At 55.7% G+C, this 54,352-nt stretch carries 65 protein-coding genes and 3 tRNA genes (2 of these 68 only partly in view); 28 read left to right on the forward strand and 40 right to left on the reverse strand.

The window, feature by feature from the left end:
• The 25 genes from AD949_RS10500 to AD949_RS14760 form a co-directional block, all read right to left on the reverse strand.
• Positions 1–298 carry the 5' portion of a hypothetical protein gene (locus tag AD949_RS10500; protein ID WP_052944541.1) on the reverse strand. Its footprint begins 5,594 nt before the window's first position, so only the first 298 of its 5,892 coding nucleotides appear in the window; its start codon is at positions 296–298; the stop codon falls past the left edge of the window.
• A 6-nt stretch (positions 299–304) separates the two neighbouring features.
• Entirely contained in the window at positions 305–1,021 is a 717-nt protein-coding gene (locus AD949_RS10505; protein ID WP_048835473.1) for a hypothetical protein, read from the reverse strand.
• The gene (locus AD949_RS10510; RefSeq protein ID WP_244463318.1) at positions 1,021–1,362 is read right to left on the reverse strand and encodes a hypothetical protein; all 342 of its coding nucleotides are present in this window, start codon (positions 1,360–1,362) and stop codon (positions 1,021–1,023) included. The genes AD949_RS10505 and AD949_RS10510 overlap by 1 nt, the downstream gene beginning before the upstream one ends.
• A gap of 20 nt (positions 1,363–1,382) precedes the next feature.
• Positions 1,383–1,796, reverse strand: a complete 414-nt coding sequence (locus tag AD949_RS10515) for a hypothetical protein (protein ID WP_048835472.1) — start codon at positions 1,794–1,796, stop codon at positions 1,383–1,385.
• A 102-nt stretch (positions 1,797–1,898) separates the two neighbouring features.
• On the reverse strand, positions 1,899–3,110 hold the full coding sequence (locus tag AD949_RS10520; protein ID WP_048835471.1) for a phage tail tube protein: 1,212 nt from the start codon (positions 3,108–3,110) through the stop codon (positions 1,899–1,901).
• 67 nt (positions 3,111–3,177) lie between these two features.
• The gene (locus AD949_RS10525; protein ID WP_048835470.1) at positions 3,178–3,657 is read right to left on the reverse strand and encodes a hypothetical protein; all 480 of its coding nucleotides are present in this window, start codon (positions 3,655–3,657) and stop codon (positions 3,178–3,180) included.
• On the reverse strand, positions 3,654–4,064 hold the full coding sequence (locus AD949_RS10530) for a hypothetical protein (RefSeq protein ID WP_048835469.1): 411 nt from the start codon (positions 4,062–4,064) through the stop codon (positions 3,654–3,656). Before AD949_RS10530 ends, AD949_RS10525 begins: the two co-directional genes overlap by 4 nt.
• The gene (locus tag AD949_RS10535; RefSeq protein WP_048835468.1) at positions 4,039–4,386 is read right to left on the reverse strand and encodes a hypothetical protein; all 348 of its coding nucleotides are present in this window, start codon (positions 4,384–4,386) and stop codon (positions 4,039–4,041) included. Before AD949_RS10535 ends, AD949_RS10530 begins: the two co-directional genes overlap by 26 nt.
• Positions 4,383–5,036, reverse strand: a complete 654-nt coding sequence (locus AD949_RS10540) for a phage head-tail connector protein (protein WP_048835467.1) — start codon at positions 5,034–5,036, stop codon at positions 4,383–4,385. The genes AD949_RS10535 and AD949_RS10540 overlap by 4 nt, the downstream gene beginning before the upstream one ends.
• Positions 5,037–5,057: 21 nt before the next feature.
• Positions 5,058–6,290 (reverse strand): phage major capsid protein, encoded by a 1,233-nt coding sequence (locus AD949_RS10545; protein WP_048835466.1) that lies wholly within the window; start codon positions 6,288–6,290, stop codon positions 5,058–5,060.
• Positions 6,291–6,353: 63 nt separating this feature from the next.
• The gene (locus AD949_RS10550; RefSeq protein ID WP_048835600.1) at positions 6,354–7,202 is read right to left on the reverse strand and encodes an HK97 family phage prohead protease; all 849 of its coding nucleotides are present in this window, start codon (positions 7,200–7,202) and stop codon (positions 6,354–6,356) included.
• The gene (locus AD949_RS10555) at positions 7,195–8,520 is read right to left on the reverse strand and encodes a phage portal protein (RefSeq protein ID WP_048835465.1); all 1,326 of its coding nucleotides are present in this window, start codon (positions 8,518–8,520) and stop codon (positions 7,195–7,197) included. The genes AD949_RS10550 and AD949_RS10555 overlap by 8 nt, the downstream gene beginning before the upstream one ends.
• Positions 8,517–10,214 carry a terminase large subunit gene (locus AD949_RS10560; RefSeq protein ID WP_048835464.1) on the reverse strand — a complete coding sequence of 566 codons (1,698 nt, stop codon included), beginning with the start codon at positions 10,212–10,214 and terminating at the stop codon, positions 8,517–8,519. Before AD949_RS10560 ends, AD949_RS10555 begins: the two co-directional genes overlap by 4 nt.
• On the reverse strand, positions 10,214–10,528 hold the full coding sequence (locus tag AD949_RS10565; RefSeq protein WP_048835463.1) for a hypothetical protein: 315 nt from the start codon (positions 10,526–10,528) through the stop codon (positions 10,214–10,216). Before AD949_RS10565 ends, AD949_RS10560 begins: the two co-directional genes overlap by 1 nt.
• Before the next feature lie 166 nt (positions 10,529–10,694).
• A complete protein-coding gene (locus AD949_RS13855; protein ID WP_082064671.1) occupies positions 10,695–11,024 on the reverse strand; it encodes an HNH endonuclease signature motif containing protein in 330 nt (109 codons plus the stop codon).
• Positions 11,025–11,134: 110 nt separating this feature from the next.
• Positions 11,135–11,593 (reverse strand): DUF6362 family protein, encoded by a 459-nt coding sequence (locus AD949_RS10575; RefSeq protein WP_048835461.1) that lies wholly within the window; start codon positions 11,591–11,593, stop codon positions 11,135–11,137.
• Positions 11,594–11,840: 247 nt separating this feature from the next.
• Positions 11,841–13,736 (reverse strand): ATP-binding protein, encoded by a 1,896-nt coding sequence (locus tag AD949_RS10580; protein WP_244463317.1) that lies wholly within the window; start codon positions 13,734–13,736, stop codon positions 11,841–11,843.
• Positions 13,720–14,712 carry a DUF7146 domain-containing protein gene (locus AD949_RS10585; RefSeq protein WP_048835459.1) on the reverse strand — a complete coding sequence of 331 codons (993 nt, stop codon included), beginning with the start codon at positions 14,710–14,712 and terminating at the stop codon, positions 13,720–13,722. Before AD949_RS10585 ends, AD949_RS10580 begins: the two co-directional genes overlap by 17 nt.
• Positions 14,713–14,743: 31 nt before the next feature.
• Positions 14,744–15,325 carry a TRM11 family methyltransferase gene (locus AD949_RS10590; RefSeq protein ID WP_048835458.1) on the reverse strand — a complete coding sequence of 194 codons (582 nt, stop codon included), beginning with the start codon at positions 15,323–15,325 and terminating at the stop codon, positions 14,744–14,746.
• Positions 15,312–15,746 (reverse strand): helix-turn-helix domain-containing protein, encoded by a 435-nt coding sequence (locus AD949_RS10595; protein ID WP_141325456.1) that lies wholly within the window; start codon positions 15,744–15,746, stop codon positions 15,312–15,314. Before AD949_RS10595 ends, AD949_RS10590 begins: the two co-directional genes overlap by 14 nt.
• Positions 15,739–15,954 (reverse strand): hypothetical protein, encoded by a 216-nt coding sequence (locus AD949_RS10600; protein WP_048835456.1) that lies wholly within the window; start codon positions 15,952–15,954, stop codon positions 15,739–15,741. The genes AD949_RS10595 and AD949_RS10600 overlap by 8 nt, the downstream gene beginning before the upstream one ends.
• Positions 15,951–16,124, reverse strand: a complete 174-nt coding sequence (locus AD949_RS14150) for a hypothetical protein (protein ID WP_156475929.1) — start codon at positions 16,122–16,124, stop codon at positions 15,951–15,953. Before AD949_RS14150 ends, AD949_RS10600 begins: the two co-directional genes overlap by 4 nt.
• Complete coding sequence (locus AD949_RS10605; protein WP_048835455.1) at positions 16,124–16,603, reverse strand: thioredoxin domain-containing protein; 480 nt, start codon at positions 16,601–16,603, stop codon at positions 16,124–16,126. Before AD949_RS10605 ends, AD949_RS14150 begins: the two co-directional genes overlap by 1 nt.
• A complete protein-coding gene (locus AD949_RS10610; RefSeq protein WP_048835454.1) occupies positions 16,603–17,286 on the reverse strand; it encodes a hypothetical protein in 684 nt (227 codons plus the stop codon). Before AD949_RS10610 ends, AD949_RS10605 begins: the two co-directional genes overlap by 1 nt.
• The gene (locus AD949_RS14760; protein WP_141325458.1) at positions 17,283–17,498 is read right to left on the reverse strand and encodes a helix-turn-helix domain-containing protein; all 216 of its coding nucleotides are present in this window, start codon (positions 17,496–17,498) and stop codon (positions 17,283–17,285) included. The genes AD949_RS10610 and AD949_RS14760 overlap by 4 nt, the downstream gene beginning before the upstream one ends.
• Here AD949_RS14760 and AD949_RS10615 point away from each other — a divergent pair.
• From AD949_RS10615 to AD949_RS10665, 12 genes are all read left to right on the forward strand, one after another.
• Positions 17,497–18,288, forward strand: a complete 792-nt coding sequence (locus AD949_RS10615; protein ID WP_158319946.1) for a LexA family protein — start codon at positions 17,497–17,499, stop codon at positions 18,286–18,288. The two genes, AD949_RS14760 and AD949_RS10615, sit on opposite strands and share 2 nt — an antisense overlap.
• A 3-nt stretch (positions 18,289–18,291) precedes the next feature.
• Positions 18,292–19,038, forward strand: coding sequence for a glycosyltransferase family 25 protein (locus AD949_RS13860; RefSeq protein ID WP_082064643.1), 747 nt, complete (start codon positions 18,292–18,294; stop codon positions 19,036–19,038).
• 101 nt (positions 19,039–19,139) lie between these two features.
• Positions 19,140–19,667: a hypothetical protein gene (locus AD949_RS10620; RefSeq protein WP_048835452.1), complete on the forward strand. Its 528-nt coding sequence runs from the start codon at positions 19,140–19,142 to the stop codon at positions 19,665–19,667.
• A gap of 18 nt (positions 19,668–19,685) precedes the next feature.
• Positions 19,686–19,919 carry a hypothetical protein gene (locus tag AD949_RS10625; protein WP_048835451.1) on the forward strand — a complete coding sequence of 78 codons (234 nt, stop codon included), beginning with the start codon at positions 19,686–19,688 and terminating at the stop codon, positions 19,917–19,919.
• Complete coding sequence (locus AD949_RS10630; RefSeq protein ID WP_141325460.1) at positions 19,916–20,317, forward strand: hypothetical protein; 402 nt, start codon at positions 19,916–19,918, stop codon at positions 20,315–20,317. Before AD949_RS10625 ends, AD949_RS10630 begins: the two co-directional genes overlap by 4 nt.
• The gene (locus AD949_RS10635) at positions 20,293–20,637 is read left to right on the forward strand and encodes a hypothetical protein (protein WP_048835449.1); all 345 of its coding nucleotides are present in this window, start codon (positions 20,293–20,295) and stop codon (positions 20,635–20,637) included. Before AD949_RS10630 ends, AD949_RS10635 begins: the two co-directional genes overlap by 25 nt.
• Entirely contained in the window at positions 20,634–21,206 is a 573-nt protein-coding gene (locus AD949_RS10640) for a hypothetical protein (protein ID WP_048835448.1), read from the forward strand. Before AD949_RS10635 ends, AD949_RS10640 begins: the two co-directional genes overlap by 4 nt.
• On the forward strand, positions 21,203–21,403 hold the full coding sequence (locus AD949_RS10645) for a hypothetical protein (RefSeq protein WP_048835447.1): 201 nt from the start codon (positions 21,203–21,205) through the stop codon (positions 21,401–21,403). The genes AD949_RS10640 and AD949_RS10645 overlap by 4 nt, the downstream gene beginning before the upstream one ends.
• Positions 21,400–21,852, forward strand: coding sequence for a hypothetical protein (locus tag AD949_RS10650; protein WP_048835446.1), 453 nt, complete (start codon positions 21,400–21,402; stop codon positions 21,850–21,852). The genes AD949_RS10645 and AD949_RS10650 overlap by 4 nt, the downstream gene beginning before the upstream one ends.
• Positions 21,853–21,854: 2 nt before the next feature.
• Positions 21,855–22,277, forward strand: a complete 423-nt coding sequence (locus tag AD949_RS10655) for a hypothetical protein (protein ID WP_048835445.1) — start codon at positions 21,855–21,857, stop codon at positions 22,275–22,277.
• Positions 22,274–22,525, forward strand: coding sequence for a helix-turn-helix transcriptional regulator (locus AD949_RS10660; RefSeq protein WP_209421643.1), 252 nt, complete (start codon positions 22,274–22,276; stop codon positions 22,523–22,525). The genes AD949_RS10655 and AD949_RS10660 overlap by 4 nt, the downstream gene beginning before the upstream one ends.
• Positions 22,525–23,577 carry a tyrosine-type recombinase/integrase gene (locus tag AD949_RS10665; RefSeq protein ID WP_082064642.1) on the forward strand — a complete coding sequence of 351 codons (1,053 nt, stop codon included), beginning with the start codon at positions 22,525–22,527 and terminating at the stop codon, positions 23,575–23,577. The genes AD949_RS10660 and AD949_RS10665 overlap by 1 nt, the downstream gene beginning before the upstream one ends.
• Before the next feature lie 67 nt (positions 23,578–23,644).
• Here AD949_RS10665 and AD949_RS10670 read toward each other — a convergent pair.
• Positions 23,645–23,720: transfer RNA gene (locus AD949_RS10670), tRNA-Ala, on the reverse strand.
• 107 nt (positions 23,721–23,827) lie between these two features.
• Here AD949_RS10670 and AD949_RS10675 point away from each other — a divergent pair.
• Complete coding sequence (locus AD949_RS10675) at positions 23,828–24,133, forward strand: YggT family protein (RefSeq protein ID WP_244463316.1); 306 nt, start codon at positions 23,828–23,830, stop codon at positions 24,131–24,133.
• A 92-nt stretch (positions 24,134–24,225) separates the two neighbouring features.
• Positions 24,226–24,390, forward strand: a complete 165-nt coding sequence (locus AD949_RS14160; RefSeq protein ID WP_156475930.1) for a hypothetical protein — start codon at positions 24,226–24,228, stop codon at positions 24,388–24,390.
• A 355-nt stretch (positions 24,391–24,745) separates the two neighbouring features.
• Here AD949_RS14160 and AD949_RS10685 read toward each other — a convergent pair whose 3' ends face one another.
• Complete coding sequence (locus tag AD949_RS10685) at positions 24,746–25,039, reverse strand: hypothetical protein (RefSeq protein WP_048835441.1); 294 nt, start codon at positions 25,037–25,039, stop codon at positions 24,746–24,748.
• Positions 25,040–25,372: 333 nt separating this feature from the next.
• On the opposite strand from AD949_RS10685, the gene AD949_RS10690 reads away from it, so the two are divergent.
• Both AD949_RS10690 and AD949_RS10695 read left to right on the forward strand, forming a co-directional pair.
• Complete coding sequence (locus AD949_RS10690) at positions 25,373–25,666, forward strand: hypothetical protein (RefSeq protein ID WP_048835440.1); 294 nt, start codon at positions 25,373–25,375, stop codon at positions 25,664–25,666.
• Complete coding sequence (locus AD949_RS10695; protein ID WP_048835439.1) at positions 25,663–25,896, forward strand: hypothetical protein; 234 nt, start codon at positions 25,663–25,665, stop codon at positions 25,894–25,896. Before AD949_RS10690 ends, AD949_RS10695 begins: the two co-directional genes overlap by 4 nt.
• A gap of 67 nt (positions 25,897–25,963) precedes the next feature.
• On the opposite strand, the gene AD949_RS14165 is transcribed toward AD949_RS10695, so the two are convergent.
• The 9 genes from AD949_RS14165 to AD949_RS10735 all read right to left on the reverse strand — a co-directional run bounded on the left by AD949_RS14165 (position 25,964) and on the right by AD949_RS10735 (position 33,970).
• Complete coding sequence (locus AD949_RS14165; RefSeq protein ID WP_141325377.1) at positions 25,964–26,161, reverse strand: hypothetical protein; 198 nt, start codon at positions 26,159–26,161, stop codon at positions 25,964–25,966.
• A 348-nt stretch (positions 26,162–26,509) separates the two neighbouring features.
• A tRNA-Phe gene (locus AD949_RS10705) sits at positions 26,510–26,585 on the reverse strand.
• Positions 26,586–26,640: 55 nt separating this feature from the next.
• Positions 26,641–26,823: a DNA gyrase inhibitor YacG gene (locus AD949_RS13865; protein ID WP_082064641.1), complete on the reverse strand. Its 183-nt coding sequence runs from the start codon at positions 26,821–26,823 to the stop codon at positions 26,641–26,643.
• Entirely contained in the window at positions 26,820–27,905 is a 1,086-nt protein-coding gene (locus AD949_RS10710; RefSeq protein WP_048835437.1) for a ribonuclease E/G, read from the reverse strand. Before AD949_RS10710 ends, AD949_RS13865 begins: the two co-directional genes overlap by 4 nt.
• Positions 27,902–28,546, reverse strand: coding sequence for a Maf family protein (locus AD949_RS10715; RefSeq protein ID WP_048835436.1), 645 nt, complete (start codon positions 28,544–28,546; stop codon positions 27,902–27,904). The genes AD949_RS10710 and AD949_RS10715 overlap by 4 nt, the downstream gene beginning before the upstream one ends.
• Before the next feature lie 4 nt (positions 28,547–28,550).
• Complete coding sequence (gene infA / locus AD949_RS10720; RefSeq protein WP_003622234.1) at positions 28,551–28,769, reverse strand: translation initiation factor IF-1; 219 nt, start codon at positions 28,767–28,769, stop codon at positions 28,551–28,553.
• Positions 28,770–28,839: 70 nt separating this feature from the next.
• Complete coding sequence (gene hisD / locus AD949_RS10725) at positions 28,840–30,153, reverse strand: histidinol dehydrogenase (protein ID WP_048835435.1); 1,314 nt, start codon at positions 30,151–30,153, stop codon at positions 28,840–28,842.
• A complete protein-coding gene (gene hisG, locus AD949_RS10730) occupies positions 30,150–30,899 on the reverse strand; it encodes an ATP phosphoribosyltransferase (protein ID WP_048835434.1) in 750 nt (249 codons plus the stop codon). The genes hisD and hisG overlap by 4 nt, the downstream gene beginning before the upstream one ends.
• Before the next feature lie 131 nt (positions 30,900–31,030).
• Positions 31,031–33,970 carry a ribonuclease E/G gene (locus AD949_RS10735; RefSeq protein WP_048835433.1) on the reverse strand — a complete coding sequence of 980 codons (2,940 nt, stop codon included), beginning with the start codon at positions 33,968–33,970 and terminating at the stop codon, positions 31,031–31,033.
• 483 nt (positions 33,971–34,453) lie between these two features.
• Between AD949_RS10735 and AD949_RS10745 the strand changes: the two genes are divergently transcribed.
• Together AD949_RS10745 and AD949_RS10750 are read left to right on the forward strand one after the other, a co-directional pair.
• Positions 34,454–35,392 (forward strand): N-acetylmuramoyl-L-alanine amidase family protein, encoded by a 939-nt coding sequence (locus AD949_RS10745; RefSeq protein WP_371277359.1) that lies wholly within the window; start codon positions 34,454–34,456, stop codon positions 35,390–35,392.
• A gap of 113 nt (positions 35,393–35,505) precedes the next feature.
• Entirely contained in the window at positions 35,506–37,191 is a 1,686-nt protein-coding gene (locus tag AD949_RS10750) for a S10 family peptidase (protein WP_048835431.1), read from the forward strand.
• A gap of 51 nt (positions 37,192–37,242) precedes the next feature.
• Here AD949_RS10750 and AD949_RS14170 read toward each other — a convergent pair whose 3' ends face one another.
• Genes AD949_RS14170 through AD949_RS10760 form a run of 3 tightly spaced genes read right to left on the reverse strand, consistent with a single transcriptional unit; the run spans position 37,243 to position 39,359 of the window.
• Positions 37,243–37,536: a hypothetical protein gene (locus tag AD949_RS14170; RefSeq protein ID WP_141325379.1), complete on the reverse strand. Its 294-nt coding sequence runs from the start codon at positions 37,534–37,536 to the stop codon at positions 37,243–37,245.
• Entirely contained in the window at positions 37,533–39,008 is a 1,476-nt protein-coding gene (locus AD949_RS10755; RefSeq protein WP_048835430.1) for a PepSY-associated TM helix domain-containing protein, read from the reverse strand. The genes AD949_RS14170 and AD949_RS10755 overlap by 4 nt, the downstream gene beginning before the upstream one ends.
• A 15-nt stretch (positions 39,009–39,023) precedes the next feature.
• On the reverse strand, positions 39,024–39,359 hold the full coding sequence (locus AD949_RS10760) for a hypothetical protein (protein ID WP_048835429.1): 336 nt from the start codon (positions 39,357–39,359) through the stop codon (positions 39,024–39,026).
• A 126-nt stretch (positions 39,360–39,485) separates the two neighbouring features.
• Between AD949_RS10760 and AD949_RS10765 the strand changes: the two genes are divergently transcribed.
• The 5 genes from AD949_RS10765 (at position 39,486) to AD949_RS14650 (ending at position 43,441) form a co-directional block, all read left to right on the forward strand.
• Positions 39,486–41,789, forward strand: a complete 2,304-nt coding sequence (locus AD949_RS10765) for a TonB-dependent receptor (RefSeq protein ID WP_048835428.1) — start codon at positions 39,486–39,488, stop codon at positions 41,787–41,789.
• 123 nt (positions 41,790–41,912) lie between these two features.
• Complete coding sequence (locus AD949_RS10770) at positions 41,913–42,305, forward strand: hypothetical protein (RefSeq protein ID WP_048835427.1); 393 nt, start codon at positions 41,913–41,915, stop codon at positions 42,303–42,305.
• Positions 42,302–42,709, forward strand: coding sequence for a cell wall hydrolase (locus tag AD949_RS10775; RefSeq protein WP_048835426.1), 408 nt, complete (start codon positions 42,302–42,304; stop codon positions 42,707–42,709). Before AD949_RS10770 ends, AD949_RS10775 begins: the two co-directional genes overlap by 4 nt.
• A gap of 5 nt (positions 42,710–42,714) precedes the next feature.
• Positions 42,715–43,026, forward strand: coding sequence for a hypothetical protein (locus AD949_RS10780; protein WP_048835425.1), 312 nt, complete (start codon positions 42,715–42,717; stop codon positions 43,024–43,026).
• A gap of 292 nt (positions 43,027–43,318) precedes the next feature.
• Complete coding sequence (locus AD949_RS14650) at positions 43,319–43,441, forward strand: hypothetical protein (protein ID WP_257007528.1); 123 nt, start codon at positions 43,319–43,321, stop codon at positions 43,439–43,441.
• A gap of 400 nt (positions 43,442–43,841) precedes the next feature.
• Here the strand turns inward: AD949_RS14650 and AD949_RS10785 are convergent.
• A tRNA-Leu gene (locus AD949_RS10785) sits at positions 43,842–43,928 on the reverse strand.
• A 319-nt stretch (positions 43,929–44,247) separates the two neighbouring features.
• Here AD949_RS10785 and AD949_RS10790 point away from each other — a divergent pair.
• From AD949_RS10790 to AD949_RS10810, 5 genes are all read left to right on the forward strand, one after another.
• Positions 44,248–45,201 (forward strand): complex I NDUFA9 subunit family protein, encoded by a 954-nt coding sequence (locus AD949_RS10790; protein ID WP_048835424.1) that lies wholly within the window; start codon positions 44,248–44,250, stop codon positions 45,199–45,201.
• Between the two features lie 197 nt (positions 45,202–45,398).
• On the forward strand, positions 45,399–46,847 hold the full coding sequence (locus AD949_RS10795; RefSeq protein WP_048835423.1) for an NAD(P)-dependent oxidoreductase: 1,449 nt from the start codon (positions 45,399–45,401) through the stop codon (positions 46,845–46,847).
• Positions 46,847–51,403 carry a glutamate synthase large subunit gene (gene gltB, locus AD949_RS10800; RefSeq protein ID WP_048835422.1) on the forward strand — a complete coding sequence of 1,519 codons (4,557 nt, stop codon included), beginning with the start codon at positions 46,847–46,849 and terminating at the stop codon, positions 51,401–51,403. Before AD949_RS10795 ends, gltB begins: the two co-directional genes overlap by 1 nt.
• A 331-nt stretch (positions 51,404–51,734) precedes the next feature.
• The gene (locus AD949_RS10805; protein WP_082064640.1) at positions 51,735–53,600 is read left to right on the forward strand and encodes a M3 family oligoendopeptidase; all 1,866 of its coding nucleotides are present in this window, start codon (positions 51,735–51,737) and stop codon (positions 53,598–53,600) included.
• Between the two features lies 1 nt (position 53,601).
• On the forward strand, positions 53,602–54,352 hold the 5' portion of the coding sequence (locus AD949_RS10810) for an ABC1 kinase family protein (protein WP_048835421.1). Its footprint extends 608 nt past the window's final position; only the first 751 of its 1,359 coding nucleotides appear in the window; the start codon lies at positions 53,602–53,604; the stop codon falls past the right edge of the window.

Here is a 54,352-nt window from a genome sequence, read left to right on the forward strand (position 1 = left end):
CCCGCAGGCTATCCTGCATATCACTCAGGCGCGTCAGCTCTTTTGTGAGTTCGCCCACACGCGCGGCTGCACGGGTGCCCAGATCGTCAAAGGACGTGACAGCCCCGGCTGCCCCTTCCGCCATCGTCTTTGTAGCGGCACCGCTGGCAGCACCCATGCTGGACATGACATCAGCCAGAGAGACACCTTTTGCCTCCACAGCTTCCAGATTGCGCACTGCACTGGCAGCGCCATCGGCAGTTTCATCACGGGTGGTGACGATAACGTCCAGCTGCTCGACCTGATTTTGTCCTGCCATGGGATTTTACCATTTCTCTGTCAGTATGAGGGTAGGGTAGAGCATCTGCTCACCAGCCTGCCGGTCCTTCCGGCGGCTGACATAGGCAGCATGTTTGCGGCCCCAACCCTCTTTTTTGTTCCAAGAAAGCCCAGAGGCGATGCCTGCACTCCGGAGAATGTAAGGCACGGGCTCGCCACGGGCGTCCCGGCCACCCTGCAATGGCTTGAAGGCCCGCAGAGCTTTGATCTGTTTAAAGCGGCGCATCAGGGACTGCCGGACGGCTTCCACAATGCGCGGCGGCACACGGATCTGCTGGCCACCCACTTCGATTTTGCGGGCATAGGGCATGGTGTTGACGATCCAGACTTCTGACCCACTCGGGATCTGGGCCATAGGTTTCGTCCAAGCTTTTCCATCGACCAGCACCGCCCAGCTATCCCGAAAGGCCCCGCTGCTAACTGGGGAACGGCTGCGGCACTCAGCCAGAGCCCATGCTGTCGCCTGAGCAATCGTGCTGAAAATGTAGGTGACGGTGCCCCCGTGGAGCCGCACAGCCTCTTCCGGCTTACTCAGACTGCCATCCACCCGGCGCACATACTCGGGGGCTGCTGCTCCGGATGCTATCAGGGCATCCCGCTCCTGCCGGATACGATTGCCTATGAGGCCCCGGAACTGCGCCCCATCCATTGTCCGGCTGACCGTCAGCTGGATACGGGCATTCAGCTTTTCAGCAATCGCCATCAGGACACCTTCTTTTTGAACTGATCGACCCAGTGCCGCACGTAAACGCCATCCATCGCCAGCAAAACACGATCAAGCAGGGCCATCTCTGCCCATGTTAGACCATGATGCTCCGCCCATCTCTGGACAGCGCTCCATGGAATTATACCGGGGCGGCCATCAATGATCGTGCCACCCATGGGTATGCTGAAACCTTGGGTAACATGCGGTCGCTCGGCTGAGAGGCGGTGCCATGCCCGCCAGATCCATTGCCATTCCGGCAGTGGGTCCACCGGGACGGCATCCGTCCCTTCAAAGTCCGGACCTTCGAGATCCGCACGATCATAGGAGCCCCATTCCAACCACCAGCCGAGCGCCGCTTTCAGTTTCCCTCAGCGTCCTCAGCCTGCTGTCCGGCCTCAGTCGTGACCAGACCGGCGGCTTCCCAGCATGCACCCATAAGCTCCCGATAATCCGGGTTCGGCAGCAGTTTTTTGAACTCTTCCAGAGATACGGGATGCTGCTGCTCTTTGTCATGAAACAGGCCGCGCACGTCCAGCACAAGGAAGTCACACAGCAGTTCCGCGTTCATTTGGCGGCGGACGGCATTGGGGATGGCAGACACATCACCGCGGTATTTTTCCGCGACTTTGCGCAGGCGGCGGTTCTGCGCATCAATAAACTGGTCGGTGAAGCCACGGCTCTTGATTTCAAGGCCGGGGTATTTGTCAATTTTCTTCCACTCACCATCGTTGATGGCGGCGCTGTCTGTTTTGAGGTCTGCGAGAGTGGCCATGTGGGCCTCCATAAAAAAAGGCCGCTCAGTGGCGGCCTGTGTGGGGAATGTCGATTTTTGCTACCGAAAAGTTGGCGAGAAATCAGGATATTATCGGGATAGTCAGTTGCCGGTGCGGAAAATTCCGAACGTGCCACCGCCGGGGGCGGGGTTTGCCGTGATTGAGACAGTGGCCTGCACGGTCTGGTTTTTTCCGGGAATGGGGGTTTTTGGGTTGCGGATAATGCCGTTCAGCACAACGAACTGATAGCCGATGCCATCATTCCCCTGCACGCCAACTGTGACCGGCCCGGTTTTTCCGGACTGCCAGTCCAGAAACTGTGCGTAATCACGGAACAGATAGACGATTTCCATTGCGGCCTTGAAGCTTCCGAAACGGATACCGCAGGCCCCGAGATGGCCCATACCGGTATCCTGCCCGGAGCCATCCCGCGAGAGCGTAATGGTGGCGGACTGGATGCACCCGGCAGGCGTTTTTCCAAAAATGCTGCAACCAAGGAAACCCTCAACCGTATCAATCAGCGGAGTGGTGGTACGCGGGGTAACAGAGGCGGCGATATCGGTATCAGACACAGACATATCCGAACCGACCAGATCAATTTTCACGGTGGCAGGCTGGCCCTTTGCCAGCGAAATCTGCACCTGATTGACCATTGTGCCAGTGAAAATATTCCATTTCCCGGAGAGGGCTTTGCGGAATGTGAATGTTTTTCCGATTTTGCCGTTTATGATATTGGCTAATGTGATTTTGGCACCATCCCCCAATTTAGTCGCATCCGGGACAGAAAATGTTCCTGGATTAAATTCCAGACCGTTATTATTGTTAATATATTTGTAGACGCCATTAATGTTATTTTGAGAGTCTTGTATATTAACAAATCCCACGTTAGGGAACGTACTGAAATTCAAGCCCGTTATGACATCATTACCAGAATGGTATTGGTTTTTTATTGAATATCCACCAGAAATAGGCGGAGTTGCCGTGGAATTTATCGTCACTGAATTTGTTGGCGAAAAATCTGCCCCCATCACGCCCGCAATCAGATCCTCGTACGTGACAGCGGAGAGGATGCCGCCCTGATCACCCTGCGTGGTGCGGCCTGTCAGGACAGACTGGGCCATTTCCGGGATATCGTTGATTTCGTCCGGCTGCGTTTCGGTCTCGTTCACATCCAGAGTAAAATCTGTGTAGCGGAGCGCCTGATAGGCACCGGTTGGAGCCTGATTGTAGGCTGTCTCCAGCGCGTAATCGACTGCGCTGGTGTTGGTTTCCGCACCGGCAGCATAACCAGTGGTGGCACCTGTGTAGGCCATGTGGCCCTCCATAAAAAAGGCCGCTCAGTGGCGGCCTGTGAAAACAGATGAAGAAGGAAGCGGCGCGTTAGCCTGCCGGGGTGGCAGAACCGCCGGAACTGACGGTGGTGCCGCTACCAGAGGGTGTTGCAGCCGATGTGGTGCCACTGGACGATGCCGGAGCAGGTGTCGCGGCAGGTGCAGGTTTTGCACCTTGCGGGATCAGGCCAAGACGGTATCCAAAAAACCGCTCCAGAGAGAGCGCCATGCCGCTGGCATCGGCTCCAAATGAGCCAAACACCTGCCCACTGCGGGAAAATGTGCCTGTCGGCCCTTCTGGCTCCGCCAGAACGTCATACATCTGGCCGGACTCTCCTTCAGCAGGTGGGACGCTGTCCGGAAGACCTGCAACAGCCTTGTAGGGCCAGACGCCTGTGCGACAGCCTTCCGGAGCAGACTGCGCTGCAACGGCGACAGCAGCGGACGTGCTGGCAGCTACGATCAGGACAGAGCCTAGCTGGTAGGTGCCTGCGCCCGGAGCGGTTTCATACAGAGGGTAGAAATTCATGTGAGGATATCCTGATACTGGTAGTCAATACCGAGAGAAAAGCGGATACGGTTTCCCGACTGGTTGAGGTCTGGCGGGTCAAAACTGTGCTCGTGGTAGTAGAGGCCCTGTGGCAAGTTGGTGGCTGCCCGAAAGGCATTAGACATGGCCTTGCGGCTGGTCAGGGCCGGGAGTGAGCCGGTGCCTTTGGGCACCATCAGGTGCAGCCAAACTGTACCGTCCTCCACGTTGACTGGCTCACCGGCCCCCGCACGGTCAGACGTGCTGGAGGCGGTTTCCAGCACCCAGAACGGCCCAGAAGGCACATCCGGGTTCTGAGCAGCCTGATCCAGCACCCGTGTGCCGTCTGCCTGAGCGGCGGCGGTGGCTCGGGTCCATGCGTCAGACCAGACTGCCGGTGTCGTCATGGCTCTCGCCTCCTGCTGCAATGAGTGTCCAGCCGCACAGGGTCGGCCCGTCATAGACCGGCGTTGCGTCTGTCAGCGTGTAGGCTTTGGGGCCATCCTGCACGGTGTCATCCTTGGCAGGGAGACCGTGGGCCGTGAGAGCGTCCGCCATGGTCTGGGCAATGAACGAAGCGGACCCCATGCCATTGATGATCTGCGCGGCCTGTGCCGGGGGTGCGTAGGCCTGAATGGTCACGCCTGCGCTCTGGCCAGGGCGGCGGATGATCATCGGGCGACCCTTGGTGGCGATCTGGCGGTGGCGCCGGTCTGTGCGGTAGCTCATCGCAGACCGCCAGACCGATATCTGGAGATCCTGTCCGCCGCCTCCTGCGGAAGCCCCCCAGCACCTGAAGCGGCCGCGACCCAGCTGGATGAGCCTGTCCCCTGCTCGCTCTCGGAACGGAGTGACGGGTCACGGTCAGCCGCGTGCCAGGCCGCTTTAGCCGCAATCAGGACCGCGCTGGACATGGCGCGAGGGATAGTACCAGCCTCAACCACTGCGCCGCCCTCTACAACGGGCGCAATGTAACCCGCCTGATAGGTGACGATATATCGACCAGGAGGCCAGAGAGCCGGCCCTGAGGCGGGAGGATAAACAATGCCAGAGTCATGCATGATATCCAGATTGCTGATCTGATCTGGCGTGAAGGGGGCAGCGCCGTGCACCCCAAAAGCCGTGATTTTTGTCACTGGCCAGATCCCCAGCATGAGACTGAGCCGCGCATCGCCCGGGCGGATATCAATCACATCCCGCCAGGAGGCATCCAGCACGGGCCTGCCGATATAATCCAGCACCAGACCAGACGCATCCAGTATCAGACTGTTGAGCCTGCCATCCTGCGCACTGTCAGCAATGCCGAGATCCGCCTTGAGATCAGCCAGCAGTGCAAGCGCCACCAGCTGAGCCGGGGCGCTGACTGAGATTGTCCGCATGGGTCACAATCCTCTGAGAGATCAACTGCCGTTTGAGGCGGATGGCGTTGGCGCGGTAATGCCAGAGAAATCACCGTTGATCAGTGCCTGTTCACGGTAAACGGCCAGAGCCAGACGCTCTTCCGCCAGAATTGTGACCATGTTTTTCACGAAATTGTCCCGGTCCTGGGTAGAGATCGAAACTGTCGCATCCTCACGGTCAAAAATCTGGGCAGCGAGGCTGAAGGCCCCGGTCATGAACTTGCCCTGAGCCATGGCCAGCGTTTCTGCAACCGGCAGACCCCACAAGATAGGCCCTGTCAGCCCAAGCGGGTTGGCGAACACATAGCGGCTCTGGCCGTCTTTGGTCAGTTCGATGCTGGCCCAGTCAGTCGGGTTGAGGATGTGGCCAGTCGCGGGATATTCCGCCAGAGCCGCCTGCAACATGGCGAGGCGCAGGCGGTCAATCATGGTTTCGCCCTTGATCAGCACACCAGTGGGCTGACTATATTTAATGGAGGACGCCATGAGTCCCTTGAGGCTGACGCCCGTGCCATCACCATTCAGCAGCGCGTCATCCTCTTTGTAGGCCAGACCGTAACGCAGACGCCCATCAATATAGCTTTGCAGCATTGGCGCATCTGCAAGGATCTGCTTGGAGGCCATGACGAAATGGGCAACAGTCCGCACAGGGAGCGTTTCAAGCTCGTACTGGATGTCAGACTGCGGCTTAGGATTGGTCGGATTTTCAGAAACAAAATCCGCGCTGTTTGTAAATCCGCTTTCCTTGACGAAATCAATGCTGCCAGATCCGGTATTGCCGGGCATCAGCAGGTCACGAATAACCAGTTTACGATCGGGTAGCTGGATGAGCTGCGGCTGACGATCCGCCACAACCAGACCTGTGGTGCCGGACGTTCCGGTGCTGCTCGCTGAGGTAATGTTTTTCACCTCAATCTGGACCGTCCCTTTCCAGCTGGAGCCACGCGCCATGGCGGCCTTGACTTCATCAGAGGCAATGAAGCGCTGGCCAATGGATTTTGCCTCTTTTTCACCCTGACCGCCAGAGCGAGCACCTTTCTGCTCAACATCCGTGACGCGGGCTGCCAGTTCGTTCATGTTGGTCAGAGCTTTATCAGCATTGGCCTTGGTTTCTGCTGTCACTTCACCAAGGTTTTTCAATTCAGCCTTGGTGGCTTCAGCGAACTGCTTGACTTCATCTGTCGCTTTAACCAGAGCGGTGACGGCGGCTTTGTATTCGGCTTCTGTAGACATGGATTTTTCCCATAAAAAAAGCCGCCCATGTGGCGGCTGTGGCTCGGAAAAGCAGTGAGATGGTCAGGAGAGACGGAAGTCTGCCAGACCGGACGGCAGGAGGCTGTCCGGGGCCAACATGGCAGCCCCCGAGACAGACCGGAGTGTGACGAGAACCTCACTCAATTCCTGCGGCATTTTGAAGGATGGCGAAGACATGGCCGCCTTCATGCCCTCGGGCATGCGGTTGCCTGTCAGCGCCTCATAGGCGTCCTGCAGGTGCGCCAGAAGCTGCTGGCGCTCATCTGCCGTAGGAGCATCATTCCCCTGCAGGGAGGCATGGAAGATTTTAAGAGCCTGCTCCAGCGCCGCCTGAGCCGCTGTGGTGTTCAGCGTGGCCTTTACCTCCCGCCCGCCAGACCGCTTTAGCTCGGCAACACGCGCCAGAGCATTGCTGGGATCATCCACAAGGCTGACCTCAAACAGGTTCGCCTGTTTGATCTGGCGCTTAGGGCCGCCAGGCTCGCTCATTTTCACGGAACCGCCATCCGGCAAGCTGTAGCCGATTGACAGACCACCTAGCGCACCATCCTTAACGCGCTGATAGAGCAACTGGCCCGCATCCGTATTGACGCCGGAGATCTTACCCTTAACGCGCAGGCCCTTTCCATCTTCCTGCACGTCATGCCAGACGCCAGCAGGGATGCCATCACCCCCGAAAATGCCGTGCATGACGTGCATGGGCAGCGTGCGGCCCTGAGATTTACGCTCAGCAATGGATTTTGCGAACGCCCCCGGCAGAATGACATCCCCATGGGAATCCACGTTGCCAAAAACGGAGCCGTAACCCTCAACAAGCCCCTCGGCACCCTCAGCACCAGCCGCAGCCTTAAACTCAAACGGTACGACGCAAACCTCTACGCCCTCAATCATCTTCATCTCCTATCGCGCCGCCCTGTTGCGGATTTTGTGGCAGTTCTGCCGGAGCAGTAACCGGTTTAACGGCTGGCTGGACCGCGATGACGCCAACGTCCGCCAGCTGGATCATCTGCGCCTGGACGGTCAGCGTGTCCGCCCCAGGTATGGGCGGGAGCCCTTCTTTCTCGCGGACCTCATTGCGGGTTTTGATCCCGTTCTGCACCTGTGTTGCTTCTAGCTGCGCTCTGGCCTGACTATCCGCACGGAGCAATGCATCCACATTGTGTTTTGGGAAATATGTCTCCTTTTCTACTGGCAGCAGCAGGCAACGGATGATGGCCTGCTCTATCCGCACCAGCCAGGGCTGAAGCGTGTATGTGAGGAACCACAGGTTCATCTGCTCCAGACCCGAGCCCCATGCTGTGGATTTTTCCATGCGGCCGATCATGACCGGCGCGACACCGAACCAGCGGCATATTGTCTCGACATTGAACCCCCGCGCTTGCAGGAGCTGCATGTCTTCCGGGTTCAGACCGATACTCTCAACAGTCCAGCCCCCCTCTAGCAGCGGCGTTTTTCCCGCATTCAGTGCGCCCCTGTAGTTATTCAGGATTTCCTGAGCACGCGCTGCCTGCGTATCATCCAGCCAGTCTGGACTTTTGATATAAGTCTGGCTGAGCAAGCCGTTTTTCCACATGGAACCGGCAGCCTCTTCTGCCGCCATTGCAGCCCCCAGCTGCTGGCGACCGGCAGAGATGGGGGAAATGCCCATCATGCCATCTAGGCAAAACCCTTTGATGTGGAAGATTTCGGTCTCATCCAGAGTGAGACGCGCCCCCTGATAGCTGTAGGTGTAAACAAGAATTCCGGTATCCAGATCCCGCCTGACGCTCATCCGGTCAGGCCGCAGCGGGTTTAGTGCGATGATGGTACCATTGCTGCGACGAACCACCTGGGCGAATGCATTGCCCCAGAGCATCAGGCTACCCACCATAGATGACCAGAACTCTATAGCTGTCATGTCCGCATTCGGAGACGAGTAGAGAATACGGTAAAGCGGGTGATCACGCGCCAGGACTGATGTGTCATTGCCCTGCCGCTGGTAGAGCTTGAGCGGCATGGACGCGATGGTGTCTGAAATCAGCCGGACACAGGCCCATACTGTATCCAGCTGCATAGCGGTATCAACCGTTACCAGCTTTCCGCTGACAGTCGGCCCACCCGCTAGGAACGTCCCCAGTCGCAGGTCTGTCAGGGACACCCCTGTGACTGTGAGGGCCATGGCATCGACTGCTTTATACAGCCATCCCTTGACCCTGTTCCTGATTTTCATGCTGATAGGATTCCTCTGCGCATAAAGCTACTCATAGTAGTTTTTGCCTGTGGGTTTTTACTCATGAGCACTACTGCATTGAGCAGCGACATAAGCGGGTCGATCTTGAGATAACCAGCTGCCTGTTTGGTGATGATGATGGCGTTACCACGCGCCTCCACCTTGGCGTTGCTGACTGCCCAGGCCATGATGGGCTGCCCGCAATGCAGCAGGCTTCCATCGGCCAGTTTTCTTTCTGCGGTCTTGATAGCGCCAGACAGCGTCCAGCCCTGTGCCACGCCGACCACTCGGGGGCCATCAATGCCGCGCTCTGCCAGAGCATCGACAATTAATCCCACGCCCTGCGGATCAAGGCCAACCATGGCAAGCTTTCCGGACTTGTTTACGCCGCCCAACGTGTCGGACAGGTGCTCAACATCCATTCCAGGCTCAGTTACGATTACCAGATCACCCTGTTTGCCAAAATCTTCCAGCTGCGAGGCTTCGCGCTTACGCAGTTGCAAAACACCTTCCATCACCCAGCTTTTTGACCACTGGAGCCACTCAGACGTGACGCTATCCCGACCAAGGATCGTCAGAGAGAGCAGATCATCCAGACCCCCGCCATCAATTCCGGCCACGATCACGTCTGACCGGGTGATGATTTCATCCACCGTCAGGTCTGGGTCAGCCTGCTGCGCCCAGTAATCCGCGCCAGCCCAGCGGTCATTCCTGAGCGCCAGGCCGATCTCGACATTCAGATGCTGGGAGGCCCAGCGGTTCAGTTCCTCAAGACTATCGGCTTTCGCCTTTGCATAATCCTGCTTTAGACGCTCGACCGTGATGGAACGACCCGCGTTCGGCAGGACCATGTGCCAGCAAGCCGGGTCTTCCCACGCAGCAGGCTCACCCGGCAAAGTTGACGGCTTTTGGATATCTTCCGGAAACTCATAAATGATTGGAAGCGTATGACCCTGCACAAGGCCATCCCGAATAGAGCGGGCCTGCATCAGGTCAGCCTTAAAGACACCACGAGGTGGTTTTTCGCTTTGCGTGGTGATGGTCAGCAGGAATGCCTCCGGCTGGCTGATCATGCCACCACGTATCTGCCCCATCACCCGGCTGGCATCTGATTTCTCGGCAATAACGTGCTCTTCATCCACCAGAATACCAGATGGCTTCACGCCCGTCATGACGTCGGGGGAGAACGTCTTAATCTGGAGCGTTGCCTTTGTCGGCAGGTAGGTGATTGTCTTTTTATGTTCCTGAATGTGGAAGCGTCGCCTTAGCCCCTTATCAAGATCAATCATCCCCGCCGACTGGTCGAAAGCGAGCTGAGCGATCTCCTTTGTCGGAGCGACATCCAAAAATTCTGCACGTGGCCTATCGTTAATCAGCACTGACGTGAGCATCAACCCTGCACCAAGGGTGGTCTTTGCGTTTTTTTTCGGCACAAGAAGGAACAACTCACGGATCATGCGTTGCCGCGTTTCTGGGTCGAAAGATCCATGCAACGCAAAAACGATTTCACGAAACCATTCGCCCGCAGCATCCGCCAGTAGCGGAGTGCCAACTACGTCAGGAATACGCAGACGATCAAAAATTTTGACCGCTAGCTCACCGCGCTCAACATTTAAATCCGGCAAGGATGGCATGAGGGAGCGGCCTGACCTGATACGCTCACGCCAGTCTGGGCAACTCAGATCCCATGTCATCAGTGCATTCCGTTTTTAGTTCCCATGGCTTTCTCCTGAGCTTTTGGGGAGAGGACGGTATCCCATTCATCCGCCATACTGGTCTGTCCGTCGCCATCTTCAACTTTCGGCGCGAGCCTTGAGTGCATGAACGGAGCAGCTTCTTTTGCTGCCGACCATCGCGCGCTGAACGGGGCCTCAGGATCTCTCAAAACAGCCCTGAAAAATTCGAGAGGCGTCAGATGCGTGAGATCCCCAATTTCCGGGCCAGCATAATCGCCTTGCTCTTCCTTTTTTGGGCGTCCAGCACCATCACGCCGGCCACCACGAGCCATAATTTATCTCCTTTGATTATTTGATTGTTTTCAAACAGCAGAAAAAATCTGCGCGTGAGACTGGCGCGGTTGGGGTGCCTTAACCCGCCAGACTTTTGCCTACCCCCCACCGTTGGCCGGGTCAGGCCACGTAATTTGCTAGGAAACTATGAAAAAACCGCAGAAATCAGCCGTTTTTCCCATATCTTTCCGCCATCCTCTGCGCCCTGACGCGGGCTGTTTTCTTGGTGTGGCAGGAACCGCACAGCAATCGGATGTTGGATGGCTCAAGCTTAGCGCCACCATCCTTGATCTCATGGACGTGGTCGCCAAAGAGACGGACACCCTCGCGTCCACACTCCTGGCATCGGCAGCCACGGACTGCCGTAATCTGACGCACCAGAGCACGCCATGCCGGAGACAGATAAAAGGGATCAGCCTTTTTCGGCGGCGGACGGGCTATGCGGGTGTCAATTGTCGCAACGCTGGGAGCGATGCATTTAAGGCGTGGTGCCATTGCAGCTCTCCGGGCAATAAAAAAGGCCGCGCACCCCGTAGGCTGCACGACCCCTAATCATGACGCTCAAAACACTGCATTTTCCGGAAAAAGGGAAGAGAAAAATGCAGTCAGGCGTATTTTTTTTTCGTGATGCTGGCTAAGCCCCTGCGAAACAGGCTTTTTGCTGTCTTGTCAGAGCGCCCAATTCGCTTACCGATCTTTTCCCAGCTAAGCCGGTGCCGATGCGTGATAGGGTGGATCATCATCCAGAGCAGCACAACACGCCGCTGATCCGCCGCACTAATGGCCTGCACCCAACCCATTGCCTCATCCATACGGCTGATTTTTGCGGCACTCGGTACAGGCGGGCGGAGATCTTCCTCCGCTACTAGGGTCAGGAGGTCTTCCAGGTCCATCAGCGTGTCACGCCATGATGAGACCCGGCTGGACGGCCTGAGGCCATGTGAGGGCAAGCATGCCAGCGTGATACCTGCCTCAAACAGACGCTGCTCCACATTCTGAGCCATTTCATCCCCACTCATAGGCTTGTTGGCCATGATTTCTGCTGGCGTTCCGATGGTTCCCATCTGGTTCCCTTCCAGTTCCCTTTATTATATATATTTATCAATAGATTAGTAAGAAAGGGAACTAAGGAACCAAGGGAACCGCAATTTCTCACACAGAGAGAATGGAGCACGAGGTATAGCTACTCCGTGAGAGCGCGGATATAGGTTCCCTTTCTGGATTTTGGTTCCCTTTAGGAAAATACAGCAACTAAAGGGAACTTGTTACGTTCCCATTGAGTTCCCTAGTGCCCTTTATGCTGAAAAAACGTTAGTCTCCGTCGAACGAAAGACCCATTTCACAGCAACGCACCCAGAAGCAGCCCTTGTGCTTCATTTTGCCGATGCTCACCGCGCATTCTCTGCCTCTGCTATCCTTAGGCGGGGGGCGATAGCTTTCCATGCGGGCGAACTCATACATATACTTTTGCCCGGCAAAGACAGTCTCTTTAAACAGCGCGGCCAACATAGCGTTGCGCGGCCATATCCACAAGCCGTCACCATCACTGGCACGCAGGGCTGGCTGGCCGCTTCGCCCCGGCGGCTCATTGGCGCGGACCACACGGATACCGTAACTTGCCAGCACACCGGCAACATTATCGCGAGAGTAATTGATATCCTGATACTCAGGTGAATCCTGCCCTCGTGGGGTATCCGGCTCAAGCATCCGGCTGATGAGCACGTTAAGGGGCTGGCGGTCTGTAGACCGGTTCATCTGGACCTTTTGTGACAGCAGGAAATCAATCATCTGCTGCGTGCCGCTTTGCGTCATGACCTGATCAACACTACGGGTATAACCAATTACACCTTTCACAGCATCATCAGCCTCAGCTTCTGTTGGCACATGGTCAAACACGAGTGTCCACCAACCGGCTAGCAGTGATCCCATCTGGTCCATTTCACGCGGCTGACAGCCTGCCTTGCCTACGGCGGCACGGAGGATAATACGTGCTTCGCGGTAACGTTCCCACCCCGCAATAGCACGGCCCCAGAGTGCCGGGCCGAGATCCCTGCACCACGCAGACAGGTCACGGTGTTCCGCAGTATGGTCAGCTCCCTGTTTGGCGGCATCCATTTCAATAATCGTGAAACGCCCCAGATGCTGCGCCTCCATATCCGGTGGCCGAATTGAGGCCATAATAATGCTGCCAGCCACGGAGATTTTGCGGGCGATACCGTCAGACCCGCCACGCGCGCCTTTGGTGCCTTCACCGCCGGTTGCGGACAGAACGAGATCCAACAGGGCACGGGCAGCACGCTGGTCAACACGATCAGACGCCTCATCCACCAGCATCGGGATGGCGCGGCCATCCACCATCTGCTCAATCCCGGCTTTAGAAGCATCATTGGTTGCAAATTTGAGAGGGATGGCGCTTTTCAGCACCTCCAGCAGAGACGATTTACCACACCCCGCACCCCCGGTCAGGAATCCGGCAGGCCGCCAGGGAATAGCAGCGCCATAATAGGCACAGGCCAGCATGCCCATGACGATAACGTCACTCCCTGGCACACGGAAATTCCAAAGATCACGGATGTTCTGCTGCAAGGCGCGGGCCTCAGCGCAGGAGCAGGGCTTTTCCGGGCGCGGCTCAGGTGCCGCCGCCGCCCATATCTGGTTGCCAATGCGCGTGCCTGGGAGCTCCAGCCGTGCGCCAACCAGAACACGATCCCCACAATGCACAATCGGCATACCTGACGGATCAGGCCACACACCGGGACGGCGGATCTGGATATGGTCTCCATACAGACCAGACCGGAAGCATTCACGTTGCAAAAATTCGGCAACATTATTGATTTTAAAATCAACAACCACGTCACGAGTAGTTTCCTCACCATCCTGTCCCTTTTCCTTAACCTTGGTTGTTTTGGGGAATTTCTCTTTCATCCAGAGGATGTTGCCACCGAACAGCGCGACCAGATCTGCACGGCGCGTCATCTGAGATGCCTTGAGCACCCGGAGCTGACCGACACGATCCAGAAAATAGAATGAGCCATCCAGATGCCCAATGACAGAAATGGGACATTCCTCATCCGGTTTTGGCGCTTCCGGCGGACCACCGCCGCCATTTTTACTATCGCGGCCGCCATCAATAACCTGAAACTGGCGATCTGCCGCATGGACCGCAGACCGGACGGCTGAAAGGCCGCTTTCACCGGATTGCATCATTAAAATCCTTACCTTTAGGCGGCTTTGCCACGCGCACATCACGTCCGGCCTGCATGTGCAGATCTATTGCTTTCTGCAGGCCCTTTTTTGCTGCGGGGGCATCATCACGGTCTGCAAGAATCAGCACATTTCTGGCTGCATCCGGCAGGCGGACAGCACCGAGATTTGAAAGGGAAACGGCTGCGAGGATACGCAGCTCCGGACAGGCCAGCGCGACGGAAAGGCATGTTTCAATCCCCTCACCAATCGCCACTGTTTCTGATCCGGTTATTTTATTGAGCGGTGTCCCGGCTACACCTTTGCGCAACCGGATGCAGCCACCAGAAAATCGGCCACGGACCTTTTTGGGGCATTCAAGATGCGCCTTGGTCCATTGACCACCATGCTGGCCGAGCCAAGTCTGATGCAGGGCGATAATGCGCCCATCCAGATCCGTGATGGCAGCCAGCATGGCAGGCAATGGAGCTTCTATTTCCGAGCAGTAATGCTCTGGTGCAAACCGGAGCGCGCCGGGCACATGGTTCAGGCTTGTCAGATCAATGCCACGAGCAAGCAGATAGGCCATTACAGGCGTACCCATGATATTGTCCTGAGCACCCAGCCATACTTTGCGGGCGCTGGCGCGGTTAGCCTGCTCTTTTTCCGTCTGCTCCTTTTCTGCCTGTTCAGCCCGTTTCTTGATTTCAGCCCGATGGACGGTGACATCCGTATCTGCGGTCAGGCCCAGATAAGAGCAAGCCCAGCGGTATGCATCAGGCAGGCTACTGCCCGTCATGCAGGCGGCGACCAGATCTAAAGCATCACCGCCGGTATTTTCCGAAAAATCCTTCCAGATACCTGCTTTTGCGCCATGCAGATGGACAGACAAGCGGGTTCCGGGTTCACCGGCCACACTTCCGGCAGTCCATTCAGCACCCGCACGGCGTCCGCCGGGCAATAGTTCCCGCGCAAGCGGCTCCATGCTTTGCGCTAGCATGGCGGATATTTCTTTATATGACAGCCGCTGTTCATTCACAGTTGGCACTCCGCACCAACGGCAGCAGGCCAGTCTGCCAGACTGGCGCGGTATGGCCGGACTGCCAGACAAACCATGCATAGCATTCCTGTCTGCCCGGTTTTTTGCCGGAGCTTTTCCCTGCCGGATGCATGATGACACGCTCACTAGATACCCACTGACGCGCCAGAGGGCGCCGGGCGAGAAACTGGCGCCGGCTGACACTTTCCACCCGCCGAAATGGTAGCAGCAGGCAGACATGCGATGCGCCGCTTTCAAACGACACATCCACCAATTCTTCCCAACAGTTATAGGGCGGATTTGAGACCACGCAGTCTGGCCGCCAGAAACGCAGGGTGTGACGGAAATCTCCAACAACCAAAGCTTGCCGCCAGCGGTCCACAATATCAGCACCGTTGGCGCGGATACCGTGTTCACGCATAACCAAGGGAATATTGCCTTCACCACAGCACGGGTCCATCACCCAGCCGGAAAACTGCTCAACCTGAAGGAGCGCCTGCACGGGCGCGGCTTCTTCCTGATAGAAATCATTTTCCACGCGGTCATAACGGGATGTTTTTTTAAACCGGCTCATGACATGCCACCTGTTTAAAATAAAACCGCCGCACAGGAGGGCCAAAGCCGAGAATAGACAGCACCGGAGCAAAGCCGCGCAGGCCGTTCTGAATATTGCTCAGGTGGGGTTCATGGATGCCAAAAATCTGCGCCGCAATGCGCTGGGATTTATGCTCCCGAATAAAATTATTCAGTTTTTCTTGCACATGCTGCGCTGTGACCAGATTTTTAGGATCTGCCGACAGAGGATAGCGCAGCACCTGCACCAATCCAAGCGCTGCCACAACATCATGGCTGAACCCGCGTAGGTTTTGCGTATCCCGCACAGCCTGCACCGGAATGTTGTGCTGGCGGGCAAAAGCCGCCGCACCGCCAGAAACACGAATTGCCCGGTTCATGATCCCGCAAAAACGGGTGCAGTCCATTAGCCGTTCAGACATTTTTCATCCGATCCCGATTATAGCGCCATGCCAGAGACATACCGCTGGAGACGCGCACCTGATCTTTCAGGTCCGGCCGGATTGCCGCGGACTGGCGAAGGTCACGATCATTCCGGCTGCGTGATGCGACAATATGCCGCCCAGGCAGAGCAGGCTGGCCAAAGCTCCGCACACAGACGGAAAGTGGATTTTTAGAAAAATTATTCATATTTTCTTGCTTTTCTGGCTATCAAGCCGGAGCTGCTTGCGGCGGGTATAGATAGAGCGCTCAGAAACGCCGAGCCTGCGGGCCTGCCGCCTGACACATAGCCCGCACCGCTCAAAATGCCGTAGCTTTGTATCCATAGCGTGTGTCCATTCAATTGCTGCACGTACCATCAGGCCGCACCTGACTGGCCAGTGCCAACGATATGCGGTTTATTATCCGCAATGATTTTGTGCAGAGCATGTTCCAGACGGTCCATTGCCAGCCGGGACGGGTGCAGGTGCTCCAGAATGGCCCGTGCCTCTGCAACATCAACCTGCCCATCTTCCAGACTTTCAATGCCTTCCTGCAAAACCTCGCTGGTAAACTTGGAGAATTTTGCGAGTTCCTGCGGGATATGCCCAGTCCCGGAGAACTTGACCGGAACAAGCCGGAATCCTTCAGCCACAGCCATGGCGGCAAGAATTAGCGGTTCCTGCGCGCTGATATCCAGATCCACCGCGACGTCAGCCGGGACACATTGCAGACTGTTGCGGTTGCCGTAGTCGCTCAACTGAGAGCGGCCAACGCGGCATACACGCTCCGCCGCATCTATCCCGCCAATGACTTTGAGTGCATTTTTAGTGGCAGTTTTGATAGCTGCGACGGACATCAGGCAACACTCCGCCAGCGCTCTAACCCGCGCCAGAGTGCCGACATTGAAACCTCATGCTCAGCATTCAGCGCACCGTTTAAACGCGGCAAGGCATAGACTGCCGTATTTTCAGCTTTTTCTGGCTCAGGATTGGGGTTTTTGACTTTATCGTATTCCGCACAGATACGGCGGGACTTACTGAGATAGCTCTTTTTCAGAGTGCGGAGCTTTATGCCAAACAGAGTGGCAATGTCCTGCACCGGCAAACCCTGCAAAGAAAGAGCCGCAATGGCTGTGATATTCTGCCCAAGAATACTGGCCGGATTTGCCAGCATTTTCATGCCAAGCCGCCGCACTAGAGGCACATCAACAGAACTGGCTAGAGCCGCAAGGCTTTTAGCGCTACCCGTTTCAACCTGATAGGCCGTAACCAGCTCACGAATTTTGGCAATACAGACACCACTGCTCAGCGTGCCGTATTTTACACCCATAGCCATGGAGCAATGCCGGATTGTATGCCCGGCAATAACCAGACGGGCAGCGCCGGACACACGCTGCTGCATAGGCTCTGACAAGCCCCGCAATACCCGGCTGGCAACATGGCTAAAAAGAGCCACATCGACTTCAGCACAGTTACTCCGGACCATATCCGGCTGACAGGCTGAGGCCGCAGGCGTACTGGTGGCGTTATGAGTTTTCATGCTACCTCACTATTTGGATCAGGCGCCTCCCTAGCTTCGCCCAAAGCGCGCACCAGCCTAGTCAGCACGCTGACAGTTGGCGAAGTCTCACCGCTCTTCCATCTCTGGAACGTGCTACGGGCAACACCAGCACGCCTACAGACGTCACCGATTGATTGCCCTTGACGAACAGCCTCACATTCGATGTCTGCCGGGGTTGGGATAAGCATCATGGATGCAAATATGCGCAATAATGCAAACTATGCAAGCGCAAAAATGCGCCGGGACACGCTTTCTACTATATGCAAATATGCGCATATGGAAAAAGACGCACGCGCACTCCGAAAAGAGCAGCAGAAATATATAGATGAGATTAGGGGCCGGACAGGAAAATCCTATTCGGCTATTGCGCGTGCTATCGGATCAGCACCAAGCACAATTGTGCGCTTCATGGATGACAATGCATCGTCACACGCCTTGAGCGCTATGACGATGGAAAAGCTTAAGATCATATTTGACCTACCAAAATTCCAGCCCCCCAATATTGAAAGCCTTGTCCATTCCGAGCCCGTCACGTTAGCAGGTTTTATTCAGGCAGGAGTATGGCAGGATACCGGATTGTTCAGCCCTCAGGCCCCCCTTGAGTATGTCATGGTTGCACCAGATGAGCGTTACCCTGGTCTGCGGCGATGGGCCTTCACTGTGCGTGGCGATTCCATGGATAAAATTTATCCTGACGGCACAATTGTCGTTGCTGTTTCATTTTTTGATTTATGCCGTGCCCCTAAGACAGGGGATAAAGTTATTGCCATTAGAAAAGAGCATGGACTAGAAGAGGCAACACTGAAAGAAATCGAAATACTTGACGATGGGAGCGTTGCCCTATGGCCTCGCAGTACAAATCCAAGATTCTCTCAGGCCATTATAATTAATAATAAATTTGATGATGACCTGCCAGACGATGGGTGTCATTCAGATTACCGTATTGAAGGGCTTATTATCCAGAGCATAAGAAGAGAGTAAAATATGGAATATGTATATATTAATAGAGACTCCGATAAAGAGAGAAAGAATAAATTTCTAACAAAGAATAATATTGATTTTGATATAAAGAGATTTAAAGCAATAGATAAATCAGTAATAAGATTGGATAATCTTATCAGTAAAGGGATTGTTGAAGATGGCGCTTATTATAGCATTTCTGCTATAGGAAACGCACTTTCACATATTTCTATATGGAATAAATCAATTAGAGATGGTAAGATTTATACCATATTTGAAGATGATGCAGTTATTTGCAAAAATTTTAAAGAAGAAAGTGATAAAATATTATCTAATTTATTTAATAAATTTGATATTATAGTTTGGGGATATAATTTTGATTCAACATTAACGATAGACTTTCTTGAAAATATTGCTCCATGTGTTGTTAATTTTGATGAAATTAATTTAAAAAGAAATATAGATAAATTTTTTGATCGAGATATTCAGTCATATCCGTATAAACTACTTCAGTCATTTGGGTTATGTGGCTATACAATAACTCCAGAAGGAGCAAAAAAACTAATAGATTTTTGTCTTCCAATAAAAAAAGAATCATATTTTCAAATTGGCCTAAATAGAAATATTAAAAATGAAGGCTTAGACCATATCATGTCTTACAATTATAGAAATATAAGGGCTTTTGCTTCATTTCCCCCTCTTTGTGTGTCAGAAAATGATAAAATAGCATCAACTATTAATTCTGATACGACATACAGACGCATCATATAGTAAGATCTGATACAATATAAAAATGCGCATTTTTGCGCTTGCTTATTTTGCATTTTTGCGCATATTCTTGCCCCATCGCCACCAACGCGATGGAGGAACACATGCAGGCACAGACACCACAGCAGACCGCCGAGGCAGGCCCCAGTGAGCTGGCCGCCCAGCAGGATGCTGACCTTTACCGCCATATCCTTTTCATCTTGGTTCCCAGCAGCAGCAGTGCATGGGTGCCAACGCTAGATACCTCATGCGACTGGATGGAGCACGCCCGCCGGGATGCGCCAGTAGGGGTTGATCCAGTATCTCTGGCAAAAACCTGCTTTGACGAAAGCTTTATGGCGCTGACGGGTTTAAAGCCCGTTACGGATGGAGAGCCACGGGATATCTGGACAAAGTTTGTCCATCGGCAGATCAGCCGGAAATGCCGGGAGCTGAACCCGGAGAAATTCCGCAACAAGCCGCGTAAAATTGTGCAGATAGCCACGCATTATGACCCAGACATGATGAACTACCGGCTGCACGCCTTATGCAGTGACGGCACAATTTATGCACTAAGCCCTGAGCCGCACCAGCAGTGGCTGATTGAGCTGCCTATTCCGCAGGGCAATGTCCAGCAAGTAACTGCACAGTAAAAGAAAAGAACAGAGCAGATGCAAAACGTAAATCAGTTTGAGCGGCATCGCGCTGCATTGGAGCAGTGCGTCCATAATACTGTGCATGATGCCGAAGCCCGGCAGGCCATGCTGAGCTACATTGCTGCAATGGGCGGCGCCATGCACGCAGAGGAACGCATTGCAGATGCCGCCATGCGGACAACCCACCACGCCCAGCGCAGAGGCCTGCTGAGCCGGTTTGTGCTGGATGTGCGGGAGTGTGCGGCGTGAGCCAGAAAGAAAACGATCTGAAAAAGCTTGAGCAATTCTATCACTCAGCCATCAAGCAGATTCAGGACGCTAAGGACGGCCATGAAATCAGCATTATCCTCTCTATTATCATGGGATATCCTGACAATGGAGACATTGGAACTGATACCAAAACTTATGGCCGCCGTGAGGAAATATTGGTTGGTTCACTGGATTCCGCCATCGAAGCGATAGCGGAATATCCTGATGAGGCCAGAAGCTTTATTGCGCTCCGCGCTCAGGCAATGATTGGCGAAAGCACCCAGCGCCTGAGAGCAGGGAATAAAACACCACCTACGACCGAAGAACTGGACGCCCTGATTGAACAGGCCAAGCTAAACCATAGGGTGGCAACATGCCCAAACATAAAATTACACTAAAGCCGCAGCATAGCGGCGGGTATCTGGCAGTTTTAACAGATGAGCATGGCCAGTTTGTGGAATTTGGCAAATGCCAGAGTGAGCAGCGCGACGGTAAGCGGCATATCACCGGCTCTAGCACACGCGGGCTGATGGGATGGGTGTTTGATCTGTGGTCCGTCGGCGGTGGCCTGTTCCACGCCACAGCCACGGACAACCGTGACTGGCTCATTGTTTTTAACGACTGCGAGACCGTGATGGATGATGGCCAGCAGACTATTGAGGGCTGGAGCAATGACGTCCGGACGCTGGAGCCAGCGGCAGAGCAGGTGGCGGCATGAAAAAACATCAAGCGCTACCGTTTGTAAAGGCAGTCCCTGATACTGGAGGAATATTTACGCTTGATTTTGGTGATGGCGCATTTATCCCCAATGTGAATCTGGCTACTTGCTTTATATCAATATCAACATCTGACTTTTGTTTTAGGAACTTCGCTCATGCAATGATGCCGTATGAAGACCGGGAAGTGTCTAGATATCCAACGAAGGAGACTATTCAAGTATCGCGTATAGGTGAGCATCAATATGCACTGAGATATGATAAAGTTTTTTGGGGGATTAGAGACGTCGTTCGGGGTTCTAGTTTTTTCTTTGAGACAGAAGAAAAATGTAAAAGGTTCCGTGATGAAAAACAGTACGACGGAGAAGTTATTCCATATTTTTGCGTAAACCCCTCTTTTCCGCTTTTTTATGGTGAAGTCTTTGATTTTTGTATTGGCGCCTGTGAAGCGCAAATCCCTAATGCGAATGAGGCGGACAGTCGCTCAGAGCGGAATGGTTATCTGGCTGCGATAAAAGACTGTATTGATGCAATAAAATTAGCCCAAAAATCTGGAGCTCAGAGAGAATGATACTGACACCAGAAATGATTGAGGCTGCTGCTGTTGCCATGGCTAATTTCGACGTTTCTTTGGTTGGATGTCCAATTCTTCAAAGTATAGATGAGTTCAGGTTTGACAAAGATCGTGATGAGTATCTTAGGAGAGCCAAGGTAGTTCTTGAAGCTGCCATCACCGCATGGAACACCCGCGCAGGAGAGACGGCATGAGCGCCCCAAGTATAGAATTGGAAAACCTTCCAAAAGCAGTAGAGCTTGCCAAAAAGCTAAAGTCTATTCGCCTCTCAATTTCTGCTTATGATCCGCGTGATTGTAAAGCAAAATTAAAGATATTTTTCCGTGTCGGCTCCGGGATTGACCCTGTTGAGTATAGTACAGACAAAGTTTTGCCCGTCCTTCGCGCTCATGAACAGGCTTATGAAAATGAGTTGTATAAACTTGGCGTCAAATATGGCCCAAGCGCAGAAAACCCGTGGGAGAAGCGGAAAGAAATTTACAACCGTATATCGTTGGAAATTCAAATGCACCCAGAGTTTAAGGATTATCTAGAAGCAATCCGTACCGACAAGAAAGAATTTACTGACAAGTTCGAAAATAAAACTGCGATTAGTGCGCCAGATTTTCTTGTGTTCCATGATTGCGTGAAGAATGGGCGGTGAAGATGAGCAACTCCACCAACTGGCCCAACCCCGAACGGCCCGGCGTACCGCTGTTCCCTGAGCAAGATGGAAAGCACGTCATTGACGTTGATCCAGAGGGACAAAAAACTGAACTGGTCTATTACTGGATAGCAAAACATCAAGTCTGGATTGAATACGAATACCAAGGCCCTGACGATGCCCTTGAGGGATATGACCTGATCGGATGGGTCTATGTCGGCCCCTGCTTCACCCCCACTCAGATCAGCGAGATGCTGGCGGGAGAGCGGGAGAGATGCTTGGCCGCAATTACTGAGCATGGGAAACGGGCTGAATTATGCTGGAATGGAAGCACGTCCGACGAAGAAAAACAGTATTGGCGAGGCGCGCTTAACACTTTTGAAGCATGCTCTGACGAAATCCGCAACCTAGGAGCCGCGTCATGAGCAAAGCAGATGGCCAGACAGGAAAGCAGCGGCCAACAATGCCTGATTGGCCACGCATTATGCGGCGAGAAAAGGCCGCACAATATCTGGATATTTCCCCAAGCCTTTTGGATAGAGAGGTTGCATCCGGACGCCTGCCTAAGCCCGTGCAGCTTACCCCTACAGTACGTGGATGGGTAAGGGACGACCTAGACGCGATGATTGATGATCTTAAAAACCCAATGGACCCCGCAAGCGACTGGATCTGATGACCAAGCTTAATCTGCTATACGTGCAGAAAATTAGAAAAAATAAAAGGTTATATTATTATTTCAGAAAACCCGGATGTAGCCGGAGACAGCTTCCAGGATATCCCGGCAGTCGGGAGTTTATGGAGGCGTACCAACAGGCGCAGTCTGGAGATAAAGAGCAGGTCGGAGAGTCCAAAGCGATACCCGGCAGCATGCGGCTGCTAGTAGCGACATGGCGTATGTCACATCAGTTCAGGTCTTTACGTGCCCAGTCACAAACAACCTATGCGCACCTGCTGGATAAATTTGTTGAATTACACGGTGATAAGTCTGTCCGCACTGCACAGCCCAAGCATATCCGTGCGATACTGGAAGCAATGAGCAATACACCAGCACAGGCTAATGCGCTGCGGAATGTTTTACGCCAGCTTTTTCAGTATGCTTTTGAGAATGACTGGAGACCAGACAATCCGGTTCGGGACATTAAAAAGCTCAAATACAAAAAGAGCCCGATTCCTACATGGTCGGAAGAGGATATAGAGAAATTCGAGCAATGCTGGCCAATCGGCACACGGGCACGGCTTGCACTGACACTGCTGCTCTATACAGGCCAGCGCCGCAGCGATGTGATTCGCATGGGAGTGGCGAATGTGAAGGATGGAGCGATATCTGTCGCGCAGATCAAAACGGATGTGCGCTTACTGATCCCGCTGCATCCAGATCTGCATGCAGTAATCAGGCTATTGCCAGAAAATACAGCCGCATTTCTGATGACCCAGCAAGGCAGGGCATTTGCTTCTGGGAACGCATTTTATAACTGGTTTAAGGAGTGTGCCGTTAAGGCAGGCATACCCAGCACACTTGGCCCGCATGGACTGCGCAAAGCAGCGGCGCGACGGATGGCGGAGGCTGGCTGCACACCACATCAGATTGCATCAATCACAGGCCATCAGACACTTGCAGAGGTTGAGAGATACACCAAAGCCGTGCAGCAAAGACTGGTAGCAGAGCAGGCCGTCAGCATGCTTGGAAAACCTGAAAAAAGGCTAAAAGCAAAGAAGCCTGTGTAAACTGGCAAAGCAAAGTTTACACAAAATCTTATTTTATTGTTGTAAATCAATGAGATAATAAGGCGGGTGGTGGAGCTAAGGGGAATCGAACCCCTGACCTCCTCATTGCGAACGAGGCGCTCTCCCATCTGAGCTATAGCCCCGCCTTTATAAGGCTGGAAGCTAAAGGGCTTATCAAGACACTGTCAAGCTGTATTGTATCGGTCTGAGGTCTGGCGAAAACCAGATCCGCCCCCTGTGTTGTGGAGACGTGTTCTTGCTGTTTGTTCTTTTCTCAGTGTTGATGCGGCTGTTGGAAATTTATTGCTGGATTCTGATTCTGTCCTGCATTTTCATCAATCTCTGTCTGTTTGGTATTCTGGACAGCCGGAAGCAGATTGTCTGGAAAGTGGGCCTCTTCCTTAATCGGATTACGGAACCGGTGTTGGAACCTGTGCGCCGTATTCTGCCCTCACTGGGTGGGGTGGACTTTAGCCCTATGGTTGTGCTGCTGGGGATTCAGTATGTGCTGCAACCGGTACTGGTCAGTCTTTTCAGAACACTGATGTATCGGTGAGATTCAAAAAGGGATCGTGTCTCATTTTTGAGCACGAACCCGGGTGGTCTTTTCTTTCTCAGGAAAAAATTACGCAGCAGCATTGTTGGCTTTTGCGGCTTAACGATGTCTGCACTCTCCGCATCCATCTGCGCGATCGCGGAGGGGATGTTGGCCGGATTGAAGACGGAATCTGTAATCAGGCCAATATCGTTGCCCAGCGTGTGGTGGCATTAACTGCGGAAATTGCCGGAGCACGGGCGCTAATGGCCGTGTAACCCATATCAACGCTCTGGCAGAGCTCTGGCCGATTGCGCGACCAAGCGCACGGCCGAAATCGCCAAAGAGACGACTACTGCTGGCTGCGGTAAGTTCATACTGATTAACGTCGCGTCTTGCTTGTATTCCAAAGTAAAAGGAGTGACGTTGTCACTTTTATCCAATGACATGCCTGTTCGATTTTCTGTAATGATTATTGATAATTATTTTTGATGTATAAATATAAATTGTAAAAAATATTAATGGAATTATAAAATTTATATATAAATAAAACAGGTAAAAATTTACGATTTTTACCTGTTTCCAGAAACTATCCAGTCATCTGGTGTTAGTCAGATAGGCATGAGGTCTCTTTTAGCCAAAAAGAATACGCAGATTTTTCCCAATATCCGGCAGGGCTTTGGAGAACGCATCCGCCTGCTTCTGGCCAGCAGCCATATCAGCTTTTGCAGTCTCAATAACCGTGTTTGGTGTCACGTTGCCGCTGAACAGCGCTTTGAACTGGTTGGACAGAGCCTGCCCGTCCTGAGTCAGAGTGGCACGCATATGAGAGACAAAGTCTACCAGACCATTGGCTGCGGCTGTCTGAGCATCGTTCATGGTGCCACCGTTTACGGCAGACAGTTCAGTTGTTGTTAAAGAACGCATGATTTCTCTCCAAAAATTAACCGAAGTTAATTCGTATAATTTTTGAGACAATTCTGCAAGGGGATGGACACGCCGCGCGTTATCGACAGAGGCTGCACTGCTTATCCACAAGCTTACCCCCGCAGCAATCCGCAGAATCTGGGGATAAGTACAAAGGCAGGAAATTGTGTGGTTTCAGGACTGTCGTACGCAATAGGGCACAAGCATACAGGGCGACCATAAGACGGAGGCAGATGGCTCTGGCTTTACAATCTGGTCAACGCCATTGGGTAGAACAACGGCCATGCCACGGGCGCTGCCGATACAAACCCCAAAAATTGACTGGACCCCACCATGAATACTGTTGCCACAAATTCCCACGCTATCACCCCGCTGGTTACTGCTGGCGAGGCTCTGTTTTCCACGCTGACCGACCACACTTTCAGCGAGAATGCTGTCAAAGTCAGTTCCGGTGTTACGTCCCTTTTGGATGGCTTGTTCCCGACGCTTGCCTCAAAAGTTAGCTTCGATATGGATGGCGTTCTGATTGGCACGACGGAAGTGCTGACCGGACTGAATACCGCCATCTGCGCGGCGAAGGTCAAGCAGGCCGCGGCACAGACCCCGGCTATCACGGGCGGCGCATGACACCGTATCTCTGGTGGGGGCTGACGATTGTTGTGATCGTCAGCCTCATAGCATTGATCACCTTCGCGTTTCGTGCGGGTGATAACGCGCAGAACGTGCACAGCAGCGAACTCGCGGCAGAAGATGCCGAAGTTGTGGCCGGAGTGCAGGCCAACATGGCCAAGGCGCAGGCTGAAGGGCCGCAGGATAAAGACCAGCTTCTGCAGCGGCTGGATGCGGGGACGGGGTGAGGCGCAAATGAGCCAGAAAGTGCTTTATTTGGCAGTTTTCTGCCTGCTTATGGCGAGTTGTTCACCCTCAACGCTCAAACCAGTCTGCCCCCAGATCGTCCCATGGTCGGCTGAGTTCCAGCATCAGGCGGCGGCGGAAATCAGGGCAAATCCCGGTCTCGTCGCACTGCCTGAGATTGCACGGCAGGACGTGGTGCTGCGGGATCAGGTGAAGGCGTGCCGAAAGGGAAGGTGAGGGGCTTCCACTCTCTGTGGGGTAGGCCATGCAGTTTATGCTGCTGTTCAATCCCCGTCTACGGTGATTGCCTGCGGCCACAAGCTAGTTGTTCAGTCCCTGCGTGGCAGAGGGATTCCGGTAATGATCTACTGCGGCTAAGCGTGATCCCGGCTGGTTTCCGATTTTTCTGCGAGGCTGAACGCTTAGACCCATGCGGGGGCGTGTGGTAGCGGTCACCATCATTGATGGTCCGTTTCAGTGTGTCCATCCACATCGCCGCTCTGTAAGCGTAGATACGGGTTAGGTTAAGTATAAGGAAATGCCAGTAGTCACGAAAAGGTGACCACGTCAAATTACACTAAACTGTCATGAAATCCGCAGAAATCTGCGTTAAAATGGTGCCCAAGACCGGGATCGAACCAGTGACACTGCGATTTTCAGTCGCATGCTCTACCAACTGAGCTACTTGGGCACCGCAGCCTTGCGGCGTGAGAGAGCATGTATCTCAGGAGCGGAGGGAGATCAAGTCACCTTTCGTCATTTCTCTCAGGTTTTTCGAGAGTCTCTTCCTCCGCAGGAGGGCCGGGAATACGATACTGCCCGGAAAACCAGCGTCCGAGGTCAATATCCGCGCAACGCTGGGAGCAGAAGGGGCGTGTTGCGGTCTGGGTTGGCGCGCCACAAACGGGGCAGGTGCCGGTTTTGCTCATGCGTGTGTCGTCCAGAAAAAGTCAGGGAGTGCGGGGTCCATCCGCAGGGTGACGGGCTTGCCCCGTTGCGCGATGCAGTCTGCCAGAGCCTGAGGGTCCTGTTCCAGTGCTGTTGTTAGCCCCAGTCCGCAGCGTAGCACAGTGGCCGTGGTTTCCTGTGTGACCAGATGGCGTAGTACGGCCAGAGCCTGCCCATGCGGGGAGGCGAGTAGTTCCGGCAGAGAGGGATGAATACGAGCGCGGACAAGTTCCACCAGCCCCAAAGCGGTAATGCCAAGGCAACGAGGGCGGAGTGGATCATCCTGCAAGGCTGCTTTAACAGGTTCCAGAAGGGCCTGCCGTTTGCGGGTGGCTAGGCCAGCAGGGTCAACCAAGATCGCACCAGAAAGATTACGCAACCGGATCTGGCGCATCAAAGCCGGAAGGGCGTCCCGGTTGGCGGCAAATTGGGCAGTCTGTTTCGGCCAGCCGGATTTGGCAGGAGGCGCGTCCATATCAATGGCCACCAGAGCCGGTGTGGGCGTGATGCTGGCCTGCATCCCGCCGGGCAGGCTGACAAGCGGATCTTCCAGTGCTGCGCAGGCATGCGCAATGTCTTCCGGGAAAGGCTGGAGTTCCTGCTGCCGACGCGCCCGCAGCGCAACAGGGAGGCTGGCTGCCGCAGCGGGAGAATCGACTATAATTCTGGCGTCCGGCCAGCGGGCGGCCAGACGGTCCAGAGGAGTAGGTCCTCGGCTGATTAGTCCCAGTTTGGTCGGGAGGGGCTCAGGTGTTTTTTCCGGTTTGAGCCGCACACCTTTGCCGCCCTGCGCCGCGCGGACCACGCGCACAGTCAGGGTCTGTCCTTCCGTGAGGGTGTCTGAGCCTTTCTGGTCGGGCAGGAAGCCACTTGCGCCTGCTCCCAGATCCACAAATGCGCCGCCCATTCCGGGCGCATGGGCGCTGATCCGGCCGAGATAGACATCATCCACCCCGTCCGGTGCCGCAGGACGCCACAGCGCGTAATCAAGCAGGGTATCATCCTGTGTGACGGCAATGCGCGTTTCGCCCGGAAAGGTGGCGAGGCGCAGGAAAATGCTCACGCCAGCCAGCGTCCCGGCTGCCCGCGCAAAAGCTGGGCCGTTTCAAACAGAGGCAGGCCGATGACGGCGGAGGCGCTGCCGGAGACAAAGCGGATAAACGCTGCCGCATGGCCCTGTAGAGCGTAGCCGCCCGCCTTGCCTTGCCAGTCGCCTTGATCCAGCAGGCTTTCAATCTGATGCGGAGTCATGCGGGAGAAAGTGACTGCCGTTTCCACAACCCGCTCGGCCCGATGGCCTTCCGGCCAACCGGAGGAAGGGATAACGGACAAAGCCGTCAACACCGTATGGCGACGGCCGGACAACTGTTGCAGACAGGCGCGGGCTGTCTCACGGTCTTCTGCTTTAGGCAAAATGCGGCGTCCGAGAGCAACAACTGTGTCTGCCCCCAGAACCAGAGCCGGGTCGCTCAGGCTGGCGGCCACAGCCGTCGCTTTTTCCAGAGCCATGCGGCTGACGTACGGGCGCGGCAGTTCTGTCCGGGCTGGCGTCTCGTCAATATCAGCGGGAAGAACGCGGTCCGGCACCATCCCGATCTGCCGCAGCAGGTCAAGCCTGCGGGGCGATGCGGAGGCCAGCACAAAGTGAGGGCGGCCCACGCTTTCCGTGCCATCCGGCCCGGATGCAGCCCCGGATATCGCCATTCTCTTACTTGAAGCGGAAGGTAATGCGACCTTTGGAAAGGTCATAGGGTGTCATTTCGACATTGACCCGATCACCAGCCAGAACGCGAATACGGTTCTTGCGCATTTTGCCGCTGGTGTGGGCCAGAATCATATGTTCGTTGTCGAGTTTAACCCGGAACATCGCGTTGGGCAGCAGTTCGGTAACCGTACCGCTGAATTCAATCATGTCTTCTTTAGACATGGCGTCCTTCGTTCATTTTAAAGCCTCGTTGTGGTTGGATGTGCAGATATGGGTGAGTGCGCCGGTTCGGTCAAGCGTTAGGCGTGGTTTGCACCAGCGCGTCAAGCCGGGCGGAGATGCTCAGCGCATGGGCTTCCAGCCCTTCGGCCTGTGCCAGAGCAACACCGGCCGGGCCAATACGCCGCAGGGCGTCCGGGCCCCCGGCCAGAAAGGTTGTCCGCTTCATGAAATCAAACACGGACAGGCCGGAAGCAAACCGCGCGGTACGGGATGTGGGCAGCACATGGTTCGGCCCACCCACGTAATCCCCCACAGCTTCCGGGCAGAACCGGCCAAGGAAAACCGCGCCCGCGTGCCGGACTTTGGCAAAAAGAGCTTCCGGGTCATCCACCATCAGTTCCAGATGTTCGGGGGCCAGACGGTTAGCTAGAGTGATGGCTTCTTCCAGATCTTTCGTGACCAGAACAGCCCCGTTCCGCTCCCAGCTTGCGCTGGCGATTGTGGTGCGGGTGAGTGTTTTCAGTTCGGTGGTGACAGCCTCAGTCACCTTGTCGGCAAAGGCGGCATCCGGTGTAATGAGGGTGGCCTGAGCCAGTTCATCATGTTCCGCCTGCGCGAGCAGATCGAGCGCAATCAGGCGCGGATCGGTGGCCGAATCGGAAATTACCACCACATCGGACGGGCCAGCGATGCTGTCGATGCCGACATGCCCGAACACCTGCCGCTTGGCTTCCGCTACAAAGGCATTGCCGGGGCCAACAATACGGTCCACCGGACGAATGGTCTGTGTACCAAACGCCATGGCCCCCACGGCCTGCGCGCCACCAACCCGGTAGATTTCGGTCACACCGGCGCGATGGGCCGCCGCCAGCACCAACGGGTTGATGATCCCATCCGGCGTGGGTACACACATGGCCAGCCGCTGGACACCGGCGACACGGGCCGGAATGGCGTTCATCAACACGGAAGAAGGATAGGCCGCTTTCCCGCCGGGCACGTAGAGGCCCACAGCATCCAGTGCGATCCAGCGCAGGCCCAGTGTCATGCCGACATCATCCGTATAACGGATGTCAGACGGCATCTGGGCTTTGTGGAAAGATTCAATGCGCGTGGCGGCAACATCCAGAGCGGCCATTAACTCCGGGCTGACCTGTGTGCAGGCAGCAGCGATTTCATCCGCCGTAAAGGCCAGTTGCGCCGGTGTGAGCGGCAGACGATCGAACTTCTCTGTCAGCGCGCAGAGCGTGGCATCACCCTTTTGGCGTACGGCGGCCAGGATCTCCGCAACGGGTTTATGGACTTCCTGCCCCTGTTCTTCACGGGCTGTCAGAAGCGAGGCAAAATCGGCCTCAAAACCGGGGTTACGTGTATCTAACCGTTTCATGAGGACTGCTTTGCCTTGGTTTTTTCTGCGGCAGGAGGAAAAGTCTCTAGCGCGCTGCGAACGCTGTTGATAATCGCGCCAATGTCTTCGGGGCGGGTTTTTAGTGCCGTACGGTTTACAATCAGCCGACTGGTAATATGCGTAATGGTTTCCACTTCCCGCAGCCCGTTGGCGCGCAGGGTGGAGCCGGTATCCACCAGGTCCACAATCAGGCGGGAAAGCCCTAGCATCGGGGCCAGTTCCATCGCGCCATGCAAATGCACGATATTGGCGTTGATACCGCGTGCCGCAAAAAAGCGGCGGGTTATGGCGGGATATTTAGTGGCAACCCGGACTTCTGACCACCGCGCCCATTCTTTTGGGTCATGCAATAGATCGGCTGGCTGGGCGACGGAAACGCGGCAATAGCCAATGCCCAGATCCAGTGGGGCATAAATTTCCGGGTAGTCAAATTCCATCAGCACATCCGCGCCGCAAATGCCGACATGCGCGCCACCAGAGGCCACAAAGGTCGCCACATCAAAAGAGCGGACACGTACAACATCCAGCATGGGATTCTGCGTGGGGAAGCGCAGTTTGCGGCTGTCATCACCCAGACAATCGGCGGATGGGGCCATCCCGGCTTTATCAAGAAGCGGCGTGACGGCTTTCAGGATACGCCCTTTAGGCAGAGCCAGAACCAGAGGGCCCCGGTCCTGCGCTCTGGAAGAACGCGCGGGCTGAAGATCTGGCTGGGGCACGGTCATGAAAACTCCGGTGGGGCGGGGCAGGTCAGTTTTATGGAGGTCTTACCTACCATACGCGGCCAGTCGTCAAAAGAGGCAGGACGGCATTGGGGGCAGGTTCCCAAAAACCTGCCCCCTTCTTAGTCCTACTTTTAGCGACGCCACCAGCCTGTGCGGCGCTTGGCGGCGGGCTTTTCATCATCAATGACGATGGGCTGTACAATGGACGCATCGGCTGCGTCCTCTTTTGCTATCGCCTTGTCAGCACTGGCCGCGCTGACTTCAGCCGGGGCGGTTTTGCTGGCAGAGGCCGTGTCTTTAGCGGCTGCCCGACGGCGGCGCGGAGCAGGTTTTTCCGCAGTGGGTTCTGCGGCTTCATCCTGCGCTGTCGCTGCGGAAGCCTCGTCCGTCGCGCCGGCAGTTTTCCGGCGTGTTGTCGTGCGGCGGCGTGAGCGCGGCTTGGCCTCTTCTTCCACACCCGGTTCGGCAGAAGCCTCTGCATCCCCAGCAGTCGCTCCGGTAGCGGCTTCGTCCTCCACTTTTTTCCGCGTTGCGCGACCGCGCCGCGGTTTTGGAGGTGCAGCCTCCGCCGTCGCGTCTTCAGCAGAAACGGTTTCAGTCTGCGTTTCGGCCGGAGCAGAGGCTGTCTGCTCAGACTGTGTGGCAACCACAGTCTCTTCGTCTGCGGGCGCAGCCTTACGGCGACGGGCAGGGCGTCTACGTGCCGGTTTCACATCCGCAGGGGCTTCTTCCGCTACTGTTTCAGCCGGGGTTTCAGCCTTGGTTGCGGTGTCCGTCTGCACTGGTGCTGCAACAGGGGCGGCTTTGGCAGACTTCGCCTTTTCAGCTTCAGCCGCTTCCATGGTGGAGTTTTCGATCAGATCAAAAATATCCAGCCCACCGCCAAACGGATTAGCGGGTGTTGGACCCTGCCATGTCGGACGGCGTGGCTGCGGGGCCGGGCCTTCCTCAATTGCAACCCGGGTTTCCTGCGTTTCCGCGCCATTCGGACGAATGCGAGAGTGGCGCGTGCGACGGCGACCGGGGATCAGATTGTCTTCCCCTTCAGCCGAACCCTCGGCAACAGGCCGCTCGTCTCTGTCCGAAGGCTGAGCGATTACGGCTGTCTGTTCCTGTGTGCCCGCGTTTTCTTCACGGTTTCCGTTTCCACCACGGCGACGACGACGACGGCGACGACGCGGCTCTTCTTCCCCATTGCCGGATTCAGCGGCAACAGCCGGAACTTCCATCTGGATTGGCGTATCGTGTTCCACAACCGGCAGGATGTCCTGAGCAGTGTCTTCCACGATTTCCGCCACGGCATTTTCTACCGGCGGCAGGGCGGTGGGGTTGCGGCTGACCTTGGGCGGCTGGCGGCGTTCAATGCGAATTTCCGGCACAGGTAACGTGGCGTCAGCCGCAAACAGAATTTCCATCTGATGCCGCTGTTCGATTTCGGCCAGCCAGTCGCGCTTGTTGTTCAGCACATAGAAGGCGATTTCCGCAGCCACATGCACAGTAATGGCAGAAGCGCGGCGGCGAGCGCCTTCCTCTTCCACGGCGCGCAGCACATGCAGGGCGGAGCTTTCAAGACCACGCACCATGCCGGTGCCCTGACAGTGCGGGCAGGGGACAAAGGCGGCTTCTGCAACGGAAGGGCGCAGCCGCTGGCGAGACATTTCCAGCAAGCCAAAATGAGAGATGGACCCCATCTGGATGCGCGCGCGGTCATGGCGCAGCGCGTCTTTCAGGCGGCGCTCAATAGCCACGTTGTGGCGGCGGGATTCCATGTCAATAAAGTCAATGACAATCAATCCAGCCAGATCGCGCAGGCGGAGTTGACGGGCCACTTCATCCGCCGCTTCCTGATTGGTGCGGAAGGCGGTTTCTTCAATATTGCGCTGGCTGGTCGCTTTGCCAGAGTTGACGTCAATGGCCACCAGAGCTTCCGTCTGGTTGATAACCAGATAGCCGCCTGAGCGCAGGGACACGACCGGGGAGAGCATGGCGTCCAGATGCCCTTCCACATGGTAATGTGTGAAAAGCGGCTGATTTTCCTTGTTCCACAGTCGGACTTTTTCGGCGTGCTGCGGCATGAGCATCCGCATGAAGTCTCGCGCGGCTTTCCAACCATGCTCGCCGTCCACCAGAATTTCACTGACTTCGCGCGTGTACACATCGCGGATGGCGCGTTTGACGAGGCTTGCTTCCTCGTAGATCAGCGCCGGGGCGACGGACTGCATCGTCAGGTCCCGAATATCGTCCCACAGATGGAGCAGATATTCACAGTCACGCGTGATTTCCGGCCCCGGGCGCTGGGCACCCGCTGTGCGGACGATCATGGCCATGCCGCGCGGCAGTTCCAGAGCAGAAATAATGTCGCGCAGGCGGCGGCGGTCAGGAACGGACGTAATTTTGCGGGATACACCGCCGCCACGCAGGGCGTTGGGCATCAGCACACAGTAGCGGCCAGCAAGAGAGACATAGGTGGTCAGGGCCGCGCCTTTGTTGCCGCGCTCTTCCTTGACAACCTGCACCAGCAGAACCTGCCGGCGGCGGATAACTTCCTGAATACGATAGTTGCGCAGGAAACGCGCGATCCGTTTCTGGATCAGGGCCTCCTCACCCGTATCGGTTTCACCGCCGACATAATCGGGCGCGTCATTCCGGCGAGCGGGACGGCGGGCGTCTTCATCGCTGGCGGACTCATCCGCATCGGTGCTGGCGTCGTCCTCTTCAGCGGTGGGAGCCTGCGCGTCGGTCTCGTCTTCGTCGTCAGACTCGCCGGCGTCAATCAGGGTCTCTTCTTCAGCCTGTAGGGCGAGAAGCTTCTCCCGGTCGGCAACCGGAATCTGGTAATAGTCAGGGTGGATTTCACTAAAGGCCAGAAACCCGTGGCGATTACCGCCATATTCGACAAAAGCGGCCTGAAGGCTAGGCTCTACGCGAATAACACGGGCAAGATAGATGTTCCCTTTGAGCTGCTTTTTGGAAGCGGCTTCAACATCGTAATCTTCAAGTCTGTTTCCATCCATAACGACAACGCGGGTTTCTTCCGCGTGCGTCGCATCGATCAGCATACGCTTTGACATAAAAAGAAAAACTCCGGCGTGCCGGTGGCCGGCCTATCCGGTGGAGCCGCGTGGGCGGCTGGACACGGGATGGGGACGCTTCCGACAGGCATAGGTCTGTATGTGTGAGAAAATGAGAGGCGGATGTCCGGTCATGTGCTGAGGTGACAGCAGAGGCGCGGAAACAGAAAGCTGTCTCCGGTCTGGTCATGCACTCCAAGAACGTGGCCCTGACGATGGTCATATATCCTTCAACCAATGTTTCCTGCTCCCATCTGCGCTGGGCGGCGGTTTAACGCCAGCCGCGCCCTTAAACTCTAAAGGAGCGGAAACAGGATGCATGACGGGCAATCCTGCCTTGAGCCATGCTTGCCGACCATGACCCAAACGGCAACAAACCGCAAGCCATTCAGCAAGACTGTTTTGCATCTCTCTGGTCTTGACACGGTTTCGACATTATCTGTGGGCAGGATTGCCCCAATAAGATGAAGTGTGAGCCGCGCCATGACGTCAGACCCTGTAAAAACAGACGGCTTTTTTCTGATGGCCGGGCGGTCCGCCCGCACAGCCGGACTACTTGCTCCACACTCAGCAAATACTTCGCTTAATCGGCGCGGCCTTTTGGTTGCGGGTGCTGGGCTCATTACTGGCGGCGTGCTGGGTGGGGCCGCACAGGCCGCAGGCGCGGCGCACCATACCGGCAGCCAGTCTCTACATGCGCCCGCTATTATTGGAAAAGCGCAACCCACCCTGCCGCTGGTAATGCTGGACCCCGGCCATGGCGGGAAAGACCCCGGTGCCATCGGCTATAGTGGTACCTATGAAAAATACGTCGCGGAAGCGGCTGCGGCGGAACTACGCCAGCAGCTTCTGGCAACCGGGCGGTATCGCGTGGCCATGACGCGCACGAGCGACCATTTCGTGCCACTGGATGGGCGGGTTGAACTGGCCCAGCAACATGGCGCCTCCCTCTTTATCTCCATGCATGCGGATGCTCTGCACAATGCTGGAGTCCGCGGTGCCAGCGTGTACACGCATTCGCACGGGGCATCAGACAGCCAGACAGCCGACCTCGCCAAAACAGAAAATAGCGCGGACCGTTATGGTGGCCCCTTGGTGCAGGGGGCTTCTCCTGAAGTGCAGCAGATTCTGGCCAGTCTGGTGACGGAAGAAGCCCGACGTGGCTCTGCACATATGGCCAGCGCGGTTGTCTCATCCTTTCAGTCACGCATTAACCTGCTGCCGCACCCGCACCGTCATGCCGCGTTTGCCGTTTTAAAATCGGCCCAGATTCCTTCGGTTCTGGTGGAGATGGGTTTCATGTCCAACCGGCTGGATGAGGCCGCTCTGCGGCAGGCCGGGCATCGCGCTATGGTGGCTGGTGCCATGTGCACCGCGGTAAACCGCTACTTTGCCTCGGCAGGGGTTGGGCTAGCAGGCTAAGGCGGGGTTAATTCGTACAAAAATATTTGTTGCAAAAAGAAAACGGACTGGCGGAGGGCCGCTCTTCCTGATAGTTAGGCTATATTATAACATAGTCTGACGGGATAGCGTTCATGCGTAAAAAACAGACAGGCCTGAAACTGGCCGGTTTGCTTGCAACAGTGTCTGTGTTTGCGGCAGGCACCAGTCTGGTGTGGCAACCGCTTGCCATTGCCGAAGAAAATCACCCAGCGGCAGAGGCTGCGAAGCAGAAAATCAGTGTAGAAGATTTTTTCGGCAAACCGCAGAGTGTGACAAGCAGTGGCTCTGTGACCGTGCATGGCGCGCATATTGATTACGAGGCGGTTTCTGGCACCCTGATTGTCCACAAAGCCGGCTGGGATGATTCCGAACTTCCGGATGTCGATAAAGACAAAAAACAGCCGGACGCTGCGGCCTCCATGTATTACGTCGCGTATTTCAAAAAAGGTGTGCGTCCGGAAAATCGGCCCATCACCTTTATTTATAATGGCGGCCCCGGTTCTTCCAGCGTGTGGCTGCATATGGGCGCGTTCGGCCCGAAACGCGTGGTGACGGCGGATGATGCGCATACACCCGCCGCGCCCTACAGCATTGTGAATAATAACGACAGCCTTCTGGATGTGTCTGATCTGGTGTTTATCGACGCACCCGGCACAGGCTACGGACGCCTGATTGGCAAGGATAAGGAAAAAGCATTCTGGGGCACAGATGCAGATGCTGGCGCCTTTACGGATTTCATTGCGCAGTTCCTGTCTCGCTTTGGCCGTTACAACTCCCCCAAATATCTGTTTGGTGAAAGCTACGGTACAACGCGGTCCGCGATTGTGGCCAATAAGCTGGCTGATGATAAAGGGATTGATCTGAACGGTGTGATCCTGCTTTCGCAGATATTGAACTACGATAACGATATTGACGGGGTCGCCATGAACCCCTCGGTAGATCAGCCTTATGTCTTGGCATTGCCGAGCTACGCCGCAACGGCGTGGTATCACAAATGTCTGCCTGCTCAGCATCCTGACCTTAAGGCATTCCTGAAAGAGGTAGAGCATTTTGCCCTGACTGATTACACGGCAGCCTTGCAGGAAGGAAACGCCATTTCTGACGCGCAGCGTGACGCCACGGCGCAGAAACTGCATGATTATACCGGCCTTCCGGTAGAGTATATCAAAAAGGCGGATCTGCGGATCAGCGGTGGGGAGTTTGAAAAAGCCCTGCAAGGCGATAAGGATCTCGATACCGGGCGTCTAGATAGCCGCTTTTCTGGCCCGACAATGGATAAACTCTCACAGTTTTCCTCTTATGATCCGCAGTCATCGGCCATGTCTTCCGCCTATATCGCAGCATTTAATGATTACGCCCGTAATACGCTGCATTATGGCAACTCCCCGGCCTTTGGTGATGGGTATCAGGAGTATAAATTCTTCTCTGATGCCATCATGAAATGGGATTTCTCACACAAACAGCCTAATGCGGACTTCCCGATTCATGGTGCGGTGAATGTGCTGCCCGATCTGGCTTCTGCCATGAAGCATAACCCCAGCCTGAAAGTGATGCTTAATCAGGGATATTATGACCTCGGGACACCCTACTTCGAGGGTATTTATGAAATGAAGCATTTGCCCATTTCACATGACCTGAGCAATAATATTCAGATTATGCAGTATGAATCCGGGCATATGGTTTACGCAAACCAGAATGCGCTGACACAGCTGCATGACAACGTCGCGAAATTTATCACGCAGACGCACACTGCTCTGGCACCTGCGGCGGCAAAATAAACTGACATTTTTTGCGTCAAGACAAGAAAATTTCTTCCTTTGACGTACGATTTACCGCGAGGGTTTGCTCACACGAGCAAGCCCTCGTTTCTGTTTGAAGCCAGCGCTCAGCAGGCTTGTTCCTACGCCTGCAACCCCGCCGAGCCCCAGCCAGTAGAGAACGCCCAGCGTAGGGCTCTGGATAAGGCAGAAGGCCAGCGCGCAACAGGGACCTAGTAGCCGAATAACCCGATAAGTCAGTCGAGTGCGTGTCTGGTAGGGAAAAGCAACGTACGTTCTGGGTTGTAAAAATTCATGGCTCCAGAAGGTTGCACTCCAGAACACTAGCACACACAGCATTATCATGCGGTGGGTTCCCGTAATTTTAGCAGAGCCCAGAGCGCAATGAGACCTGTGGTGAAACCCAGAGCATCTGTTGTGATAAAAACACCCCCACCATGGCTCCATGGATGTGTGCCGGAGAGATAGTCCAGCAGTGGCAACGCACATCCTGCGCCAGCCAGAAGCCCGAGTTGCTGCTGCCAGCCAGATGTCGCGTGGCGCGTCAGGGAGAGTGTAAGCGCATGCGCAGCGCACAGTGCCCATGCGGCAAAGAAAAGCGTGATTTCACATGCCATACGGTCATGCAGAGCAACAGGCAGGCATCTGTTGGCCCAGAAAAACCCGAGTATAGCAATAGGAAAACTGATAAGCGTTGTAATGGTCAGGCCTTCCGCTAACCTAAAGAACATCTGTTCTCCCGATGAGCGGCGGCGCTTCATGAGAAAGACCACAAACCCGCTCGCGGCTAACGCTGTCGCGGCTAGTCCAGAAAGGAAATAGAGCCAGCGCAAGGAGAGCGGCGCGTAGCGGGCATAATGTAATCCGCGCACAAGCTGCATGGTCGCGGCAGCCGGAGGGCTGTGTGTTACCGAACGGAGAAGACGACCATCTTTGCGGCTGAAATCTACATGATCTCTGGTTAGGAATGGACCAAAGGCGTCACTTTTAAAAATCCGCACTTCGTCAGGCGTAAAAAGAACGAGATTGCCATCAGGGCTGTGCAGTGTAGCGCGTGCCTGTGCAAGGAGAGGAGCAAGAGGCGGCAATAAGGGGCCAGTTTGCAAAACATGCCCTTTAGGCGGAGCCTTTTCCTTTTTGGGTAGCGCAGTGTTGTGTGAGGGAAAAAACGACTGCGCAGGGATGAGGAGCCGCGCATGGATAGCCGTGCCGGTGTACCCCATGAAAAGAATGAAGGGGAGAAACAGAACGCCAGCAATCAGATGCGCATCGACCCACGCACGAGGGCGCGGGCCGAATGGTCGGAACAGAACGAGGTCCGGCCAGAGGGCTTTGAGGTGAATGATAATACCGGAGCCAAGAGCAACCAGCAGGCAGAGACCAAGAAAAGTTACAATCTGCGCGCCGGGTTGAGTGCCGCCCCGAAGCGAGAAATGGAAATTATAGAAAAACTGCCCCCCTGCGGTGTCACGCGTAGGGAAAGCCGCGCCGGTTGTTGAATTTAGCGCCGCGCCGATAAATTCATGCCCATCATAATGGAGCACCCGCAAAATCGGGTCACGGTGTGAGGGGAGGGACAGGAACGCGGAAACCCCTTGCTCTTCCTCGGTCTGAATGGTTTCAGCGGCGGCTTGGAGGGCTGTAGGGCTCAGGAGTGTGGTTTGTGTCAGCGGGACTTCGGGCTGCATCCACTGGGTGATTTCCGTATCGAAAACCGCCAGTGTTCCAGAAGCAAAAACAAGGACCAGAAGCAATCCGGCCAGAAAGCCCACCCAGCTATGGAGCCACCCCAGACGTACCCGTAATGTTTCACGCATGGGCTGCCTTTCTCATCAAAGCGGAAGTGCTGTGGTAAGAGCCGCGGCGGCACAGGCACCAAGGCAAAGCATCAGTCCCCAGCGGTAGCGGAGTCCGGCAAACCCGGCCAGAACAAGGCAAGGGAGAAGAGCGGCAATGACCATGCCGCCCAGATCTGTCCTGAGTCGCACATCCTCAAATGGCAGATGCCGCGTGAGCAGCATGACCAGATGCGCTGTTAAAAAACAAAGTGCGCACACAAGGGCCAGCAGGCCGCACCGCCGGAGCACAGCCTGCTGTTTCTGGCGCTTTTTGGTGTTGGCATGCAGGGAAGAAGCGCCCGCTAAGCCGGTTTCTATGGTGCGACTCATTCTCATGTTGCTAGGGGCTCTGGGGAACGCTGTAAAGCCCGGTAACAGAACCATCTTATAAAATAATGTTGCGAATGTCTCTTAATTGCGCCTATGCAAGCGCGATCAGTCTTTTACTCTGGATTAATGATGATGATGCGTGGTCGCCAGCCAGTCCTTTATTCACTGCACCGGCTTGGGCGGAGTGCGGTTTTACTGGCAACTGTTGCGGTCTTCAGCCCTGTGGCGTTTGCCGCACAGCAGGAGTCGACCGAGCAGAAGCCTGCGAGCACGCCTGCCAAAGATGTGAAGAAAGCAGAGCCATCTGTCAGGCCCACCGGCCTGTCTTCTGGTACGTCTTCTGGCACGCCCGCTTCTGCCACACCCGCGCAGCAGGATGAAAGTCTTCTGGTAACGGCCCGGCGGCGGAACCAGATGGAAGTCATCAGCGGTGGGCAGCTTGGTGCTCTCGGTACCAAAAAGGGGCTGGATGTGCCGTTTAACATTCGCAGCTATACGTCCAGCCTGATTCTCAACCAGCAATCCCAAACGCTGGGGGAAGTTCTGGAAAATGATCCTTCCGTGCGCACGACCTATGGATACGGCAATTTTTCAGAAATTTTCGTGATTCGTGGATTCCCCGTATATGGGGATGATGTTGCCATTAACGGCCTTTACGGCATTACGCCCCGGCAGCTTGTCTCGCCGCAGTTGTATGATCAGGTGCAGGTCATGAATGGCGCAAGCGCGTTCCTGAACGGTGCAGCGCCCGGCGGGACCGGCATTGGCGGGACAATTAACCTGATGTTCAAGCATGCCCGGAACACACCCATCACCCGTGTAACAGGGGATTACGCAAGCCAGGGTGTTGGTGGCGGCAGTCTGGATGTCGGGCGGCGCTTCGGGCAGGATAAAGCCTACGGTCTGCGCCTGAATGTGGCAGGTCTGGCTGGTCAGACTTCGGTTGATCACGAACGTCGCCATTCCACCGCGCTTGGTGCGGATTTTGACTGGCATGATGACAAAACCCGCATTTCTCTGGATATGAACTATCAGAACCAAGGGGTTAATGGGGGCCGCCCCGGCATCTTTCTCGGGGCGGGCGTTACAGGTGTGCCGCGTGTTCCCAGTGCCTCGCACAATTATGGGCAACGCTGGACATATAATGACCTGAACTATATTTTTGGCATGCTCAATATCGAGCGTGATCTGTCAAAGCATGTGACGCTTTATGGGGCTTTTGGCGGTTTGGGGAGTGATGAAAAAGGGAACTACTCCACGCTCACAGTGCAGAACTCCCGTACTGGGGCTGCAACCGCAGGGGCCATGTATGTGCCATACCAGCAAACAAATGAAAGCACACGAGGCGGTGTACGCGCCCATTTTGAGACCGGGCCCGTCAGGCATGAACTCAACGCCGGTGGCTCCGCACTGTGGGAAGTAAGTCGCACGGCCTATTCCATGGCGCCCACGCCCTTTAATACCAACCTGTATGAAACTGCGCCGGTGCCTGCCCCTAAAGAGAGCTGGGTAGGCGGTAATCTGGATAATCCGCTGCCAACAAGCCGAACGCAGCTTTATAGTCTGTTCTTTTCAGATACGATGTCTTTTTGGAAAGATCGCATCGCGCTGACCGCCGGGTTCCGTTACCAGAATATGCTCATTAACGGCTATAATGCCTATGGTAATGGCGCGCGAACAACGCGTTATAATGAGGATGCCATCACCCCGGTTGTCGGGCTGGTTATACATCCCACCCGCCGCACCTCTCTCTATTTCAACCGGATTGAAGGCCTCGCGCAGGGTCCAACGGCTCAGGGCGCGAATGTTGTCAATCTCGGTCAGATTTTTCCGCCGTTTAAAAGTGTGCAGTATGAGGTGGGCGCAAAATACGATACCGGACGTTTTGCAACGACACTGGCTTTTTACCAGATTTCCCAACCTAATTCCTATACGGAGCCATTTGGGAATAACGGTGCGTTTATCTTTCGGGAAAATGGCTTGCAGCGGAACCGGGGGGCTGAGCTGAGTGTTAACGGACAGATCCTGCCCGGTCTGCGTTTTAACGGCGGCGCTACGCTGATTGATGCTGATCTGCGGCGTACTGCGCAGGGTGCGACAAACGGTAATACAGCAATTGGGATCCCCAATTACACCATCAATGGAAATCTGGAATATGACCTTCCTTTCCTGCAGGGTGCAACGCTGGTCGGGCGTGTAGAAAATACTGGAAAGCAGTGGGTTAATACACGCAATACGCTGCATCTTCCTGTATGGACACGGTTTGACCTTGGTGCCCGCTACACGTTTGCCGTAGCCCATAAGCCTCTTACCTTGCGCTTTGGGGTCGATAACATTGCTAACACACGCTATTGGGCTTCGGCCTTTAATGGCTATCTGCTTCAGGGGCTACCCAGAACGTTCAAGTTTTCCTTCACGACAGATCTGTAATTGCCAGCCCGCGTGGTCATGCTTAAATCTGGATAAGGTGCGGGCCTGAAAGCATTTGTCTCTTATGGTCCGTTTTTATAAAGCCACCCTTCCGGGTGGCTTTTCTTTTTTCCGGACAAAACAATGCAAGACAACCGATGCGCAACCGCCGAAGAGGTGGCGCTCCTGCGTGAACGTGTGGCGCGTGTTGAAGGAGGGCATGACCACCTTCGTGATGGTCTGGATACCTTATCCAGACAGTTTTCCGATTTGCGGCGGGATTTAACGCAGGCTGTTGCGGAAAATGCTGCCCGCACACGGCATGAAATCATGTCCCGTGTGGATGAGATGGGCCGTGATGCACAGAGCCGGGACGCTGAAGTTTCCGACCGTCTGGCACGTATAGAAGGCGGTATCCGGCTGGCAAACTGGGCAACACTCGCCTGCATCGCCCTCGCCACCGGACTGCTTGGCTGGGCGCAGATTGGCGACGCTGTCTGGAAAGTTTTGCTGTCTCTGGCGGGAATGTCCTCATGAACAAGACCGTTGACACCGCTGCGCGCACAGCATGGGGGGAGGCGCGGGGAGAAGGCCCGCATGGAATGCAGGCCGTGCTCAATGTGATTGGGAACCGCGCGGCCCAGCCGGGATGGTGGGGGCATGACATTGCGTCTGTCTGCACGGCTCCGGCGCAGTTTTCCTGCTGGAATAAGCAGGACCCTAATCGGACACTCCTGCTGCATGTGGCGCACACCAATGCTCAGTTCCAGCAGGCTTATGCCCTTGCCAGTCAACTTTGCAGTCAGACACTTTCAGATCTGACAGGCGGCGCCGACCATTATTACGACTGGCGCGGCGTAAAACCCGAATGGGTTCAAAATAAATTTTTCACAAAAACTATAGGCCACCACGCATTCTATCGGATTGGCCTGAAAGGATAAACCGTATGCAACAGACACTTGTAACAAGTGCGAAAGTCAGTAGTCTTGCCGCACTCATCCCCTTGGTGCTGGGGGCGGTGCCAGAGGCATGGGATCATCTTATCTGCACCGTGATTATTGTGTGTGGCGCCGTGAGCACCGTTATTCCAGTGCCCCATGCAGGGTCAGCATGGATGGGGCTTTACAAGGCTCTTTCAGTCGCCGGACTCAATTTTGGCTGGGCCGCAAACCATCTTGCGTCAGCGGGCTCTGTCGCCTCCCTGCCTGACGAGGAGAGTAACGCGCAACATGAGGGGAGGGTGAAGAATGCCCAGTAGTCGTGAAGGCAGTCGTGAAGGTGGGCCGTTATTTTTATAAGGCGCTGTTCTGAATTTCCATATTCTGAACGGAGCGAGTTGGATTTGTGAGTGTACGCGAGCGTTTTTCGTCTCATGAAGCCGAAACGCAAGATAGTCCGATGTTTTTTCCCCCTGCCTTGCTGCTTGTGTCGGCCTTGCGCCAGCAAGATCGGATCGTAAGGATAAAACAGGAGTGATTGGCTATCCGGCAGGTGTTCGGGAACAGTATCGTTTCTAGAGCGTTTTCACTGTAGCAATGGAGGACATTTTTATGGAAAAACTGTCTGAAGACTTTAAAGCCCGCCAAAAGCCGGTGGCGCGTATTCTTGTTGCAGTCAGCGCTGCGATGGCTGGGTTTCTGATCATGATGTTCCGGTTGATCAGAAAACGCTGATTTTTCTGAGTAATTCGTGCTCCATCACAATTGGCCCGGTTCTCTTTGCTCAGGCAAGGGGAGCTGGGCCTCTTTTTTTGATTCTGGGATGTTGCGTTACCGCGTGTCGTTGCACGGTAAAAGGTCTGGCAGTCCTGAATGGCGGTATAATCCCGGCAGGATGTACCCATTATCCACAGGCTTACCCCCGCAGGCATCCTCAGATTCTGGGGATAAGTGTGCAAGGGTTATTATAACGATAGATATGGAGAGGCCGTCAGCCCACGCAAGGCTTGAGTGAGGCATCTGATTAGGTGTGCTGTAGAGGGAGGAAGGTCTACGTTCATCATCCCCTATGCAGAAAGCATGAGGGAAGATGAAGAACAGTAGATACAAAAAAACCGCAGTTTCCTGCGAGTTTTGGTGCCCAGAAGAAGACTCGAACTTCCACGACCTTGCGGCCACAGATACCTGAAACCTGCGCGTCTACCAATTCCGCCATCTGGGCTCAGAGGGCAACCGGGTTGCCCCGGCTGGTGAAGGGGTGTTTAGCTCGGGCCATGTCGTCCGTCAACGGGGAAAATGCGTTTTTCTGTCGTTTTGTTTCTGCATAGTATTCGGAGTGCCTAGACTTTGAAAAATATGCCGGGAAACCGCCAATTTCGTGGTTTGAAGCATGCTGTTTGTGTCTTGCTGCCGGGTCGCTGAGGGTGTGCTGACCTATTTGTGCTCACTCGCTGTTTGGGAAACGGGCGTAGAGTAGGCCTAAAGTATAGGCAGGCCACCCTTGGAAGGCAGGCCAGAGCAGACAGGAGTGGAAAGAGTCCATGAGTGAGCAGAAAGTTGCGACGGTGTTTGGCGGCGGTGGATTTGTTGGCCGCTATGTTGTTCAGCGTTTAGCTGAGGCCGGCTATAGGGTCCGCATCGCCTGCCGCAGGCCTGATAAGGCTGCCGTTCTCCGGGTGCTGGGCGATGTCGGGCAGATTGCTCCGTTTTATGCCTCCGTGCTGGATGATGCCTCCGTGGCCTGCGTGGTTGAGAATGCGTCTGTTGTGGTCAATTTGGCGGCTGTGCTGGGAGACGGGTCCGGGCAGGGGCTGGAGGCCGTGAATGTTGAAGGGGCTGGCCGCGTTGCGCGCTTGTCCGCTCAGGCCGGGGTGCCCACATTTATCCAGATGTCCGCGCTGGGGGCGTCTCCCACAGCCCCGTCAGCGTACGGACGGAGTCGCGCTGCGGGAGAAGGCGCTGTGCGGGCAGCGATTCCGCAAGCCTCCATTGTTCGGCCTTCTGTGATTTTCGGGCCGGAAGACCAGTTCTTTAATATGTTTGCCATGCTGGCGCGGTATCTGCCTGTTTTGCCGGTGTATGGTGCAACGACCCGCCTGCAACCTGTTTACGTGGGCGATGTTGCGCAAGTTGTGGGACGTCTGGCGGATGAGCCCGCTCTTGCGGGGCGCGAATGGGCGCTTGGTGGCCCGGATAGTCTGACCATGAAGCAGATTTATGAGTGGGTCTTGCAGACCACCCAGCGTTCTCGTCCGCTTTTTGTGGTTCCGCCCGTTCTAGCCCGGATGCAGGCGGCAATTTTTGAGCGGTTGCCCGGCCATATCCTGACGCGTGACCAGTTGCTGATGCTTTCTCAGGACAATGTCGTTCCCGCCGGACAGTGTGGCTTTGCGGAACTCGGCATTATGCCGCAGAGCATTGAATCGGTGGTGCCGTTTTATTTGGCTCGTTATCGGGTTGGTGGAGGGCGGTCTGGAATTCGTGTTGAAAAATAAGGGGTTACATCCATAAAGGTCCGATATGTGGTGTATATAAAAAGGGTTTTGGGTGGAGAATCTTTTTCAAAAACAGAAAAAATAAAGAAAGGACAGCAATGCTGTCTTTTCACGACAGCTTGTAAGGCGTTACCTCAATTCCGCTTGTTTAGGGTGCGCTCCGTTTGGCGCGCGCCCTGCCTTCGGGGATCGCCTTAATGACCACACCCATGCTGAAATTTGTCTCTGTCGCTCAAAAGCAGCCTGATAAGCGCACAGCGCAGGCGCGGCGGGCTGATTTCGCGGAGATTTATGAAGACTTCGCGCCTGTTGCGGCTGGTGAGCAGGCTAGCCGGTGTTCTCAGTGCGGTGTGCCGTTTTGCTCTGTGCATTGCCCGCTGGGGAACAATATCCCCGACTGGCTGATGCTCACGGCGGAAGGGCGGCTGGAAGAAGCGTATGAAATTTCTTCCGCAACCAACACCTTCCCTGAAATTTGCGGCCGCATCTGCCCGCAGGACCGCCTGTGCGAAGGCAACTGCGTGATCGAGCCGGGGTTTGAGAGTGTTACCATCGGGGCTGTTGAACGCTATATTACCGACACAGCCTTTGAGAATAACTGGGTCAAACCCACGCGCCCTGTGCGTGAGCGCACGGAAAGCGTTGGGGTGATTGGTGCTGGTCCCGGGGGGCTGGCGGCTGCTGAGCGGCTGCGTGCGTCTGGCTATCAGGTGCATGTGTATGACCGGTATGACCGCGTGGGCGGCCTGCTGGTTTACGGTATCCCCGGTTTCAAGCTGGAAAAAGATATTGTCGCGCGTCGCCATGCGCTGCTGGAAGAAAGCGGTGTGGTGTTTCATTTGGGGCAGGGCGTTGGCAGTGGTGAGGGTGATCTCTCCTTCGCTGACCTGCGGAGCCGCCATCAGGCGGTCCTGATTGCCACCGGCGTTTATAAATCCCGCGAGATTGCCGGCCCCGGTGCCGGACTGGCGGGTATTGAACGCGCTCTGGATTACCTGACTGCTTCCAACCGCCGTTCTCTGGGGGATGTGTTGCCGGATGAGGCCAAGGCGCTGGATGCAAAAGGCAAAAATGTCGTGGTGCTAGGCGGGGGCGATACCGCCATGGACTGCGTGCGCACGGCCATCCGTCAGGGCGCGAAATCCGTCAAATGCCTCTATCGGCGTGACAAAGCCAATATGCCCGGTTCCGCGCGGGAAGTGAAAAACGCGGAAGAGGAAGGTGTGGAGTTTGTCTGGCTGTCTGCCCCGGAAGCCTTTCTGGGTGATGGGCATGTGACAGGCGTGCGCGCCACCCGCATGAAGCTCGGCTTGCCGGATGCCACGGGCCGCCAGTCTGTCGAGCCGCTGGAAGACAGTTCCTTCACGCTGGAGGCGGATCTAGTCATCAAGGCGCTGGGGTTTGACCCGGAACCGCTCCCGCAGCTTTGGGGTCAGCCGGATCTTGCTGTCTCACGTTGGGGCACGCTCAAGGTCGGGCATGACAGCTTTATGACCAGCCTGCCCGGCGTGTTTGCCGCGGGGGATATTGTGCGCGGGGCCAGTCTGGTGGTGTGGGCTATTCGCGATGGTCGGGATGCGGCGGAACGCATTCATCAATGGGTTGAAACACAGGCAACGGCGCAGACCGTGGCGGAGCAGGGATAATGGGTATGCAGAAGCATCCTGACACCACGCAAGGTGAAAGCGCCAAAGAGTTTTTTGAAGCGTGGGAAAGCAATGTTGCCGCTCTGGATGGGCTGTATGACCCGGCGGACGAGCGGGATTCCTGTGGCGTTGGTTTTGTTGCCGCTCTGGATGGCAAGCGCCGCCGGGATGTGGTGGAAGCCGGGATCGCGGCGCTAAAGGCCATCTGGCACCGTGGCGCTGTGGATGCGGACGGCAAAACCGGGGATGGCGCGGGTATCCACGTGGAAATTCCGCAGAAGTTCTTTGCGGACGCCATTACCAGCACGGGTGACCAGCCGGTAGAGGGTTCGATTATTGCTGTCGGGCAGGTGTTCCTACCCAAGACGGATCTGGTAGCGCAGGAACTGTGTCGCCAGATTATCGAGACGGAAATTCTGGCCTTCGGTTACGGCATTTACGGTTGGCGTCAGGTGCCGATTGATACGGCCTGCATTGGTGAAAAAGCCAATGCAACACGGCCGGAAATCGAACAGATCATGATCCGTAATCTGCCCGGAACGGCGGAAGATGCGTTTGAGCGGGATCTGTACGTCATCCGTCGCCGGATTGAAAAAGCAGCGATTGCAGCACAGGTAGATCTGTATATCTGCTCTCTGTCCTGCCGCTCCATTATCTATAAAGGCATGTTTCTGGCCGAGCATCTGACGGAGTTCTATCCAGACCTTCTGGATGAACGTTTTGTTAGTCGCTTCGTCATTTATCATCAGCGTTATTCGACCAACACCTTCCCGACATGGAAGCTAGCGCAGCCGTTCCGGCGTCTGGCGCATAATGGTGAAATCAACACCATTTCCGGCAATATCAACTGGATGAAAAGCCATGAAACACGGCTGTCTCATCCTGATCTCGACCCGTGGATGAAGGACATCAAGCCGCTGGTGCAGGCGGGTGGGTCCGATACCGCAACGCTGGATAACGTGTTTGAACTGCTGACCTTTGCCGGGCGTGATGCGCCCGCGGCCAAGGCGCTGATGATTCCCGCCAGCGTGGGCGGAAATTCTCTGATGAAGCAGTCTCATCGCGATATGTTTGCTTATTGCAATGCCGTCATGGAACCGTGGGACGGCCCGGCGGCTCTGTGCGCCACGGATGGTCGCTGGGTGATTGCCGGTCTGGACCGTTCCGGCCTGCGCCCGCTGCGTTATACGGTGACAGAGGACAAACTGCTGATTGTCGGGTCTGAAACCGGCATGGTCCGTGTGCCTGAAAACAATGTTGCCAAACGCGGGCGGCTTGGGCCGGGCGAGGTGATTGGCGTCGATCTTCAGGAAGCGCGCCTATATGGCAATGAAGAATTGCTGGATCTGCTGGCCTCCCGTCAGGACTTTTCCTCATGGGTCGGCGGGATCCAGAAAATTGGCTGCATTGTGCGTTCTGATGTGACGGAGCCGGTCTTCTATCAGGGTGAGGAGTTGCGTCGCCGTCAGTTGGCGGTGGGGACCACGCTGGAAGAACTGGAAGCCATTCTGCACCCGATGGTGGAAAGCGGAAGCGAAGCCATTGGCTCCATGGGGGATGATACGCCGCTGGCGGTGCTCTCTACGCGGTTCCGCGGGCTTTCACATTATTTCCGGCAGGGGTTCAGTCAGGTTACCAACCCGCCGATTGATTCTCTACGTGAATCTCGCGTGATGAGTCTTGTCACTCGTCTGGGAAATCTAGGGAATATTCTGGATCAATCCGCAGAACAGTGCGAAATGCTGCAACTGCCCAGCCCGGTTCTGACTTCGGGTGAATATGAGGCGCTGCGGTCTTTCTGCGGAACATCAGGCTGCCTGATTGACTGCTCCTTCCCCGCCAAGGAAGGCGAGGCTGGCCTGCGTGAAGCCATTGCCCGTATTCGGCGTGAGGCCGAGGAAAGCGTGCGCGGTGGTTGCACCCATGTGTTCCTGACGGATGAAAACCAGTCCCCGGACCGGGCCTATATCCCGATGATTCTGGCGACGGCGGCTGTCCATACGCATCTTGTCCGTAATTCTTTGCGCACTTTCACGTCTCTGAACGTGCGGGCTTCCACCACGTTGGATGTCCATTCTATTGCGGTGACCATCGGGGTCGGGGCGACCACGGTTAACCCGTATCTGGCGCAGGAAAATATTGCGGACCGGCATCGTCGTGGGCTGTTCGGCAAGCTCACTCTGCGTGAGTGCATGGAGCGGTATCGCAAAGCCGTGGACAAAGGTCTGCTCAAGATCATGTCCAAAATGGGCATCTCAATCGTGGCGTCTTACCGTGGCGGCTGTAATTTTGAAGCTGTCGGGTTGTCCCGTGCGCTGACGGCGGAATTCTTCCCCGGCATGCCGTCCCGTATCTCCGGGATCGGCCTGCCCGGTATTGCCCGTAATGTGCTGACTTTCCATCAGGAAGCATGGGACTCCGCGTCTCTTGCTTTACCCGTCGGCGGTTTTTACAAACTGCGGCGCAAGGGTGAGCAGCATGCTTTTGATGGGTCGCTGATCCACATGCTTCAGACCGCCGTGGCGACTGACAGCTTTACCATCTACAAGCGGTATGCGGACGCCGTGCGGGCTCAGCCGCCGGTGGCGCTGCGTGATCTGCTGGACTTTAAGGAAGGGCGGACGCCCATTCCTGTGGAGGAAGTGGAAAGCATTACGCAGTTGCGTAAACGGCTGATATCGCCAGCAATTTCTCTGGGTGCGCTAAGCCCGGAAGCGCATGAGACATTGTCCATCGCCATGAACCGGATTGGCGCAAAATCTGATTCTGGTGAGGGCGGGGAAGACCCGGAACGCGCGAAGCCGCGTCCGAATGGCGATAATGCGTCCTCCGCCATCAAGCAGGTGGCCTCGGGCCGCTTTGGCGTCACGGCGCAGTATCTGAACGACTGCCGCGAGCTGGAAATCAAGGTGGCGCAGGGCGCTAAACCGGGTGAAGGCGGGCAGTTGCCGGGCTTTAAAGTTACGGAACTGATTGCAAAACTGCGTCATGCCACGCCGGGGGTGACTCTCATTTCTCCTCCGCCGCATCACGATATTTACTCGATTGAGGATCTGGCCCAGCTTATTTATGATCTCAAGCAGATCAACCCCGAGGCAACAGTCACCGTCAAGCTGGTCGCACGCTCCGGCATTGGTACCATTGCGGCGGGTGTGGCGAAGGCAAAAGCCGATGCCATTCTGATTTCCGGCCATTCCGGCGGCACAGGGGCCAGCCCGCTGACCTCCGTGAAATATGCGGGCCTGCCGTGGGAATTGGGGCTTGCGGAGGCGCATCAGGTGCTGATGCTCAACCGCCTGCGTCACCGCGTGAAGCTGCGCACGGACGGCGGCATCAAGACCGGGCGTGACGTGGTGATTGCCGCCATGCTGGGTGCCGAGGAGTTCGGTATTGGCACAGCAAGCCTTGTGGCCATGGGCTGTATCATGGTGCGCCAGTGCCATTCCAACACCTGTCCGGTGGGTGTGTGCTCGCAGGATGAGGCCATGCGCAAAAAGTTTGAAGGCACGCCGGAGAAGGTTATCAACCTCTTCTCCTTCATTGCCGAAGATGTACGCAATATTCTGGCGTCTTTGGGGTTCCGCACTCTGAACGAAGTCATTGGCCGGACGGACCTGCTGCGTCAGGTTTCCCGTGGTGCGGATTATCTGGATGATCTGGACCTGAACTCTCTGCTTTCACAGGCAGACCCCGGCCCGTATGCACGCTATTGCACACTGGAAGGCCGGAACGAGGTGCCGGACACGCTGGATGCGCAGATGATAAGCGATGCAAAGCCACTGTTCGACCACGGTGAGAAAATGCAACTGCATTACAATGTGCAGAACACGCAGCGCGCCATTGGCACCCGCATCTCCTCTCTCATTGTGCGGAAGTTTGGCATGACCACGCTGGCGCCGGGTCATCTAACCGCCCGCCTGCGTGGGTCCGCCGGGCAGTCTCTGGGCGCGTTTGCCGTGCAGGGACTGAAGTTGGAAGTGCTGGGGGATGCCAACGATTATGTTGGCAAAGGTCTTTCCGGCGCGACCATTACCGTGCGGCCTTTTCCGTCTTCCCGCCTTGTCAGCAACCAGAACGCCATTATCGGCAATACGGTGCTGTATGGCGCGACGGCGGGTGAACTCTATGCGGCTGGGCAGGCGGGTGAACGCTTTGCAGTCCGTAACTCCGGCGCGGTTGCGGTGGTGGAAGGCTGCGGCTCCAACGCCTGCGAGTATATGACAGGCGGGACTGTGGTGGTTCTGGGTGAAATTGGTGACAATTTCGGTGCGGGCTTTACCGGCGGTATGGCGTTTGTTCTGGACAGCGCCAATACCTTTGAAAAGCGCGTGAACCCAGAGTCTCTCTTCTGGACGCGGGTGACGGATGAGCGTTGGGAGCAGGAACTGCGGCGTCTGGTGGAGCGGCATGTGGAAGAAACCGGCTCTCTTTATGCAACAAACCTGCTGCATAAGTGGGAGGATACCCTGCCGCACTTCTGGCAGATTGTGCCGAAAGACTATGCGCGCATCATCGGTTTTGCTTTGCCGGAAGAAGAACTGGCCAAGTCTGCCTGATCTGGACCGTGCCTGAAAAAATATAAGCTCCCGAAAGGCCGCTTCTGTTTTACCTGTGTGTAAAATGGAGCGGCCTTTTTGGTGATGTGCTTTTTATTGATGTGTTGGTGGTGCAAAGGGAGAGTGACGGGGCAGGGTTAGATTTCACCAACCCAGTCATACTCATGCCAGTCACACTCATACCACTCACATCGATGCCAATCACAGCAATGCTCTCTCAGCGCGCACGTCTGCCCTTTACGGAAAGACCTCCAAGCCTGCGTGACCTGCGCCTTATGTGAAGCCCGATTGCGTTCACATGTACTCGCCTCAAGGTAAATTGCGCGGTAGGATGGGCTTTATGGAACATACAGCGCATTCTCACCGTTCGTCTCAGCTTCCGGCCTTTGCGGCGGAAGCCGGGATTGTGGCCGCAACCAGTGCCGCGCCGGGGCAGGGGGCTTCCACCCTACCGCGCTGGGACCTTTCGGCCCTTTATGCCAGCATGGAAGACCCGGCCATCAAGCAGGATCTGGCGCAGGCCGAGCAGCAGGCGAAGGATTTTGCCGCCCGGTATCAGGGCAAGCTTGCGGCGCTGAATGGGGCGGAACTGGCCGAGGCTATCCGGACCTGTGAAGCGATTGAGGAAGTGCTGGGCAAAGCCGGGTCCTATGCTTCGCTGCTGTTTGCCGCCAATTCGTCCGATCCGGCCATCAGCCGTTTCAGCCAGTCCATTAGCGAAAAACTGACGGATATTTCCACGCATCTGCTGTTCTTTACGCTGGAACTCAACCGTCTGGATGAGGCCGTTCTGGCGCAGAATATGCAGGACCCGGCTCTGGCGCACTGGAAGCCGTTTCTGGATGATACCCGTCTGTTCCGCCCGCATCAGCTTTCTGATGAGGTGGAGAAGGTTCTGCTGGAAAAATCCGTTACGGGTGCCCAGTCATGGTGCCGTCTGTTTGATGAGACGATTGCCGCCCTGCGCGTGACGCTGGACGGCACGGACATGCCGGTGGGAGATGCGTTGAACCGTCTTTCCGATTCGGACAGGTCCGTGCGTGAGAAGGCCGGGAAGGCTGTGGGGAAGGTGTTTGGGGACAATGTGCGGCTGTTCGCCCTCATTACCAACACGCTGGCCAAGGATAAATCCATCTCCGACGGGCTGCGGCACTATGCCCGCCCTACATCCTCCCGCAACCTGTCCAACATGGTGGAAGATGAGGTGGTGGACGCGCTGGTCTCTGCCGTGCGGGAAGACTATCCCCGCCTCGCGCACCGCTATTATGCCCTGAAAGCCAAATGGATGGGGCTGGACAAGCTGGAGCATTGGGACCGCAACGCCCCGCTGCCCGGTTGCGAGGACCGCAAAATCCCTTGGGATGAAGCCAAGCAAATTGTCCAGAAAGCCTATGACGGGTTTGACCCGCGCATGGGTAAGGTGATCAACACCTTCTTGACGCATCCGTGGATTGATGTGCCGCCCGCACCCGGCAAGTCTCCGGGCGCATTTGCGCACCCCACCGTGCCGTCTGCGCATCCGTTTATTCTGCTGAACTATCATGGCCGCACGCGGGATGTGATGACGCTGGCGCATGAGTTGGGCCATGGTGTGCATCAGGTTCTGGCGGCAAAGCAGGGGTATTTTCAGTCCAACACACCGCTCACTCTGGCAGAAACAGCCAGCGTGTTTGGGGAAATGCTGACCTTCCAGTCCCTGTTGGATGCGGAAACGGACCCGGCCCGCAAACGCACCCTGCTGGCAGGCAAGGTGGAAGATATGCTCAACACCGTGGTGCGCCAGATTGCGTTCTACGAGTTTGAAACCCGTGTGCATGATGAGCGGAAATCCGGTGAACTTCTGCCGGAACGGCTTGGAGAAATCTGGCGGCAGGTGCAGACGGAAAGCCTCGGGCCGATCTTTAACTTCACGCCTGAGTATGATGTGTTCTGGGCGTATATCCCGCACTTCATCCACTCCCCGTTCTATGTTTATGCCTACGCCTTTGGGGATTGTCTGGTGAACGCGCTGTATGGGGTGTTTAGTGAAGGCGCGCCCGGTTTTCAGGACAAATACATTGCCATGCTGGAAGCTGGTGGTACCAAACGCCACAAGGAACTGCTGGCTCCCTTCGGGCTGGATGCGTCCGACCCCGGTTTCTGGCGCAAGGGGCTGGATGTGATTTCCGGCTTTATTGACCAGTTGGAGCAGGCGTAACATGGCGGAACGCGATTTAGACAATAGCGGCGTTTTTGGTGAACTCCGCCGTATGGTGCAGACAACCGGCACCGTGGGTGGCATTGCCGCCCGCCTTGCCGGGCACAAAATGGGTATCCGCTCAGGCGGGGCATCTCATGCGGAAGATCTGAAATCCATTCTTGGCGGCCTGAAAGGGCCGTTGATGAAAGCCGCCCAGCTTCTTTCCACCATTCCCGGCGCGCTGCCGGACGAATATGCGGAAGAACTGGCCCAGTTGCAGGCCAATGCGCCGCCGATGGGCTGGAACTTTGTGCGTCGGCGCATGACGGCGGAACTGGGGGCGGGCTGGGAGACGCATTTTCGCTCCTTCGGGAGGGAGGCTTCAGCCGCCGCTAGCCTCGGGCAGGTGCATAAAGCTGTGCTGACCGATGGTCGGCAGGTGGCCTGCAAGCTGCAATATCCAGACATGAATGCGGCGGTGGAAGCCGACCTGCGCCAGTTCCGTATGGCGATCGGGGTTTATCATCGGCTGGATAACGCCATCCGGCAGGATGACGTGGTGGAGGAATTGACCGAGCGCCTGCGTGAGGAACTGGATTATCTGCGTGAGGCCGCCAACATGCGGCTCTATCGCAGCGTTTTGGTAGATTGCCCGGAAGTGACGGTTCCTGCACCGGTCGATGAACTCTGCACGCGCCGCCTGCTGACCATGGACTGGGTCAATGGGCGCGGGCTGAACGCTGTCATTCAGGCTGGCCTGACGGAAGAGC

Source organism: Acetobacter orleanensis (genome assembly GCF_001581005.1).
Classification (GTDB): domain Bacteria; phylum Pseudomonadota; class Alphaproteobacteria; order Acetobacterales; family Acetobacteraceae; genus Acetobacter; species Acetobacter orleanensis.

Bases quoted from the DNA above. Each gene is read 5' to 3' on its own strand.
- AD949_RS10610 (WP_048835454.1), bottom strand. From the start codon at position 17,286: ATGAAAACTCATAACGCCACCAGTACGCCTGCGGCCTCAGCCTGTCAG.
- AD949_RS10665 (WP_082064642.1), top strand. From the start codon at position 22,525: ATGACCAAGCTTAATCTGCTATACGTGCAGAAAATTAGAAAAAATAAA.
- AD949_RS10555 (WP_048835465.1), bottom strand. From the start codon at position 8,520: ATGAAAATCAGGAACAGGGTCAAGGGATGGCTGTATAAAGCAGTCGAT.
- AD949_RS10695 (WP_048835439.1), top strand. From the start codon at position 25,663: ATGACACCGTATCTCTGGTGGGGGCTGACGATTGTTGTGATCGTCAGC.
- AD949_RS10780 (WP_048835425.1), top strand. From the start codon at position 42,715: ATGCAACAGACACTTGTAACAAGTGCGAAAGTCAGTAGTCTTGCCGCA.
- AD949_RS10775 (WP_048835426.1), top strand. From the start codon at position 42,302: ATGAACAAGACCGTTGACACCGCTGCGCGCACAGCATGGGGGGAGGCG.
- AD949_RS10585 (WP_048835459.1), bottom strand. From the start codon at position 14,712: ATGCTAGCGCAAAGCATGGAGCCGCTTGCGCGGGAACTATTGCCCGGC.
- AD949_RS10715 (WP_048835436.1), bottom strand. From the start codon at position 28,546: ATGGCGATATCCGGGGCTGCATCCGGGCCGGATGGCACGGAAAGCGTG.
- AD949_RS10640 (WP_048835448.1), top strand. From the start codon at position 20,634: ATGAAAAAACATCAAGCGCTACCGTTTGTAAAGGCAGTCCCTGATACT.
- AD949_RS10685 (WP_048835441.1), bottom strand. From the start codon at position 25,039: ATGCGTTCTTTAACAACAACTGAACTGTCTGCCGTAAACGGTGGCACC.
- AD949_RS10620 (WP_048835452.1), top strand. From the start codon at position 19,140: ATGCAGGCACAGACACCACAGCAGACCGCCGAGGCAGGCCCCAGTGAG.
- AD949_RS10530 (WP_048835469.1), bottom strand. From the start codon at position 4,064: ATGACGACACCGGCAGTCTGGTCTGACGCATGGACCCGAGCCACCGCC.
- AD949_RS10790 (WP_048835424.1), top strand. From the start codon at position 44,248: ATGAGTGAGCAGAAAGTTGCGACGGTGTTTGGCGGCGGTGGATTTGTT.
- AD949_RS10595 (WP_141325456.1), bottom strand. From the start codon at position 15,746: ATGTCTGAACGGCTAATGGACTGCACCCGTTTTTGCGGGATCATGAAC.
- AD949_RS10580 (WP_244463317.1), bottom strand. From the start codon at position 13,736: ATGATGCAATCCGGTGAAAGCGGCCTTTCAGCCGTCCGGTCTGCGGTC.
- AD949_RS14165 (WP_141325377.1), bottom strand. From the start codon at position 26,161: ATGGCCTACCCCACAGAGAGTGGAAGCCCCTCACCTTCCCTTTCGGCA.
- AD949_RS10655 (WP_048835445.1), top strand. From the start codon at position 21,855: ATGAGCAACTCCACCAACTGGCCCAACCCCGAACGGCCCGGCGTACCG.
- hisD (WP_048835435.1), bottom strand. From the start codon at position 30,153: ATGAAACGGTTAGATACACGTAACCCCGGTTTTGAGGCCGATTTTGCC.
- AD949_RS10635 (WP_048835449.1), top strand. From the start codon at position 20,293: ATGCCCAAACATAAAATTACACTAAAGCCGCAGCATAGCGGCGGGTAT.
- AD949_RS10745 (WP_371277359.1), top strand. From the start codon at position 34,454: ATGACGTCAGACCCTGTAAAAACAGACGGCTTTTTTCTGATGGCCGGG.
- AD949_RS10615 (WP_158319946.1), top strand. From the start codon at position 17,497: ATGGATGCAAATATGCGCAATAATGCAAACTATGCAAGCGCAAAAATG.
- AD949_RS10520 (WP_048835471.1), bottom strand. From the start codon at position 3,110: ATGGCCTACACAGGTGCCACCACTGGTTATGCTGCCGGTGCGGAAACC.
- AD949_RS10795 (WP_048835423.1), top strand. From the start codon at position 45,399: ATGACCACACCCATGCTGAAATTTGTCTCTGTCGCTCAAAAGCAGCCT.
- AD949_RS10550 (WP_048835600.1), bottom strand. From the start codon at position 7,202: ATGATTGAGGGCGTAGAGGTTTGCGTCGTACCGTTTGAGTTTAAGGCT.
- AD949_RS10605 (WP_048835455.1), bottom strand. From the start codon at position 16,603: ATGTCCGTCGCAGCTATCAAAACTGCCACTAAAAATGCACTCAAAGTC.
- AD949_RS10505 (WP_048835473.1), bottom strand. From the start codon at position 1,021: ATGGCGATTGCTGAAAAGCTGAATGCCCGTATCCAGCTGACGGTCAGC.
- AD949_RS10645 (WP_048835447.1), top strand. From the start codon at position 21,203: ATGATACTGACACCAGAAATGATTGAGGCTGCTGCTGTTGCCATGGCT.
- AD949_RS10755 (WP_048835430.1), bottom strand. From the start codon at position 39,008: ATGCGTGAAACATTACGGGTACGTCTGGGGTGGCTCCATAGCTGGGTG.
- AD949_RS13855 (WP_082064671.1), bottom strand. From the start codon at position 11,024: ATGGCACCACGCCTTAAATGCATCGCTCCCAGCGTTGCGACAATTGAC.
- AD949_RS10625 (WP_048835451.1), top strand. From the start codon at position 19,686: ATGCAAAACGTAAATCAGTTTGAGCGGCATCGCGCTGCATTGGAGCAG.
- AD949_RS13865 (WP_082064641.1), bottom strand. From the start codon at position 26,823: ATGAGCAAAACCGGCACCTGCCCCGTTTGTGGCGCGCCAACCCAGACC.
- AD949_RS10565 (WP_048835463.1), bottom strand. From the start codon at position 10,528: ATGGCTCGTGGTGGCCGGCGTGATGGTGCTGGACGCCCAAAAAAGGAA.
- AD949_RS10535 (WP_048835468.1), bottom strand. From the start codon at position 4,386: ATGAGCTACCGCACAGACCGGCGCCACCGCCAGATCGCCACCAAGGGT.
- AD949_RS14170 (WP_141325379.1), bottom strand. From the start codon at position 37,536: ATGATAATGCTGTGTGTGCTAGTGTTCTGGAGTGCAACCTTCTGGAGC.
- AD949_RS10660 (WP_209421643.1), top strand. From the start codon at position 22,274: ATGAGCAAAGCAGATGGCCAGACAGGAAAGCAGCGGCCAACAATGCCT.
- AD949_RS10690 (WP_048835440.1), top strand. From the start codon at position 25,373: ATGAATACTGTTGCCACAAATTCCCACGCTATCACCCCGCTGGTTACT.
- AD949_RS10590 (WP_048835458.1), bottom strand. From the start codon at position 15,325: ATGAGCCGGTTTAAAAAAACATCCCGTTATGACCGCGTGGAAAATGAT.
- AD949_RS14150 (WP_156475929.1), bottom strand. From the start codon at position 16,124: ATGGTACGTGCAGCAATTGAATGGACACACGCTATGGATACAAAGCTA.
- AD949_RS13860 (WP_082064643.1), top strand. From the start codon at position 18,292: ATGGAATATGTATATATTAATAGAGACTCCGATAAAGAGAGAAAGAAT.
- AD949_RS14760 (WP_141325458.1), bottom strand. From the start codon at position 17,498: ATGATGCTTATCCCAACCCCGGCAGACATCGAATGTGAGGCTGTTCGT.
- AD949_RS10650 (WP_048835446.1), top strand. From the start codon at position 21,400: ATGAGCGCCCCAAGTATAGAATTGGAAAACCTTCCAAAAGCAGTAGAG.
- AD949_RS10545 (WP_048835466.1), bottom strand. From the start codon at position 6,290: ATGTCTACAGAAGCCGAATACAAAGCCGCCGTCACCGCTCTGGTTAAA.
- AD949_RS10765 (WP_048835428.1), top strand. From the start codon at position 39,486: ATGATGATGATGCGTGGTCGCCAGCCAGTCCTTTATTCACTGCACCGG.
- AD949_RS10770 (WP_048835427.1), top strand. From the start codon at position 41,913: ATGCAAGACAACCGATGCGCAACCGCCGAAGAGGTGGCGCTCCTGCGT.
- AD949_RS10540 (WP_048835467.1), bottom strand. From the start codon at position 5,036: ATGCGGACAATCTCAGTCAGCGCCCCGGCTCAGCTGGTGGCGCTTGCA.
- AD949_RS10760 (WP_048835429.1), bottom strand. From the start codon at position 39,359: ATGAGTCGCACCATAGAAACCGGCTTAGCGGGCGCTTCTTCCCTGCAT.
- AD949_RS10600 (WP_048835456.1), bottom strand. From the start codon at position 15,954: ATGAATAATTTTTCTAAAAATCCACTTTCCGTCTGTGTGCGGAGCTTT.
- infA (WP_003622234.1), bottom strand. From the start codon at position 28,769: ATGTCTAAAGAAGACATGATTGAATTCAGCGGTACGGTTACCGAACTG.
- AD949_RS10525 (WP_048835470.1), bottom strand. From the start codon at position 3,657: ATGAATTTCTACCCTCTGTATGAAACCGCTCCGGGCGCAGGCACCTAC.
- gltB (WP_048835422.1), top strand. From the start codon at position 46,847: ATGGGTATGCAGAAGCATCCTGACACCACGCAAGGTGAAAGCGCCAAA.
- AD949_RS10515 (WP_048835472.1), bottom strand. From the start codon at position 1,796: ATGGCCACTCTCGCAGACCTCAAAACAGACAGCGCCGCCATCAACGAT.
- hisG (WP_048835434.1), bottom strand. From the start codon at position 30,899: ATGACCGTGCCCCAGCCAGATCTTCAGCCCGCGCGTTCTTCCAGAGCG.
- AD949_RS14650 (WP_257007528.1), top strand. From the start codon at position 43,319: ATGGAAAAACTGTCTGAAGACTTTAAAGCCCGCCAAAAGCCGGTGGCG.
- AD949_RS10560 (WP_048835464.1), bottom strand. From the start codon at position 10,214: ATGACATGGGATCTGAGTTGCCCAGACTGGCGTGAGCGTATCAGGTCA.
- AD949_RS10805 (WP_082064640.1), top strand. From the start codon at position 51,735: ATGGGCTTTATGGAACATACAGCGCATTCTCACCGTTCGTCTCAGCTT.
- AD949_RS10575 (WP_048835461.1), bottom strand. From the start codon at position 11,593: ATGGGAACCATCGGAACGCCAGCAGAAATCATGGCCAACAAGCCTATG.
- AD949_RS10750 (WP_048835431.1), top strand. From the start codon at position 35,506: ATGCGTAAAAAACAGACAGGCCTGAAACTGGCCGGTTTGCTTGCAACA.
- AD949_RS10735 (WP_048835433.1), bottom strand. From the start codon at position 33,970: ATGTCAAAGCGTATGCTGATCGATGCGACGCACGCGGAAGAAACCCGC.